The organism is Dactylosporangium maewongense (assembly GCF_039531485.1).
Lineage (GTDB): Bacteria > Actinomycetota > Actinomycetes > Mycobacteriales > Micromonosporaceae > Dactylosporangium > Dactylosporangium maewongense.
Window position 1 is genome coordinate 1 of sequence record NZ_BAAAQD010000042.1, and the last position, 57671, is coordinate 57671.

45 protein-coding genes and 4 pseudogenes (1 of these 49 running past the window's edge) are annotated in these 57671 nt (G+C 70.8%); 11 read left to right on the plus strand and 38 right to left on the minus strand.

From position 1 onward, the window contains the following. From ABD332_RS53960 to ABD332_RS53970, 3 genes are all read left to right on the plus strand, one after another. The coding region (locus ABD332_RS53960; RefSeq protein WP_344513891.1) for a sodium:solute symporter family transporter at window positions 1–1215 on the plus strand (1215 nt) is incomplete at its 5' end. After that, on the plus strand, window positions 1212–1790 hold the full coding sequence (locus ABD332_RS53965; protein WP_344513893.1) for a SigE family RNA polymerase sigma factor: 579 nt from the start codon (window positions 1212–1214) through the stop codon (window positions 1788–1790). The genes ABD332_RS53960 and ABD332_RS53965, both read left to right, overlap by 4 nt. Then, a complete protein-coding gene (locus ABD332_RS53970; RefSeq protein WP_344513895.1) occupies window positions 1787–2131 on the plus strand; it encodes a hypothetical protein in 345 nt (114 codons plus the stop codon). Before ABD332_RS53965 ends, ABD332_RS53970 begins: the two co-directional genes overlap by 4 nt. A 38-nt stretch (window positions 2132–2169) precedes the next feature. On the opposite strand, the gene ABD332_RS53975 is transcribed toward ABD332_RS53970, so the two are convergent. The 4 genes from ABD332_RS53975 to ABD332_RS53990 all read right to left on the minus strand — a co-directional run bounded on the left by ABD332_RS53975 (window position 2170) and on the right by ABD332_RS53990 (window position 6580). Further along, entirely contained in the window at window positions 2170–3042 is an 873-nt protein-coding gene (locus ABD332_RS53975) for a carbohydrate ABC transporter permease (RefSeq protein WP_344513897.1), read from the minus strand. Beyond that, a complete protein-coding gene (locus ABD332_RS53980; protein ID WP_344513899.1) occupies window positions 3039–3950 on the minus strand; it encodes a carbohydrate ABC transporter permease in 912 nt (303 codons plus the stop codon). The genes ABD332_RS53975 and ABD332_RS53980 overlap by 4 nt, the downstream gene beginning before the upstream one ends. Then, complete coding sequence (locus tag ABD332_RS53985; protein WP_344513901.1) at window positions 3950–5236, minus strand: ABC transporter substrate-binding protein; 1287 nt, start codon at window positions 5234–5236, stop codon at window positions 3950–3952. The genes ABD332_RS53980 and ABD332_RS53985 overlap by 1 nt, the downstream gene beginning before the upstream one ends. 240 nt (window positions 5237–5476) lie before the next feature. Further along, window positions 5477–6580 (minus strand): LCP family protein, encoded by a 1104-nt coding sequence (locus ABD332_RS53990; RefSeq protein ID WP_344513903.1) that lies wholly within the window; start codon window positions 6578–6580, stop codon window positions 5477–5479. A gap of 374 nt (window positions 6581–6954) precedes the next feature. Between ABD332_RS53990 and ABD332_RS53995 the strand changes: the two genes are divergently transcribed. Next, on the plus strand, window positions 6955–8520 hold the full coding sequence (locus ABD332_RS53995) for a DUF2142 domain-containing protein (RefSeq protein ID WP_344513905.1): 1566 nt from the start codon (window positions 6955–6957) through the stop codon (window positions 8518–8520). A 259-nt stretch (window positions 8521–8779) separates the two neighbouring features. Here ABD332_RS53995 and ABD332_RS54000 read toward each other — a convergent pair whose 3' ends face one another. The 5 genes from ABD332_RS54000 to ABD332_RS54020 all read right to left on the minus strand — a co-directional run bounded on the left by ABD332_RS54000 (window position 8780) and on the right by ABD332_RS54020 (window position 17521). Next, window positions 8780–11161: a galactose-binding domain-containing protein gene (locus tag ABD332_RS54000; RefSeq protein ID WP_344513907.1), complete on the minus strand. Its 2382-nt coding sequence runs from the start codon at window positions 11159–11161 to the stop codon at window positions 8780–8782. 385 nt (window positions 11162–11546) lie between these two features. Next, on the minus strand, window positions 11547–11849 hold the full coding sequence (locus ABD332_RS54005) for a hypothetical protein (protein ID WP_344513909.1): 303 nt from the start codon (window positions 11847–11849) through the stop codon (window positions 11547–11549). 236 nt (window positions 11850–12085) lie between these two features. Next, complete coding sequence (locus ABD332_RS54010; RefSeq protein WP_344513911.1) at window positions 12086–13723, minus strand: glycosyl hydrolase family 8; 1638 nt, start codon at window positions 13721–13723, stop codon at window positions 12086–12088. A gap of 11 nt (window positions 13724–13734) precedes the next feature. Beyond that, window positions 13735–15111: a CBM35 domain-containing protein gene (locus ABD332_RS54015; RefSeq protein WP_344513912.1), complete on the minus strand. Its 1377-nt coding sequence runs from the start codon at window positions 15109–15111 to the stop codon at window positions 13735–13737. 16 nt (window positions 15112–15127) lie between these two features. After that, window positions 15128–17521: a PQQ-dependent sugar dehydrogenase gene (locus ABD332_RS54020; RefSeq protein ID WP_344513913.1), complete on the minus strand. Its 2394-nt coding sequence runs from the start codon at window positions 17519–17521 to the stop codon at window positions 15128–15130. A 524-nt stretch (window positions 17522–18045) separates the two neighbouring features. Here ABD332_RS54020 and ABD332_RS54025 point away from each other — a divergent pair. Further along, window positions 18046–19470, plus strand: a complete 1425-nt coding sequence (locus ABD332_RS54025) for a dihydrolipoyl dehydrogenase family protein (protein ID WP_344513915.1) — start codon at window positions 18046–18048, stop codon at window positions 19468–19470. 10 nt (window positions 19471–19480) lie between these two features. On the opposite strand, the pseudogene ABD332_RS60345 reads toward ABD332_RS54025, so the two are convergent. The 20 genes and pseudogenes from ABD332_RS60345 to ABD332_RS54120 form a co-directional block, all read right to left on the minus strand. Further along, window positions 19481–19699 (minus strand): annotated as a pseudogene (locus tag ABD332_RS60345) (IS982 family transposase); the annotation flags it as partial. 276 nt (window positions 19700–19975) lie between these two features. After that, a complete protein-coding gene (locus ABD332_RS54030) occupies window positions 19976–21169 on the minus strand; it encodes a thiolase family protein (protein ID WP_344513917.1) in 1194 nt (397 codons plus the stop codon). After that, window positions 21166–22086: an acyl-CoA dehydrogenase family protein gene (locus ABD332_RS54035; protein WP_344513919.1), complete on the minus strand. Its 921-nt coding sequence runs from the start codon at window positions 22084–22086 to the stop codon at window positions 21166–21168. The genes ABD332_RS54030 and ABD332_RS54035 overlap by 4 nt, the downstream gene beginning before the upstream one ends. Then, window positions 22076–23593, minus strand: a complete 1518-nt coding sequence (locus ABD332_RS54040) for a class I adenylate-forming enzyme family protein (protein ID WP_344513921.1) — start codon at window positions 23591–23593, stop codon at window positions 22076–22078. The genes ABD332_RS54035 and ABD332_RS54040 overlap by 11 nt, the downstream gene beginning before the upstream one ends. After that, window positions 23590–24696, minus strand: a complete 1107-nt coding sequence (locus ABD332_RS54045; protein ID WP_344513923.1) for an acyl-CoA dehydrogenase family protein — start codon at window positions 24694–24696, stop codon at window positions 23590–23592. The genes ABD332_RS54040 and ABD332_RS54045 overlap by 4 nt, the downstream gene beginning before the upstream one ends. After that, window positions 24693–25502 (minus strand): enoyl-CoA hydratase/isomerase family protein, encoded by an 810-nt coding sequence (locus tag ABD332_RS54050; protein WP_344513925.1) that lies wholly within the window; start codon window positions 25500–25502, stop codon window positions 24693–24695. Before ABD332_RS54050 ends, ABD332_RS54045 begins: the two co-directional genes overlap by 4 nt. 6 nt (window positions 25503–25508) lie before the next feature. Next, complete coding sequence (locus ABD332_RS54055) at window positions 25509–26651, minus strand: CaiB/BaiF CoA transferase family protein (RefSeq protein ID WP_344513926.1); 1143 nt, start codon at window positions 26649–26651, stop codon at window positions 25509–25511. A 26-nt stretch (window positions 26652–26677) separates the two neighbouring features. Continuing rightward, window positions 26678–27817: an acyl-CoA dehydrogenase family protein gene (locus ABD332_RS54060; RefSeq protein ID WP_344513928.1), complete on the minus strand. Its 1140-nt coding sequence runs from the start codon at window positions 27815–27817 to the stop codon at window positions 26678–26680. Window positions 27818–27827: 10 nt separating this feature from the next. Further along, entirely contained in the window at window positions 27828–28598 is a 771-nt protein-coding gene (locus ABD332_RS54065) for an SDR family NAD(P)-dependent oxidoreductase (protein ID WP_344513930.1), read from the minus strand. Beyond that, the gene (locus ABD332_RS54070; protein ID WP_344514002.1) at window positions 28595–29446 is read right to left on the minus strand and encodes an IclR family transcriptional regulator; all 852 of its coding nucleotides are present in this window, start codon (window positions 29444–29446) and stop codon (window positions 28595–28597) included. The genes ABD332_RS54065 and ABD332_RS54070 overlap by 4 nt, the downstream gene beginning before the upstream one ends. Further along, complete coding sequence (locus ABD332_RS54075; protein ID WP_344513932.1) at window positions 29443–30669, minus strand: acyl-CoA dehydrogenase family protein; 1227 nt, start codon at window positions 30667–30669, stop codon at window positions 29443–29445. The genes ABD332_RS54070 and ABD332_RS54075 overlap by 4 nt, the downstream gene beginning before the upstream one ends. After that, a complete protein-coding gene (locus ABD332_RS54080) occupies window positions 30666–31871 on the minus strand; it encodes a thiolase family protein (protein WP_344514004.1) in 1206 nt (401 codons plus the stop codon). The genes ABD332_RS54075 and ABD332_RS54080 overlap by 4 nt, the downstream gene beginning before the upstream one ends. Then, window positions 31863–32624 (minus strand): annotated as a pseudogene (locus ABD332_RS54085) (NAD(P)-dependent oxidoreductase); the annotation flags it as partial. The gene ABD332_RS54080 and the pseudogene ABD332_RS54085, both read right to left, overlap by 9 nt. Before the next feature lie 3 nt (window positions 32625–32627). Further along, entirely contained in the window at window positions 32628–33344 is a 717-nt protein-coding gene (locus ABD332_RS54090) for an ABC transporter ATP-binding protein (RefSeq protein ID WP_344513934.1), read from the minus strand. After that, on the minus strand, window positions 33341–34120 hold the full coding sequence (locus ABD332_RS54095; RefSeq protein ID WP_344513936.1) for an ABC transporter ATP-binding protein: 780 nt from the start codon (window positions 34118–34120) through the stop codon (window positions 33341–33343). Before ABD332_RS54095 ends, ABD332_RS54090 begins: the two co-directional genes overlap by 4 nt. Next, window positions 34110–35087 carry a branched-chain amino acid ABC transporter permease gene (locus ABD332_RS54100; RefSeq protein ID WP_344513938.1) on the minus strand — a complete coding sequence of 326 codons (978 nt, stop codon included), beginning with the start codon at window positions 35085–35087 and terminating at the stop codon, window positions 34110–34112. Before ABD332_RS54100 ends, ABD332_RS54095 begins: the two co-directional genes overlap by 11 nt. Then, window positions 35084–35956 (minus strand): branched-chain amino acid ABC transporter permease, encoded by an 873-nt coding sequence (locus ABD332_RS54105; RefSeq protein ID WP_344513940.1) that lies wholly within the window; start codon window positions 35954–35956, stop codon window positions 35084–35086. Before ABD332_RS54105 ends, ABD332_RS54100 begins: the two co-directional genes overlap by 4 nt. A gap of 7 nt (window positions 35957–35963) precedes the next feature. Further along, window positions 35964–36380 (minus strand): VOC family protein, encoded by a 417-nt coding sequence (locus ABD332_RS54110; RefSeq protein ID WP_344513942.1) that lies wholly within the window; start codon window positions 36378–36380, stop codon window positions 35964–35966. Between the two features lie 31 nt (window positions 36381–36411). After that, window positions 36412–37167 carry an SDR family NAD(P)-dependent oxidoreductase gene (locus ABD332_RS54115; protein ID WP_344513944.1) on the minus strand — a complete coding sequence of 252 codons (756 nt, stop codon included), beginning with the start codon at window positions 37165–37167 and terminating at the stop codon, window positions 36412–36414. Beyond that, on the minus strand, window positions 37164–38381 hold the full coding sequence (locus ABD332_RS54120) for an ABC transporter substrate-binding protein (protein ID WP_344513946.1): 1218 nt from the start codon (window positions 38379–38381) through the stop codon (window positions 37164–37166). Before ABD332_RS54120 ends, ABD332_RS54115 begins: the two co-directional genes overlap by 4 nt. A gap of 331 nt (window positions 38382–38712) precedes the next feature. Here ABD332_RS54120 and ABD332_RS54125 point away from each other — a divergent pair, with 331 nt between their 5' ends. From ABD332_RS54125 to ABD332_RS54135, 3 genes and pseudogenes are all read left to right on the plus strand, one after another. After that, window positions 38713–39729 carry an LLM class F420-dependent oxidoreductase gene (locus tag ABD332_RS54125; protein WP_344513948.1) on the plus strand — a complete coding sequence of 339 codons (1017 nt, stop codon included), beginning with the start codon at window positions 38713–38715 and terminating at the stop codon, window positions 39727–39729. A 23-nt stretch (window positions 39730–39752) separates the two neighbouring features. Continuing rightward, window positions 39753–40157, plus strand: a pseudogene (locus tag ABD332_RS54130) (FAS1-like dehydratase domain-containing protein); the annotation flags it as partial. 63 nt (window positions 40158–40220) lie between these two features. Further along, window positions 40221–40595: pseudogene (locus ABD332_RS54135) on the plus strand (MaoC/PaaZ C-terminal domain-containing protein); the annotation flags it as partial. 152 nt (window positions 40596–40747) lie between these two features. On the opposite strand, the gene ABD332_RS54140 reads toward ABD332_RS54135, so the two are convergent. Both ABD332_RS54140 and ABD332_RS54145 read right to left on the minus strand, forming a co-directional pair. Further along, a complete protein-coding gene (locus tag ABD332_RS54140) occupies window positions 40748–42532 on the minus strand; it encodes a sensor histidine kinase (RefSeq protein WP_344513949.1) in 1785 nt (594 codons plus the stop codon). Between the two features lie 233 nt (window positions 42533–42765). Further along, a complete protein-coding gene (locus ABD332_RS54145) occupies window positions 42766–43869 on the minus strand; it encodes a trypsin-like peptidase domain-containing protein (RefSeq protein ID WP_344513951.1) in 1104 nt (367 codons plus the stop codon). Between the two features lie 202 nt (window positions 43870–44071). Between ABD332_RS54145 and ABD332_RS54150 the strand changes: the two genes are divergently transcribed. The 3 genes from ABD332_RS54150 to ABD332_RS54160 all read left to right on the plus strand — a co-directional run bounded on the left by ABD332_RS54150 (window position 44072) and on the right by ABD332_RS54160 (window position 49050). Further along, complete coding sequence (locus ABD332_RS54150) at window positions 44072–45151, plus strand: effector-associated domain EAD1-containing protein (RefSeq protein WP_344513953.1); 1080 nt, start codon at window positions 44072–44074, stop codon at window positions 45149–45151. Then, window positions 45148–47934, plus strand: a complete 2787-nt coding sequence (locus ABD332_RS54155; RefSeq protein WP_344513955.1) for a tetratricopeptide repeat protein — start codon at window positions 45148–45150, stop codon at window positions 47932–47934. Before ABD332_RS54150 ends, ABD332_RS54155 begins: the two co-directional genes overlap by 4 nt. 183 nt (window positions 47935–48117) lie before the next feature. Continuing rightward, window positions 48118–49050 (plus strand): cation diffusion facilitator family transporter, encoded by a 933-nt coding sequence (locus ABD332_RS54160; protein WP_344513957.1) that lies wholly within the window; start codon window positions 48118–48120, stop codon window positions 49048–49050. Between the two features lie 84 nt (window positions 49051–49134). On the opposite strand, the gene ABD332_RS54165 is transcribed toward ABD332_RS54160, so the two are convergent. The 7 genes in view from ABD332_RS54165 to ABD332_RS54195 are tightly spaced (at most 13 nt apart) and all read right to left on the minus strand, a layout consistent with a single transcriptional unit that may run on beyond the window. Then, complete coding sequence (locus ABD332_RS54165) at window positions 49135–51762, minus strand: phospholipase D-like domain-containing protein (protein WP_344513959.1); 2628 nt, start codon at window positions 51760–51762, stop codon at window positions 49135–49137. Window positions 51763–51775: 13 nt separating this feature from the next. Beyond that, window positions 51776–53329: a metallophosphoesterase family protein gene (locus tag ABD332_RS54170; RefSeq protein WP_344513960.1), complete on the minus strand. Its 1554-nt coding sequence runs from the start codon at window positions 53327–53329 to the stop codon at window positions 51776–51778. After that, complete coding sequence (locus tag ABD332_RS54175; RefSeq protein WP_344513962.1) at window positions 53326–54141, minus strand: carbohydrate ABC transporter permease; 816 nt, start codon at window positions 54139–54141, stop codon at window positions 53326–53328. Before ABD332_RS54175 ends, ABD332_RS54170 begins: the two co-directional genes overlap by 4 nt. Then, on the minus strand, window positions 54138–55103 hold the full coding sequence (locus tag ABD332_RS54180; RefSeq protein ID WP_344513963.1) for a carbohydrate ABC transporter permease: 966 nt from the start codon (window positions 55101–55103) through the stop codon (window positions 54138–54140). The genes ABD332_RS54175 and ABD332_RS54180 overlap by 4 nt, the downstream gene beginning before the upstream one ends. Beyond that, window positions 55100–55894 carry an inositol monophosphatase family protein gene (locus tag ABD332_RS54185; RefSeq protein ID WP_344513965.1) on the minus strand — a complete coding sequence of 265 codons (795 nt, stop codon included), beginning with the start codon at window positions 55892–55894 and terminating at the stop codon, window positions 55100–55102. Before ABD332_RS54185 ends, ABD332_RS54180 begins: the two co-directional genes overlap by 4 nt. Next, window positions 55894–56580: a glycerophosphodiester phosphodiesterase gene (locus tag ABD332_RS54190; protein WP_344513966.1), complete on the minus strand. Its 687-nt coding sequence runs from the start codon at window positions 56578–56580 to the stop codon at window positions 55894–55896. Before ABD332_RS54190 ends, ABD332_RS54185 begins: the two co-directional genes overlap by 1 nt. A 12-nt stretch (window positions 56581–56592) precedes the next feature. After that, on the minus strand, window positions 56593–57671 hold the 3' portion of the coding sequence (locus ABD332_RS54195) for an ABC transporter substrate-binding protein (protein WP_344513968.1). 262 nt of this gene lie beyond the right edge of the window; the window shows 1079 of its 1341 coding nt (coding positions 263–1341); the start codon falls outside the window, past its right edge — the gene reads right to left on this strand; the stop codon is at window positions 56593–56595.

A 57671-nucleotide genomic window follows, 5' to 3' on the forward strand; every position in this document is an offset into this window, starting at 1 on the left:
GTCGCGAAGGACAACGGCCATACGACGGTGGCCGACTACGTGCGAGCCCGGTACGACTCACCGCTGCTCGCGCTCGCCGTGGCGCTCACCGGAATCCTCGCCACCATGCCGTACATCGCCCTGCAACTCCTCGGCATCCGGGCGATCCTGGCCGCCGGCGGCCTCTACCCCACCGACGGGATCGCGGGCGACCTCACGCTGGTCGCGGTGTTCGCGGTGCTGGCCGGCGCCACGTACCGCAACGGGCTGCGCGCACCGACCGTCATTTCCCTGGCCAAGGGGGTCCTGATCGGCACCACGGTCGTCGGCATCGTCGTACTCGTGCTCAACCGGCTCGGCGGGCCGCAGGCGACGTTCCGAGCCGCCGAGGACGCCATCACCGCACGCGGCGTACCGGAGACCTCCTTGACGCTCACCCCCTCGCTCTACACCGCCTACGCCACGCTGGCGCTCGGCTCCGCGCTCGCGCTGCTCATGTATCCGCACGTACTGACCGCGTCCTTCGCCGCGTCCAGCGGCGACCGGCTCCGCAAGGCGATCATCGGGTTACCGGCATGGACCGCGGTGCTGGGGCTCTTCGCGCTGCTCGGCGTCGCCGCGCTTGCCGCGGGCGTAGAGGCCCGGCCCGGCAACGCCGAGGCGGCCGTGCCGCTGATGGTGCGGGAGCTGACCTCACCGGTCGCCGCTGGGCTCGTGTTCGGCGCGCTCGCGGTGGCGGTGCTGGTGCCCGCCGCGGTGATGTCGATCGGCGCGGCCACACTGTTCGTCCGCAACGTCTACGTCGAGTACTTCCACCCGACCGCGACACCGAAGCACCAGGCCCAGGTCGCCCGCGCGGTGTCGCTGGTGGCGAAGTTCGGGGCGCTGGCGTTCATCTTCGGCCTACCGGACCAGGACGCGATCAACCTGCAGCTGCTCGGCGGGGTGTGGATCCTGCAGACGTTTCCCACGGTGGCACTCGGGCTGTTCACCAGTTGGCCGCACCGCGGCGCGCTGCTCGTCGGCTGGCTCGTCGGCATGGTCGCGGGGACCGCGCTGGTCGCCTCCGGCGGCTTCTCCTCCGTCGTCTCGTTCGCCGGTGTGCACGTGTACGTCGCGCTCGCCGCGCTGGTGCTCAACCTCGCGGTCGCTGCCGCGCTGACCCCGGCGCTGGACCGGCTCGGCGTGGCCCGCGAGCTCGGCGACGGTACCGCCACCGGGGTGGTGGTCCCATGACGCAGCAGGTCTCGTCACGGCCGCTCGCACCGGCCGCCGACCCGGCGCCGGCCACCCTCGGCCCCACCGGGGTGAACCTCGCCGACCTGGACCGCGAGGCCGCACTGGCCAGGCTCTTCGACGCCAACCACACCCCGCTGCTGCGCTTGGCGGTGCTGCTCGGTGCGGAGGGCGAGGCCGAGGACATCGTCTCGGAGGCGTTCTACGAGTTGTACCGCCGCTGGCACCGGTTACGCAGTCACGACGCCGCGCTGAGCTACGTGCGCGCCGTCGTGTGCAACCTCGTGCGGATGCGGGTGCGCCGGCTGCAGGTGGCGCGCCGGCACGCGGAGCAGGTGATCGAGTCGGTCGGGTCGGCCGAGGCCGAGGTGCTGCTGCGCGACGACCAGCGCGCCCTGGTGGAGGCGATCAAGCAATTGCCGGCCCGGCAGCGGGAAGCGCTGGTCCTGCGGTACTGGCTGGATCTGCGAGAATCGGAGATAGCCGCGGCGATGGGTATCTCGGCCGGCGCGGTCAAGTCACACACGTCGCGAGGTATGGCCACGCTCACGCGGTTACTGGAGGAGCGGAGATGAGTGGCGTTCCATCCGGCCAGGTACCAGGCCAGGCACCCGCAACCGGTTCGGCCGCGGGCTCGGGGGTCGCCGAGGAACAGCTCCGCGACGTGTTCGACGCGCTCGCCACCTCGGTCCACGGCGCGTCGAACCGCTACCCGGCCGCTCTGGCCGGCTGGAGGCGCCGGGAACGGCGGCGGCGGATCGTGCTGGCGATCCTCGCCGCGGTGATCTTCGCGGTGGCCGACATCATCGGCCTGTGGGCGCTCAGCCGCGCTGACGTCAACATCCACATCATCTTCGATGACCGGCCGGGCAGCAGCACCGAGGCGCCGAGGAGCGGCATCGGGCCGCCGCCGTAGCCGCCACCGTAGCCGCCACTGGCGGCGTTCCGCCGTGGTCAGCCCACGGTCACCGCGCCCGCGGTGAACCCCGCGACGAACCGCTTGAGCAACAGGTTGAAGACCACCGCGACGGGCACCGCGACGAGCACGACGGCGCCCTGCAGGGACTGCCAGTAGAACAGGTCGCCGCGGATCAGCTCGGTGGGGATCCCGGTCGAGACGACCTTCCCGGCGGTGGGAGAGACGAACGCGATCGCGTACAGGTACTCGCTCGCGCACAGGACGAAGCTGAGTACGACGACCGCGACCACCCCGGGCACCGCCAGCGGCAGCGCGACCCGGCGAAAGGCGGCGAACCGGGTACAGCCGTCGACCAGTGCCTGCTCCTCGACCTGCAGCGGGATGGCGCTGAAGAAGCCCATCATCAGCCAGACCGACACCGGGACGGTCAGTGTCGGGTAGACCAGCACCAGGGCCCAGTCCGAGTCCTGCAGGCCGACGGCGGCGACAAGCCGCGACAGCGGCAGGAACAGCACACTCGGCGGGACGAGATAGCACAGGAAGATCGCCATGCCGAGCCGGCCGGCCCATGGCCGCCGCAGCCGCGCCAGCGCGTAGCCGGCCGGCGTGGCGAGCAGGAGGGTGGCCACGACCACCGCCGCGCCGATCCACAGCGTGTTCCAGGCGAACGTCGGGAAGGCCGTGTGCCGCCACAGGTACGCAAGGTGGTCGGCGGTCGGTGGGGCGTTGAACCACAAGGGACTGTGCGCCGGGTCGTACAGGTCCCGGTTGAGCTTCACAGCGGTGATCATGCTCCACAGGAAAGGCCCCGCGCCCAGCAACGCGGCCGCGTATGCCGCCGCGTGCACAGCCACGCCACCCAGCCGTTGCCGCCGCCGCGCCCGCTCGGCGCGCCGCACGGGGATCACCGGGCCACCATCCGGCGCACCAGGCCGAGGATCGTCAGCGTCGCGGCCAGCAGCACCGGCAGCAGGAACAGGGCCACCGCAGCGCCCTGGCCGACATCACCGCCGTCGATGCCCCGGCGGAACGCCAGCGTGGCGAGCACCTCCGTGGCATGGGTCGGCCCACCGTTGGTCAGCACCCGCACCACCGCCATGTCGCTGAACGTGAGGACCGCGCAGAACAGGCCCGCGACCGCGACGATCGGGGCCGTCAACGGCACCGTCATGAACCGGGTCTGCAGCCAGCGGCCAGCACCGTCGACGCGAGCGGCCTCGTAGATGTTGCGGGGGATCGCCACGAGCCCGGCCATGATGATGACGGCAGTGAGCGGGGTGAGCCGCCACGCCTGCACCGCCACGACCGATGCCATGGCCGTCGAAGGCCGGCCGAGCCAGTTGACGCTCTCCCCCGCGCCGAGCAGACCGAGCTGCCGACCGGTCCAGTCCAGCGGCGAGTAGACCGAATCGAGCATCCACAGCCACGCGACCGATGACACGGTGACCGGGGTGACCCAGGGCAGTAGCACGCACAGCCGCACCAGCCAACGTCCGTACACCCGGGCCAACATCAGCCGGGCCACCACGTTCCCGCCGACCACCGCCAGCGACGTGGTCGCCGCGGTGATGATGCACGTGTTGAGCAACGCCCGCCAGAACACCGGGTCGCCCAGCACACGTTCGATGCCGGCCAGGCCGGCCCAGTCGAAGGTCGGATCGGCGACGGTCACGTCCGACACGGCGAACGCGACGGCCAGCACCACCGGCCCGAGGATCAGGGCGGCGACGTAGGCGACGGTCGGCACGACGAACAGCGATGCCAGCGCGCGATCGCGGGCGCTGCGCCCGCGCGTCGGGAAGGCGTGGTTTCCCATCAGGCCACCAGTCCCCTGGCCCGCCATTTGGCGTAGACGGACCGGACCTGCGCCGCGGCGTCGGCGACCGCGACCGCGGCGCTGACCTCGCCGCGCGCCGCGCGGGCGAACATGTCTGGGATGACGAAGCTGCTGGCGACCTCCCCGACGGCGGCGTTGGCCGTGCCGGGATGGCCCAGGTCGGCGCTCCACCGGGCGGCGTCGACGAGCAGCTCGAGCTTGCCGGGCGGGTCGGCGCGGAACGGGTCGCGCCGCAGCCAGGTCGCGAGCTCCGGGGTACGGCCGGGCCAGGCGCACAGGTCGTACAGCATCGACGAGTAGGTGGCGGCGGCAAAGTTCGCGGTGTAGTGCAACAGGAACTCCTGTCCGGCGGCGGCCCCGGTGGCGTACTTCGGGATGACCCAGTTGTGCACGAGGTGGTGCGCGGCCGTGGCGCCCGCCGGGCCGGCCAACGCCGGCACGAAGTCGATGTCAGCCGCGACGGCCGGAGTGGAGCGCTGCGCGGTCCGCCAGGCAGAGATCGAGTTGCAGATGTAGGACAACTTGCCGGCGACCAGCCCCTGGTTGTTGGAGCTGGGGATCCACGAGAAGACCTCGTCGGTCATGGCCTCGCGGTACAGCCTGGTCATGAACTCCACTGCCGCCACGGCCTCGGGCGCCTCGAGCGTGACCCGCCCCTCGGCGTCCTGAATGGACGATCCGAACGACCACAGCAGGGAGCGGCCGACCATGTTCGAATCGAGCTCCTGTGACATGCCGAGCCCGAGCTGAACGCCGGTGGCGCGGCGGATCTCGGCCCCGCCGCGCAGCAGTTCGTCCCAGCTCGAGGGGCCGTCGGGCAGGCCGATCTTCGACCACATCGAACGCCGGTAGTTCCCGGGATCCGGCACCCAGCCCGGCGCGTAGGCGAAGTACCGGTTCGTCGCCGGGTTGAAGCTCGACCGCCGGCACAGTTCCAGCTGCGGACCCCACCGCCGGTTGGCCTCCCGGACGAGGTCGGTGAGGTCCAGCACCGCCGGTTCGAACTGCGGCAGCGGCGCCACGTACTGGATGAGGTCGTGCCCCCGACCGGCGTAGATCTCGGCCGCCACCCGGGTCGTGATCTGGCCCAGGTCGATGTGGTCGACGGTGACGTCGACGCCGACCTGGCTGGCCCACCGACGGACGAAACCGTCGAACCAGCGGTCGTACGTCGGCACGAAATGGCTCCAGGCGAGGATCCGCAGCGCCCCGGAAAGCTTGGCCGTCGGCGACGTGAACTGCTCCGCCGGCCCGCCCGCGAGCACACCAGCGCCAAAGGCATCGTCATCTTCATGAGCACAGCCAGCGGCCAGCGCCACGCCGGCGACCGCCGCGCCGCCGACGAACCGGCGCCGACTCAGCCGCGCGGACAGCAGGTTGGATGAGAGCACACACTACGGTTGCCGCAGCGGCCGAATCGTTTACCAGCCGGGCCACTCAGGTTTCGTCCTCACGAATGCACGCCGCGATCCGGCTGTCCCGCTGACCTTCACGACGCCGGCCGGTCAGCCGCCGGCGACCAGTTTGGGGTGGGCGGCGAGGAAGCCCTTGACCCGGTCGGTGCGGACGGCGGTGAGCAGGTTGATGGTGGTCTGGTCGAGGTCTTCGGCGGTGCCGTTGCCGGGCGACTGGTTGAACGTGCCCTCGTTCGACTTGATGGTGACCACGTCGTCGCCGCTCACGCCGCGCATGGCGTACGCCCAGTCGGCCAGGTCGATGCCACCGCTGTCGATGGTGATCGCCTTGCCGGCGACCTCGATGACCTTGTTGAACCGCACCGGGTTGGTGAGCACGTCCTTGCTGAGCATCTTCTTGAAGACGGCCTTGATGAACTGTTGCTGGTGGCGTTGCCGGTCGTAGTCGCCGTTGGGCAGGGTCTCGCGTTGCCGGACGTAGTCGAGGGCCTGCCACGGTTCGAGGTGCTGGTAGCCGACGTGGTAGACCACCGGGGTCACGCCCGGAACCGGGTCCAGGCCCTGACCGCCGTCGTCTCTGGTGTACTGCCGGAACGGGACCTCGGTCCCGCCCGTGCTGTTGTGACCGATGCTCACGGACGTGGTCTCCTGGTCCACGTACATGTCGACCCCACCGAGCACGTTGACGACCTGTTGGAAGCCGGTGAAGTCGACGATCCCCGCACCGTCGAACGTCACCCCGCACAGCTTCCTGATCGTCAGGGCGAGCAGCTCGACGGCATGGCTGCGGGCGGCCGGCCCGGTGAGGCCGTTGCCACCGTAGGCGAACGCGGCGTTGACCTTGTCGTCGCCGCCCGGGTACCGCCTGGCCCCGTTGTCGTACGGCGGGATCTCGACCCAGGTGTCCCGAGGAATCGAGACCATGAACGCGGCGTCATACGTCGCCGGGATGTGCAGGATGATGATCGAGTCGGAGCGTACGGGTTCGCGAGGGTCCTGGCCGGGGCGGGCGTCGACACCGATGAGCAGGATGTTCTTCGCCCCTGTGACCGACGCGTGGCCGGGCTGCTGAGCCCAGCTGCCGGTGTCGCCGAGCAGGTTCTGCTCGACGACGCCGCGCGTCGCGTACGACAGCAGGGCCTCCTTCGCCACGAGCACCGCGCCGGCCAGCACGACCAGGGTCGTGCCGAGCACGATGCACCACCGCGCCCACGACGGAGCCTTGGGCCGTGCGCGCTGGTTCCGGTCGCTCGGCACGGTTGCCCGGCCGCACGCGCGCTGGTTCCGGTCGCTCGGCACGGTTGCCCGGCCGCGCGCGCGGCCGGGCCGGTCGTTCACCGGATCACCGGACCGGTGCGGTTCATCCGGAGAGGTCACCGGGCCGGCTCCTGTTCACGAGTACGTCGGACAGGAGAAACCTATGGACCAGGTGGACCTGCGGCCGTGGCGTCCTGCGACATCAACCCCGTCTTTCACCCCCTACGAACCCGGTGCCCGGGTACGAATGGGCCGATCGCAACACGCGTCCGTCACTCACGGGGATCCCATGTCGGAACTTCCTGCCCTCCATGCGGCGCGGTAGCGTCGCGGGGGCCGCGCCGCGGTGGTGGCTCTACCTGCCGGCGTTCTTCCTGATCGCAGCGGGGTGGGCGCTCGCGCTGCCGGTCAACGGCACGTACGACGAGAAGGACCACATCGCCCGTGCGTACGCCGTGACCACCGGACAGCTCACCACCCACCGCACGGTCGTCGACCGGCGCGACGACCGCAAGCCCGCGTTCCTGGTGCCGGCGAGCCTGATGCCCAGCAACAGCAACGTCGACTGCGCCTGGGCGCCCCGCCCGGCGCGCCCGGCCGACTGCCAGCGCTGGACCACCGACCGGGCCCGCGTCCTCACCCCGAGCGGGGCGGCCAGGTACAGCCCGGTCTACTACCTGCTCGTCGGTGCGCCGCTGGTGATCGCGCCCGACCGGACCGGCATCCTGCTCGCCCGGCTCATCTCGGCGCTGGCCGCGGCCGCGCTCCTGGCCGGAGCGGCCGGTGCCGCGCTGCGGCTCGGCAGCCGGCTGCTCGCGCTCGGTGTCGTGCTCACCGCGACGCCGATGGCGGCGAACCTGGCCGGCTCGGTCAACCCGAACGGCCTCGAGATCGCCGCGGGCGTTGCCGTCTGCTGCGGGCTGCTCGCCCTGCTACGCGCACCCGACGCACTGCTCGGCGACCGCGCCGTGCGCCGCCTGCTCGTGCTGGTCGGGGTCGGTTCGCTGGCGCTGCTCACCGTCCGCCAACTCGGGCCCGCGCTGCTGACGCTCATCGTGACGGCATGCGTGGCACTGGCCCGCCCCGGCCGCATCGCCCAGCTGTGGCGGCGCCGCGAGACGCGCTGGATCGTCGCCGGCTCGTGGTCGCTCGGTCTGGCCGGCTCGCTCGGCTGGATGGCGTACTCCGACGTGGCCGGCGTCGCCGCGGTCGTCCGCGACGCCCAGCACCTCGCCCCGCCGGAGCTCGCGCAGGCCCTGGCCACCCGGCGCATCCCGTTCTATCTCAGGCAGGCCGTCGGCCAGTTCGACTACGGCGAGACCAAGCCACCACTGGTGGTCACCGCGGCGTGGTACCTGCTGCTGGTCGCCGTGGTCGTGCCGAGCCTGATCCACGGCGGCCGCCGGCTCACCCTCATCGCCACCACACTCGGCGCCGCCTGCCTCGGCCTGCTCCTCACCCTGGAACTGCACTATCTACCGATCATCGGCTGGTTCGCGCAAGGCCGGTACGCGATGCCGGCAGCCACCGCAGTGGTGCTGTGCGCCGCCTGCGCCCCGCAATTCGAACGCCGCCTCGCCTCGCAGCACCGGCTACGCCCCTACTGCACCGTCCTGACCTTCACAGCCGCAGCCCTGCACGTGTACCTGCTGGCGTTCGTGATGACGCGTTTCCGGTCCGGCCCGGCCGCGCGCCTCGACCCGTTCACGGGCGCCTGGCAGCCACCGGTCGGCGCACTGCCGCCGCTGCTGGCGGTGCTGGCCGGCGGCACGATCCTCGCGGTGCTGGCCGCAGCGACGACCGGCGACAGCACGCGTGGTCCCGTCCACACACCGTCAGAACAGCACGCGTTGCCTTCCATGCCGAACGTCCAGTGACACGCCGCCCCCGCCAGGCACGGCGTCACGCCGGGACCGCGGAGCCCTACGGCTACGCCGCCTCGGCCTGGTTGCCGAACCGACCGGCGACGACGCGGCGGGCCGCAGTTGCGGCCGTCACCTCTGCCTCAAGCGCTTATACCTTCCCGAGCGGGGCAGGTCGCACATCGACCGGTGATGGGCCGGGCCCGGTACGGACCCGGCCCAAGGACAACCAGGCCATGGAACGTGAAGAGCGCAGCGCCCGTGCGCGCCGGCGTCAGGAGGCGTACACCTCGAACTCGGAGACCTGGCTGGCGGGCCAGCCGGTGTTGGCGGTGAAGTTGAGCCGGACGTAGCGGGTGGCGGTGGCGGTGAATGTGATGGTGGTGGTGTTGGCGCTCGGGCTGAAGGTGTAGCCGGCGGACGCTTTGAGCGTGGTGAAGTTCGCGCCGTCCGTGCTGCCCGTCACCGAGAGTGTCTGGGTACGCGCACCCCACGACGCCGGCAATTTCAGCACGATCCGCCCGATCGAGGTCGCCGAGCCGAGGTCGACCTGCAACCACTGCGGGAAGGCGTTGTTCGCAGACTCCCAGTAGGTGTCCTGGTTGCCGTCGACGGTGTTGCCGGAGCCGTAGACCTGCGTGTGGCTGCTCTCCGATGTGGACTTCCCGCGGGCCAGGTTGGTGTTGGGTGCCGGGTCGGTCGTGACGGTGACGCCGTTCGAGGCGGCAGAGGTGTTGCCTGCCGCGTCCTGGGCGGTGACGGTGAAGGTGTACGACGTCGACGGGTTCAGACCGGTGACGGTGAACGACGTGGCGGCGGTCGTCCCGACGACGGCACTGCCCTGGCGTACCTGGTAGCCGGTGACGCCGGCATTGTCGGTGGAGGCCGTCCAGGACAGCGAGACGCTGCTGGAGGTCTTCCCGGTCGAGGTGAGGTTGGCGGGCGTAGTTGGCGGCTGGGTGTCGCCGCCGGTCGCCGGGCCATAGACTTCCAGCTCCGACAGCTGCCCGGCGGGCCAGCCGGTATTGGCGGTGAAGTTGACCCGGACGTAGCGGGCGTTGGCCTGGGCGAAGTTGAGGGTGGCCGTGTTGGCGCTGCCCGAGTTGAAGCCGACACCACCGGAGTTCACCACGGTGGTGAACCCGCCGCCGTCGACGCTCGTCTGCACCGACAGCGTCTGCGTGCGCGAGCCCCATGAGGCCGGCAGTTTCAGCACTGCCTTGTTCACCGCGACCACAGACCCGAGATCGACCTGCACCCATTGCGGGAAGGTGTTGTTCGCCGACTCCCAGTAACTGTCCTGAGAGCCATCGGTGGCGTTGGCCGACGCGAACGTCTGGGACTGGCTGCTTGCCTGCGTCGGCTTGAACAGCGCGAGGTTCCCGGTCGGGGGTGGTGTCGTGCCGCCGTTGGGTTGCGTCGGGCGGGTGGCGGTCAGCGGGGCCAGGCCCTTGAACATGCGCCCGCCGTCGTTGGTGATGCGCAGGTAGTAGTCCGAGGAGCAGGCCACGCCGTCGGCGTCCAGCGCCGGGTGGCCGAAGTTCGTCGGCTGCATCGAGGCGTTCTCGGCGGTCTTGGCGATCTGGTTGCCCTCGTTGAACTCGTCGAACATCGACACGTACAGGGCCTGCGCGCCGAGGCGGGTCATGTTGTAGATGTGGTGCCAGTAGAAGTCGCCGTGTGCGCGGGCGCCGGAGGACAGGTCGCCGGGCATGACGCAGGGCTGGTAGTCGATGCCGCGGGCGTTACAGTCGGCCTGGTCACCGACGTTGACGTTGGCGTAGTACGAGTCCAGCTCGGCGATGGTGCGGGCCCGGAAGACCATCCACGGCGAGATCATGTTGAAGGCGTGGTACACGTCGAGGAACCCCGGCCGGGAGTCGTTGACGCCGGTGCGCCACCAGGTCGGCACGCCGCCGATGACATAGCAGCCCTGTGCCTTGAACCAGTTCACCACGTCCAGGCAGGGGGCGGGCGTGAACGGGCGGGAGGGTTCGCTGAACCCGAAGCCCCAGATGCACACGACTGGCTTGCCGTTCTGGCGCGCGTACGCCGGTGAGGACGTGTACGCCGACATCTTGTTGGTCCAGTCGGTCTTGATCTCCGACTGCATGTTGGTCCAGTCGGTGACGTCGTACATGATGTAGAACTTGCGACCGTACGCCTCGGCCGCGCTGCGCACCTTGGCCGTCATCGCGTCACGGATCGGGCCCTCGCCGCCGTTGGGGTTGAAGCGCTGCAACGCGGCGGTGTCGCAGCCGTAGTCGCGCATCCACTTGAAGTGCGTGTCGACCGTCTGCTGGTCGTAGGAGGAGAACAGCTGGGCGGGCTGTCCGTTGCCGAGGTTGGCGTAGGCGGTGGTGTAGCCCTTGGTGAACTCTCGCATGTCGGGCCACGACAAGATCGTCGTGTTGGACGGCGACGGCGGCGTGCTGTTGTTCTGGCTCCAGTGCCACCACGCGTTGATCGGCGAGCCGTCGCCGATGCAGGCGAACCAGCCCTGGTAACCGACGGTGATCTTGCCGACCACGTCACCGGGTGGGCTCGCCGCGAACGCCGCCGTCGTCCACGCGGAGACCAGCTCGCCGGTGGAGACCGCGGCGAGGGCGGTGCCGGACGCGACCGAGGCGACGAACTTCCGACGTGAGATTGACATATGGACACTCCCCTCTCATCTACCTGGCCGGTCATACTTGCACCCGCCGACACATCTCTGCAATAGTTCTATTAAACGACCGTAATAACTTGATGATATGGCGCAAACCTGCACGTGAAGGATGGAGGTAGCCGCGAGGATCAGGCACGCCATGCCGAGTGAGGCAGTGCGGTTACGCTGCCGGCGCACGCCTGGATGTCACGCGTAGTGATTGCCGAGGCAACTCTCAAGCCGTACCGCTGCGGAGGACAACAGCACGCCGTGACGGTGTGCATCCCGCCGTCACAAATCTGGCCGGGCACCCGCCTGACCCACTCGCGTAGCTCGAACTTGCATCGACAGGCTCGCCTGCAAGAATTTGCACTCACCGCGCGTGGACATGACACTATGCGGTCGTCGTTCGTAGGCCACCGGCCTGACCGACACCCCTGGTTGAGGCGAAGGGCCTCACCAAGGTCCATCCCCACGCGGCTCCACCGCCGAGTTCCGCGCCGTCGACGGCATCGACCTTGAAGTTGCCGATGATGCCCATGCCCGCGGTGCCGGCGGCGAAGGTGGAGACGGACTTGCCGCCGGTCAGGTCGACGCACTGCTGCGCCTTGTCGCCGACGGTCACCGTCTTGATGAGGTCGGCCGGCAGCTCACCCTTGGCCTCCCAGGCGTCGAGGTCTTTGGTGACGTCGGCCATCCCGCCGGCGGCGACGTAGCCGGCGAGGTCGGTGCTGCCGAACTCGGTGACGTCGGGGGCGCTGGCGGGGTCGTTGAGGCGCCCTTGAACTTGGCTGCGCGGGCCGCCGCGTCGGTGGCGAGGTAGCTGACGTCGACGGTGACGCCTTTGTGCACGGCCGTGAACTCGGCCACGGCCTCGTTGACGAGCGGACGGGCCCGGTGCCCGCTGGGGACACCGGGCCCGGCCGTGTGCGGTCAGGGCGCCCAGAAGTTGCCGCTGGCGACGATCATCACCTGCAACTGGATGCTCGTCGAGTAGTAGTCGTTGCTGGTGAACGAGGTGTTGACCATCTTGGTCCACAGCGCGTCCAGCCAGGCCTGGCCGCCGGGGTCGGTGAGCGCCGCCACCGCGAAGGGTGCGAAGAACGCCGGCTCGCTGCCCGACGAGATCGCCGATCCACTCAGCGAGTAACCGACCGCGATACTGTTCGGGTTGCCGCCGGTCTTGCCGCGCACCCAGGTGTTGAGCTTGCGGGCGGAGGCGAGCGACGCGGCGTCGCCGCTGGTCACCGCGTCCGCGCCGATCCGCCATGGGGTGCGGCACGAGTTCCAGAAGTACTTGCCGTCGTTCGGGTCCTCGAGCACCTCGCCGGGCGCGGGCTTCGGTGTGGTGTTGGTGTTCACCACGAAGTCCGGCAACAGCCCGGTGCCCGACGCGTACTGGGCCTGCAGGTTGGTGATGAGGTTCTGGTGCGCGGTGCGGATCGTGTCCCACGCCGTGTCGCCCGTGGCAGCCCTGAACGCGCGGAAGTGGTCGATCATGAAGTCGGACGGCCGGGTGGTCCAGTAGAGGCTGTCGCCCGGGGTGCTCCAGTCGCCGAGGAGCAGCAGGTGTGTCGTGGGGTTGACCTCGTTGGCCTTGATCGCGTTGATGTGCCTGATGGCCAGTTGCTTGTAGTTGTACGTTCCGGCGCTGCCCCACTGCTTGTCGGCGAGCAGCAGCCCATACGCGACATCGAGGTCACCGTCGGTGGCCGAGTCGGAACCGTTGACGCTCTTGCAGGCCGTGTCCTGCTCGGCCGCCAGCAGATCCGGATTGTGTACGGAGGGATGCGCCAGCATGTACTTGACCATCCCGTCGAACACGGTCTTCGCGTTCGCGTCGGCGCCGGCCATGGTGGCCACGATCACCATGCCGTAGCCCTGCGCCTCGGCGACGTACGGGTGATCGGCGTCCGGTGAGATGATCTCGTACCAGCCGTTGCCGCAGTTCTGCTTGACGAACGCGGCCTTCCACTTGTTGTAGTAGGTGACGACGGCCTGGTCCAGGGTCGACTGTGAGCCGGTCGGCTTCAGCGTGCCGGCCTGGTACGGGAAGAGGTGGCTGCCGAAGGGCACCGCCGGTCCGGTCGGCGGGGTGGTGCCCGCGTCGACGCTGAGCCAGTCGACGTTGGGACCGCCGTTCGCCGTCGTGGCCGTCGCCCGGATCGTGTTGGTCCCGGCGTTCAGGGTCGCCGTGATCGTCTTGCTCTGCCAGGTGTCCCAGTTCGTGGTGCTGCCGAACGCCGTGGCCGCCGCGACGACCGTGCCGTTGACGGCGATGTCCATCGGCCGGTTGGTGGTGGTGCCGTTGGCGTAGCGCAGGACGATCGTGGCGGCACCGGCCGTGGCGGCGGTCACCGACCACTGCACCGACGAGCCGACGACGTTGTCATAGTTGACGAATCCGGTTCCGCTGAATCCGGTGTGGTTCGACTCGACCACGCCTTGCGAGATCGTGGCCGATTCCGCCTCGTAGCGGGTCGCGGCCGCTGCCGCCGGCGTCGCCGGCGACGTCAGCGCCGCCACGACCCCGAGCACCACTATCGGCAGACCGAGCTGCTTGCGTCTCATGGGCTTCCTTCTCAGCCGGTGTACTGGACGAAGATCTTGGTGTACGCGTATGCCGCCTGCGGGACGCCGCTGCACGAATCGGCGTCGGAGCCGCTGCCACAGGCCCGGTCGCGGTTGACCGACCAGAACGTCAGGCGCGCCAGGTGGTGCTGTTGTGCGTACGCCAGGATCGTCTGGAAGTCGGCGAGCGTGACCGTCTCGTCGGACTCGTCGGTCACGCCGTTCATCGACGAGATGCCGATCCTCGTGTAGGCCACCGCGTCGCTGTAGCCGTAGGCGTTCTTGACGGCGTTCTTCAGGCCGTTGGCGGCGCTGACCGACGCGGCGCCCATCGTGCCGCTGTGCCCGCCGAAGTCGAACGGCATGATGGTCCAGCCGTCGTTGCTCAGGCCGGCCGCCGCGCCCTTGTTGATGAGATCGACGCCGTCGGAGTCCGGCCCGGTCGGGGTCGTGCCGAACGTGACGAACGTCTTGATGCCTGGGTTGTTCGTCTTGATGGTCTTCAGGGCGGAGATGACCCGCTGCCGGACGGTGGCGTTGGAGAACTCGGTCGCCTCGATGTCGATGTCGATCGCCTTGAGCCCGTAGGCGTTGATGACCTTCTGGTACGCGCTGGCGAGCGCGGATGCCGACGAGCACTTCTCGCCGAGCTTGTTGCCGCTCCAGCCGCCGAAGGAGACGATGACGTCCCCGCCGGCGCCGCGGATGGCGTTGATCTTCGCCTGATCGTCGCCGCCGGTCAGCGGCCGCGAGCCGTCCCACAGCGGGTTGCATCCGCCGTCGGAGAGCATGAAGGCGAGCGTGAAGAACTTGATGCCGGTCGCCGACATCACCGACGTCGGGCTCTGTGGGTTGCCCCAGCCGAAGTACTCGTACGGCGCGACCGCCATGCTCGGGCCGGTGGTGCCGCCCTCGACGACGGTGAGCTTGTCGACGTTCGGGCCGCCGCCGGCCGTGGTCGCGGTGGCCCGCACCGTGTTGGCGCCGGCGTTCAGCGTCGCGGTGAGCGACGTCTCCTGCCACGTGGTCCAGGCGCCGGTGCCGTTGAACGCGACGCCGGACGCGACGGTCGTGCCGTTCACCGCGATGTCCATCGGGCGGTTGGTGACCGCACCGTTGGCGAATTTGATGCTGAGCGTCGCGCTGCCGGTCGCCGCGGCGGTCACCGACCACTGCACGGACGAGCCGGTGGCGTTGTCGTAGTTGACGAATCCGGTGCCGGTGTAGCCGGCGTGGTTGGACTCCACCGCGCCATTCGTGATCGTCGCGTTCTCCGCCTGGTAGGCGGTGGTCGTGGCGGCCTGGGCGACACCGGTCGGCAGGCCGATCGCCGCCAGTGCCGCCACCACGCCCGCCGCCAGCGCGGCGCGCCGTCTGTTGAGTCGCATCGTTCCTCCGGGATGGCTAGGTGATCGTGATGCGGAAGATCTGGTCGGAACCGGCGGCGGCACCGCCGTTGTTGTCGCAGTTGGTCGTCGACAGCCACAGCTGGTCGGCGCCTGGCACCTTGACGACCGTGCGCAGCCGCCCGTACGTGCCGACGTAGTACGACGTCGGCGTGCCGGTGTTCTCGGCGTCGAGCAACGGGATGCGCCACAGCCGCTCGCCGCGCAGCGCCGCCATGTACACGACGTCGCGGACGATCGCGATCGCGCTCGGCGAGGCGGTGCTCACCGACCACTGCCGCTTCGGGTTCTCCATGCCCGAGACGCTGCAGGTGCCCTCACACGTCGGCCAGCCGTAGTTACGGCCCGCCTTGATGAGGTTGAGCTCGTCGAACTGGCTGTTGCCGAACTCGGCCTCCCACAGCCGGCCCTGGGAGTCCCAGGCGAGGCCCTGCGGGTTGCGGTGGCCGTAGCTGTACACGAGGGTGCCGAACGGGTTGCCGGGCGCCGCGGTGCCGTCGGTCTTCATCCGCAGGATCTTGCCGTTGAGCGAGCTCTTGTCCTGGGCGAGGTTGGGCGTCTGCGCCTCACCGGTGGTCGCGTACAGGTAGCCGTCGGGGCCGAACGCCAGGCGGCCGCCGTTGTGGTAGCGGTTCTTCATGATGCCGGTGACCAGCGACGTGTACGCCGTGAGCGTCGTGCCGTTGTAGGTCATCCGGGCGATGCGGTTGCCTTCCGCGGCGGTGTGCATGAAGTACACGAAATGGTTGGTGGTCCAGGCCGGGTCGACCGCGACGCCGAGCAGGCCGCCCTCGCCGTCGGTGGTGACCGTATTCGGCACGGTGCCGACCTGCGTCCGCGCCCCACCCAGGGTGACCTTGAAGACCTTGAACGAGTCGCGCTCGGTGGCGATGGCGGTCTGGCCGTCGGGCATCCAGGCGATGCCCCACGGGATCGTCCAGCCGGTGGAGACGGTGGTGATGCCGGACGGCACGCCACCGCTGCACGCGGTGGTGGTGATCGTCCGGGCGTTGCTCGGAGCGGAGACGTTGCCGGCCGCGTCCCGCGCGACGACCGTCAGCGTGTAGGTGGTGCTGCAGGCCAGCCCGGTGACTGTTGTCGAGGTCACGTTGCCGGCCGACTTGAGGACCGAGCCGCCGCCCATCACGTCGTATCCGGTCACGCCGACGTTGTCCGTCGACGCCGTCCATGACGTGTCGACGGTGCTGCCGGCGACATTCGCGGTGGCGAAGCCGGACGGCGCGGTCGGCGCCTGTGTGTCGGTGCTGGCGAGGGTCCGGCAGATCGCCTGGGCGCTGCTCGTCGACACGTTGCCCGCGGCGTCGCGGCCGAAGACCGACAGACGGTACTCGAAGTTGGGCTGCAGCCCGGTCAGGGCCTTCGCGGTGACGTTCCCGGCGGCCTCGCTGATCTTGTTGCCGTCGTGGTAGATGTCGTACGCGACGACGCCGACGTTGTCCGTCGAGGCACCCCACGACAGGTTGATGCTGTTCTCGGTGATGGTGCCGCAGACGGGCTGTCCGGGCGCGGTCGGCGGCGCGGTGTCGCCGGGGACGCCGGTGCTGAGCCGGTCGACGTTGGGTCCGCCGCTGGCGGTCGTCGCGATGGCCCGGATGCGATTGGTACCGGCGGAGAGGCCGACCGTGAGCGTCACCGTCTGCCAGGTGTCCCAGTTGCCGGTGCTGGGGAACGACAGGGCACTGCGCACAAGGGTGCCGTTGACCGTCACGTCCATCGGCCGGTCGACGCTGGCGCCGTTAGCGACACCGTTGGCGTACCGGATGGCGACGCTGACGTTGCCGGCGGTGGCGGCCGGGATCGACCACTCGACGTAGCTGCCGATGACGTTGTCGTAGTTCACGAAGCCGGTGCCGGTGAACCCGGTGTGGTTCGCCTCGACCGCGCCCTGCGAGACGGTCGCGTTCTCCGCCTGGTAGTCCGAGGCCGGCGGCGCGACGTCGACGTCGATCCGGTCGACGTTGGGCCCGCCGTTCGCGGTCGTCGCGACGGCGCGGATCCGGTTCGTGCCGGCGTTCACCGCGGCGGTGATCGTCTTGGTCTGCCACGTGTCCCAGTTGCCGGTGCCCGGGAACGACAGCAAGGCGGTGACCACCGTGCCGTTGACGCTGATGTCCATCGGCCGGTCGGTGGTGGTGCCGTTGGCGAACCGCAGCCCGATCGACGCGGTGCCCGCCGTGGCGGCGTTGACGGTCCATTCGACGGCGCTGCCGGTCGCGTTGTCGTAGTTGACGAACCCGGTCCCGGTGAAGCCGGTGTGGTTCGATTCCACGGCGCCGCCGGAGATCGTGGCGCTCTCGGCCTCATACCGGATCGCGGCGGCCTGCGCGGGTTTCGCCAGCGGGAGGATCGCGGCCACCACTGCTGCCGCCATCAGGAAGGTGATCCAGCGTCTTGCCTTTCGTGGTCCTCCGGAACTCATCGAGCCTCCAAGCCTGAGAAGCCTGAATTGTTAGGCAAGTTGCCTGACAGTTGCTAGAGATGGGACCACCGCATCGACGGAGCTGTCAAGCGTTTACGAGCATCAATCTCACGCGTCGGCAGGCCGGAACGGGCGGTGTTGTCCTCGCTGGTCCGGGCGCTGCCACTGGAGCTGTGGAAGCACGCGCACGCACGCTCTACCGCTGGGACACCCGACCGACGACCCGCCGACTCAAGCAACACCTATTGCCGGCCACTCTAAGGAGTGAGACGTGTCGGTGATCACGCTCCTGTCCGCCCGAATCACGGGGTGAAGATCTCGGGGCAGTTGCTCTGCTGCCCGCCGCGCAGACGCCAGGCGTGCAGGGCTGGGCATCTGATCTGCGGTGAAGCCATCGCGGCTCGAGATACCACGGGTTCGAGTCAGCCTGCTGGGGAAGTCACACAGGGCATGACCTCGAGCATCGGAGGGGCGCCATGGCGAACAAGAATGACGTTTTCGACGTGATCGTGATCGGTGCGGGACCGGTCGGGATAACCGTCGCCGCGCGCGCTGTACGGGGTGGCCTGACCGCGGCCGTGGTCGAGGAGCGCCTGGCCGGCGGCGAGTGCGAGTACTACGCGTGTGTTCCGAGCAAGGCGCTGCTGTGGCCGATGGAATTGGCGGCCGAGGTGAACCGGATGCCGGGACTGCAGCTGCGCGGCCCGATCGACGCCGCCGCGGTGCTGGCCCGCCGCGACGAGACGGTGTCGCACCGCGACGACGGCCACGAGGTGAACTTGATCGAGAAGTTCCCGGCGACGTTCGTGCGAGGCTATGGACGGCTGGCCGGGCCGCTGCGCGCCGAGGTCATGACGCCGGAGGGTGGCACGCGGGCGCTGCGTGCCCGGCACGCCGTCGTCGTCGCCACCGGCAGCGCCCCCGCCGTCCCCGACGTGCCCGGGCTGCGGGAGGCCCGCCCATGGACCAACCGGGAAGCGACCAGCGTCCAGCAGGTACCCAAGCGGCTGGTCGTGATAGGCGCCGGGCCGGTGGCCTGCGAGATGGCCCAGGCGCTGCACTCCCTCGGCGCCGAGGAGACGACCGTGCTCGTGCGCGGCGACCGGCTGCTCACCCGGGCCGAGCCCTTCGCCGGCGACCTGGTAGCGCAGTCGTTCCGGGAATCGGGCATCGACGTGCGCTTCGGCCGCTCGGCCACCCGTGTGGAGCGGCCGGTCGCGGGCGGTCCGGTGACCGTGCACACCGACGACGGCGGGCAGGTCGATGCTGACGAGCTCCTCGTCGGCACCGGCCGCCGCTTCTCGACAAACGACATCGGCCTGGACACGGTCGGCCTGCGCCCCGACGGCCCGATCCGGGTGGACGCGAGCATGCGGGCCACCGCCGTCGCGGACGGCTGGCTGTACGCCGTCGGCGACGTCAACGGCCGCAACCTGCTCACCCACATGGGCAAGTACCAGGCCCGCGTCTGCGGCGACGTCATCGCAGCCCGCGCCACCGGCCGGCCCGAGGACGCGCCAGGGCTGCGCGACACCGCCGACGACCGGGGCGCGCCCCAGGTCGTGTTCACCGAGCCGCAGGTGTGCATGGTCGGGCGCACCGAGTCCCAGGCCCGCGCCGACGGCTTCAACGTCCGCACCGTGGAGTACGACATCGGCGAGGTCGCCGGCGCCATCGTCCGCGGCATCGGCTACACCGGCCGGGCGAAGCTGGTCGTCGACGAAGACCGCCGGGTCCTGCTCGGCGCCACCTTCGTCGCCTCCGACATGGCAGACATGCTGCACTCGGCCACCATCGCGGTGAACGCTGAGGTTCCCCTCGACCAACTGTGGCACGCCGTGCCGCCGTTCCCGACCGTCAGCGAAATCTGGCTGCGCCTGCTGGAGCAGTACGGCCTGTGACGCTTGCGGTTCAGTGGTCGTAGGCGGTCAGGGATCGCATGATCGGCTGGCCGGTGTGCCAGTTGTGCCAGATCGCGGCGGTCATGGCCAGGATGCGTTGCAGTACCCCGACGGCGGCGCCGGCTGGGGTTCGTCCGCCGTGGCGTTCGAGGTCGAGTTGGCCTTTGAGGGTTTGGTTGACGGACTCGATGTTCTGCCGGACCGCGCGCAGCAGTGGCCGTCCGGGCGTGGCGGGTCGGTGCGTTATGCGGGTCGGACGACATCGATGTTGTTGTCGTTGAGCCAGGTTTCGGTGGTCCGGTCTCGTTAGCCCTTGTCCACGACCAAGATCACTCCGTCGGGGTGGTGGAACATGTTCGGCTGCAACGAGATCAGGTGGAGAGCTGGGCCGGCCAGCTTCGCCGCCACGGCGGGGAGTTCATCTTCGGTGACCCGGCCAGCTGGGACACCCCGGACGTGACCACCACAGGTCAGCTGCGGTAGGAGCTGGTGGCCTCAGCGCGCATCACCGGACGGTGACGATGACCGCCTCGGCTTCGCCGACGCCGCCGCAGATGGTGACCAGGCCCCGCCCGCCACCCCGGCGGCGCAGCTCATTGATGACTGTCATTACCAGTCGGCCGCCCGTCGCGCCGGTGGGATGGCCGATCGCGACGGCGCCGCCGTTGACGTTCGTCCGTTCGCGCAGCCGCTGCGCCTTGTCCCGGTCGCCGTCCGCCAGTACGAGCGTCGTCACCAGGGGTACGGCGGCGAAAGCCTCGTTGACCTCGATCAGGTCGATGTCCGCGAGCGTCAGGTCGGCCCGGGCCAGTGCCCGCTGGGCCGCCCGCGCGGGCATCGACGCCAGGCGTTGCGGGTCGCCGGAGACCTGCGTGCAGGCGCCGACGGTGGCCAGGCCGGTGGTGCCGCGCCGCGCCGCCTCCTCCTCGCTGGCCAGCACCAGGGCCACCGCGCCGGTGCTCATGTTGGGCGCGTTGCCCGCCGTCACCGTGGCACTGCCGTAGACCGTCGGCAGCGCGGCCAGCTGCTGTGCCGTGGTGGCGGGCCGCGGTACCTCGTCGGCGGCCAACCGGACGGCGCGGCCGTTGCGGTCCGGCACGTCCACGGGCACGATCTCGTCGTCGAAGCAGCCGCGGGCCAGCGCGTCGGCGTAGCGTTGCTGGCTGCGCAGCGCCCAGTCGTCCTGTGCGGCGCGGTCCACGCCGTACTCGGTGGCCTCGGCGCCGGCCTGTACGGCCCTGGGTACCCCCGTGTGCGGGCAGGAGACGACGAGTTGGTCGGTGAGCACGATGTCGCCGATCCGGTTGCCGAAGCGGGCCTCGTGCACGAAGTACGGCACCCGGCTCAGGTTCTCCACGGCACCGGCGACGCTCAGCGCGGTGTCGTTCAGCCGCAGTCCCCGGCTGGCCAGCGTGATCGCCGCGAGCGACGAGCAGCAGGCCCGGTCGACGGTGTACGCGACCTTCTCCTCGGGGATGCCGGCACGCAGCAGCACCTGCCGGGCCACCGACCGCTCGGAGCCGGGGAAGTTCACCCCGAACGCCAACTCGTCGACGTCCGCGCCGGTCAGCCCGGCGCGCTGCAGCACGGCGCCCACCGGGATCGCCCCGAGCTCGGGCAAGGGCAGGTCACGCAGGGCGCCGCCGAAGCGGCCGAACGGGGTGCGACCCGTGGCGAGGACGACGACGTCGCCGGTCATGGGGACTTCCTTTCGAAGACGTCGGCGGTCCACGCCGACCTGCGGTACGGGGCCAGCGCCTGGGTGCGCAGTTGGGCGATGCGCCGCCCGTACCAGGCCACGCCACCCTCTTCGGTGAACGCCATCGCGCCGTACGTCTGGAAGGTGTGGTAGGTGGCGGTACGCGCCGCGCGGGCGGCGGACAGGACGGCGGCACGGGCGGCCCGCGCGGCGTCCGGCGCGCCGTCCGCCAGCCGGGTCGCGGCACGGCTGGTCAAGGCATGCGCGGCCGCCAGGCCGACGTCGGCCTCGGCGAGGGGGAACGCCACGCCCTGGAAGTCGCCCAGCGGCCGACGGAACTGGTGGCGGGTGGCCACGTACCCGGCGGCGTCCCGAACCAGCCGGGTGCCGGCTCCGACGAGTTGCGCGGCGAGCGCCAGGTCACCGAGGGCGAGCGCGCCGCACTCGTCGGAGATACGGCGGCGGGGCGCCAGCGGCATCTCGGCCCACCCGTCACCGGTGAGCATCCGTACCGGCACCGCCTCACCGGCCGGCTCACATTCCCAGAGGCCGTCGTCGGTGAGCGCGAAGAACGCGGTGGCGCGGTGTCCCCAGGGCAACGGACCGCCGGTACCCACGGTGGCGATGCCGTTCGCCGGTGGTCCGCCGGCGGCGCGGGTCGCCAGGACGGTTTCCCAGAGCGGGCCGGGGCAACCGAGCCCGCCCAGCTCCTCCATGACGGCGGCGATCTCGCGGGCCACCTCGGTGCCCTCGGCCGCAAGGCCAAGGAACCCGATGTCGGCGAGGTCCTGCCAGGTCTGCTCGGGAAACCCGTCGCCCGGCAGGTGGCGCCAACCTTCCTCGTGGCGCCGGCACAGCGCACGCACTGCCTCCGCGAACTCCCGCGGCTGCTGGCCGTAGTCCACCTCAAGCGTCACGGGTGACCTCCCGCAGGGCACGTTTGTCCACCTTCATCGCCGGGGTCACCGGCAGCTCGTCAAGCACGTGGAACCGGCGGGGCACCTTGTACCCGGCCAGTGCGGCCCGGCAGTGTTCGCGCAGCGCGTCGGGATCCACGCCGCCGCCGGGATGCGGTACGACGGCGGCCTCCACCCGTTCGCCCCACAGCGGGTCGTCCGCGCCGAACACCGCCACTTGGTGGACCTGCGGGTGCTGGGCGATCACGTTCTCGACCTCGATCGGGAAGACGTTCTCGCCACCCGAGATGATCATGTCTTTGGCCCGGCCGGCCAGGTGGAGGAAGCCGTCCGCGTCGAGCCAGCCGAGGTCGCCGGAGCGGATCGCGCCGTCGACCACAGTGGTGCGGGTCTGTTCCGGTCGCGCCCAGTACCCGGACATCTGCCACGGCGTGCGGACCACGACCTCCCCGACGCTGCCCCGTGGCACGTCGTGGCCGGTGTCGTCGACGATGCGGATCGACGCGCCCGGCACCGGCCGCCCCACCCCCCGGTCGTCGCCGTCCTCGTGTTCCCAGGAGCGCACCCGGGCCGCCGCGCCGAACTCGGTGGCGCCGTACCCGGTGATCAGGTGGGCCCGGGGGAACGCGGTGCGCAGCCGGCCAGGGAAGTCGGGTGCGCTGGAGGTGGAGCCGAACAGCACCCGGCGGATCGGGGCGCCGTGTTCCGCGCCGAAGCCGGGATGGTCCAGCAGCCGCAGCAGTGCGGTGGGTGCGCCGAACAGCCGGGTGGGCCGGCCGGTGGCGAGCGCGTCGAGGACGGTGGCCTCGTCGAAGCGCGGTAGCAGCCAGGCGGTGCCGCCCGCGTACAGGGTCGCGAACACGACCGTGGCGATCGCGATGTGGAAGAACGGGGAGAAGTACAGCTCCACGTCGGTGCGCCGGATCTCCATCTGCGCCTGGCAGGACGCGGCGTACTGATACAGCGCCGAATGGGTCCAGGTGGCGCCCTTCGGCTCGCCGGTGGTGCCGCCGGTACCGATGATCATCGCGGCCGCCTCGTCCCGGAACGAGGACGACGAGGAGGCGGGCGTCGCGACGGTCAGCGCCATCCGGTCGGTCAACGGCCCGGGAGCCCCGGCCGAGGGCAGCGTGGCCAAGCCGCAGCCCAGCTTGGCCGCCAGCTCGGCCGCCGGCTCGGCATGGGACTCGGCGGCCAGCAGCTGGGCCGGGCAGAGCGGGGCCAGGAAGGCGTATGCCTCGAGCGGGGCGAGCCGGGTGTTCAGCGGCACCGCGACCGCCCCGGCGGCGATGATCCCGAACAGCGCGGCCAGATGCGGGGCGCCGGGTGCCAGCGCGGTGACCACCCGGTCGCCCGGGGCGACGCCGAGCGCGCGCAGCGCGGCGGCGTGTTCCTCGATCGCGGTCCACAGTTCCGCGTAGGTGTACTCGCCGGCCGGGTCGATCAGCGCCGGCGCGTCCGGTGCGTGCCGCGCGTGGTCGGCCAGCACATCCAGGTACAGGGTCATCGACGTCCTCCCAGCCCGAGCGCCTCGCGGGCCAGCACGCCCAGCATGATTTCCGAGGTGCCTCCGGCGATGGTCTCCATGAAGGTTTCGTGCCACAGGAAGCTCGGTGTGCCGGTGCTGGCGGCCCCGGCATCGCCGACGTCGAACGGCAGCCGCGCAATGCGTTGCAGGGTCCTGCTGCCCAGCAGCTTCGCCCGCGCAGCCTGCGCGGCACCGTCATGGCCGGCCTCCAGGGCCGCGAGGGTACTCATGGCGGCCGCCTCCACCTCGGCCACGTCCAGCGCAACGTCGGCGATGTCGGCGCGGACCCGGGCATCGGCCGACCAGCCGCGCTCGACCGACCAGCGCAGCAGATCCTCGTAGTCGCGGCGGACCCGGCCGGGCAGCACCATCAGGTGCCGCTCGACGGCCAGTGCGGCCCGGATCAGCCGCCACGCCTCGCCTTCGGCACCGATCCGGTTCTCCTGCGGCACGTACACGCCGTCGAGGCTCACCTCGTTGAGCCGGTGCCCGTCGATGGTGTGGATAGGCCGGATCTGCACCCCGGGTGCCGTGAGGTCGAGCATCAGCAGCGTGTGACCGTCGTCCGGGGTACGGCACAGCAGCCACAGGTAGTCGGAGTTGTGCGCGTCGGAGGTCCACCGCTTCTCGCCGGTGACCCGGTATCCGTCGCCGTCGCGTACCGCCCGGGTGCGCACCCCGGCCAGGTCGGAGCCGGCTTCCGGCTCCGAGTATCCCAACGCGAAGCTGATCTCGCCCAGGCCGATACCGGGCAGGAAGCGGGCCCGTTGCTCGTCCGTGCCGTGCCCGATGATGGTCTTCGCTATGATCCCGGCGGCCAGGTCCGGGCGTACTGCGCGGGCGTAGGCCAGCTCATCCCAGACGATGAACTCGGTCGAGGGCGGCGCGGCCTGCCCGTCCCACTCACGCGGCCAGGCCAGCCGTAGCCAGCCGCGCCGGCCGAGTTCGCGGTACAGCTCGCGGCTGGCACCGCCGCGGCCATGGAAGTACTGCATCGGGTCGCGGCTGTGCACGTGTTCGGCCAGGAACGCCCGCACCTCGTCGCGCAGTCGCTCCTGCTCGGCGGTGAAGGTCCATCTCATGCCGGTGCCTCGACGTTCCATTGTGGAGGACGTCGCTGTACGAAGGCACGCGCACCCTCCAGGAAGTCGGGGTGGGTCCACTGTCGGCGGGCCAGTTCCCAGCCGTACTCCAGGGCCTCCTGGTGCGGCCGTTCGGCGGCCCCCCAGATCGCCTGCTTCGAGCGCGACACCGCACTCGGGGAGTTGGCTGCGATGGCCACGGCCAGGCCCCAAGCGGTGTCCATCAGTTGAGCCGCCGGCACCAACTCGTCGACCAGGCCCAGCTGGTACGCGCGTGCCGCGTCGAGCCGGAAACCCTTGCCCGTCAACGTCATCCGCAGCACGGTGCCCAGCGGCAACCGGCGGGCCAGGCCGATGTTCTCCACCGCACCGACCTGCCCGACGCTGACATGGGTGTCCATGAATTGGGCGTGGTCGGCGGCCACGACGACGTCCGCGTCCGCGACGAAGTGCAGCCCGCCCCCGGCGACCAGCCCGTTCACGGCGCAGATGACTGGCTTCCACACCTGGTTCTGCAACGGTGACCAGACGATGTCCTCGGCCACCGTGCCCTGGCCGGACGTGGTCGTGCCGGTGTCTGCCACCTCGCGGACATCGGCGCCGGTGCAGAAGTGCCGGTCCCCGGTGCCGGTGACGATGACCACCCGTACCGACGGATCGTCGCGCACCTTCGCCCACAGCTCGCGCAGCCTGGGCCGCATCCGCCGGGACAGTGCGTTGCCCACGTCCGGCCGGTTGAGCCGGATGGTGGCGATGCCGTCACGCTCGTCGTACTCGATGCCCTCGTTCGTCAAGTCGTTCGTCATGCCGGCCTATCCCACGATCCGGTCGGCACGCAGCCGTTCGATGTCCACTGTGGACATCCCGAGCCCGCCGAGCAGTTCGTCGGTGTGCCGGCTGTACCCGACCGGCGGGCCCGGCGGCACCGGTGCGGTCCGGGAGAACCGCGGCGCGGGCGCCGGCTGGGGCGCACCCGCGACCGGGACCAGGGTGCGCCGGGCGGCCAGGTGCGGGTGCGTGGCGGCCTCGGCCATCGACAGCACCGGCGTGACGCAGGCGTCGGTACCGTCGAAGGCCGCCGTCCACTCGTCCCGGGTGCGGGTGGCGAAGATCCGGGCGAACGCGGCGGCCTGCGCCGGCCAGCGCTCCCGGTCGTGCTGCGGAAAGTCATCGGCGGCCAACTCGAGCCCGGACAGCAGCTGGGCGTAGAACTGCGGCTCGATCGCGCCGACCGCCATGAAGCCGCCGTCGCTGGTGCGGTACGTGCGGTAGAACGGCGCACCGCCGTCGAGCACGTTGCTCTCCCGCCGGTCCGACCAGGTGCCGGCGGCCAGCATCCCGTGGAACATCGCGGTCAGCGAGACCACCCCGTCCACCATCGCCGCGTCGATGACCTGCCCGGCCCCGGAGCGCTCCCGTTCCCGCAGTGCGCATGCGATCCCGAAGGCCAGGTACAGCGCTCCCCCGCCGAAGTCGCCGACCAGGTTCAACGGCACCGGCGGTGGCAGCTCGGCCGGCCCCATCGGATACAGCGCGCCGGCGATCCCGATGTAGTTGATGTCGTGCCCGGCGCGCTGGGCCAGCGGCCCGTCCTGCCCCCAACCGGTCATCCGTGCGTAGATCAGCCCCGGATTGCGCTCCAGGCAGGGTTGCGGGCCGGCACCCAGCCGCTCCATCACGCCGGGCCGCATCCCCTCCATCAACACGTCGGCGCCCTCCACGAGGCGCAGCAACAGGTCCACGCCCTCGGACCGCTTGAGGTCCAGTGCCACGGTGCGCCGGTGCCGGTGCCGCGGATCCGTCCCGGCGCTCGCTCCCGCGCCCGGTGCGGGGGCGCCCACCCGGTCGACCCGGATCACCTCGGCACCCATGTCAGCCAGCAGCATCCCGGCGAACGGCACCGGGCCGAGCGCCGCCACCTCGATGACCCGTACCCCGTGCAGCGGCCCGGACATGACGTCTCCCTCTTCGTGTGCTGTGTTCATCGCAGTGCTGACACCCCGAGCAGGTGCTTGCCCAGGTGCAGGATCTGGATCTGGCTGGTGCCCTCGGGGATGGTCGCCTCCCGCGCGTCGCGGAAGTAGCGCTCCACCGGGGACTCCTCCATCAGCCCGGCCCCGCCGTGCACCTGCAACGCCAGCGTGGCCGCCTGACCGGCAGCCTCGCCGCAGTAGTACTTGGCCATCGAGCACTCGTACCGGCCCGGCAGCCCGGCGTCGAGCGTGCGGGCTGCCTGATAGCCCAGCAGCCGGGCCGTCTCGGTGAGTGTGGCGACCTGCACCACCATCTCCTGCACCAGTTGGAATCCGGCGATCGGACGGCCGAACTGTTCCCGGGTACGGGCGAAGCTCACACAGGACTCCAGGCATGCCTGGGCCAGCCCGACCGCACCCATGGCCATGTTCAACCGGCCCAGGTTGACGCCGGCCATCGCCAGGGCCAGCCCACGGCCCAACTCGCCGAGCACGTTCGCCGCCGGTACCCGGGTCTGGTCGAAGACCAGTTCGCAGCTGGTCGTGGCCCGCAGCGGCATGTGCGGGATGTCGTAGGCCTGGTACTGCGACTCCGCCCGGTCGACCAGGAACGCGCTGACCTCGCCGGTGTCCGGCACGCGGGCCAGCACGACCCCGAAGTCGCCGGCCAAGGCGTTGGTGATGTACAGCTTCCGCCCGTTGATGACGTAGTCATCCCCGTCACGCCGGGCTGTCGTGCGCAGCGCCCCGGCGTCGGAACCCGCGTCGGGTTCGGTGAGCGCGAACCAGCCGAACCGTTGCCCGGCCAGCAGCGGCCGCAGGAATCGCTCCTTCTGCTCCGGCGTGCCGGCCGTGCTCAGTACCCGGGCCAGCATGCTCTGCACGTTGAGCGTGGTGCGCAGCGAACCCCAGCAGCGGCCCGCCTCCTGCATCAGCAGCGCCAGCACCATGTGGCTGGCACCGTCGCCGCCGTCTGCTTCCGGTACCACGCCGCGCACGTACCCGAACTCGTACAGCTCGACCAGCCGATGCCAGGGGAAGGTGCGTGCCCGTTCGTGCTCAGTCACGATCGGCGCGATCTTCGCGTCGAGGTACGAGCGCACGCTGTCGCGCAGCAGCCGCTCGTCCTCGTTCAGCAGGACGTCCATTGCCGCCGCCTCAGCTGAACCGGCCGCCGGTGACGTGCAGCACGTCCCCGGTGACGAACGAGGCGGCCGGCGAGGCGAGGTACAGCGCGGCGGCGGAGATGTCTTCGGGGGTGCCGAGGCGGCGGATCGAGTTGGCGCGCTGCGCCCGTTCCGCGATGGCGTCGAACTTCGGGTGCCGGCGGACGGTCTCGGTGGCGATCAGGCCGGGGGCGATCGCGTTGACCGTGATGTTGTACCGGCCGAGTTCCTTGGCCAGGGTACGGGTCAGGCCGACGATGCCGGCCTTGGCCGCGGCGTAGTTCGCCTGCCCCGGGTTGCCCAGGTAGGCGCGGGAGCTGATGTTGATGATCCGTCCATAGCTGCGCTCGATCATGCCCGGCGCCACGGCACGGCTGCACGCGAAGGTGCCGTACAGGCACACGTTGAGCACCTGGTGCCAGTCGTCGTCGCTCATGGACACCAACGGCCGGTCCACCGGGAAGCCGGCGTTGTTGACCAGGATGTCGATGCGGCCGTGGCGGTCGTTCACCTCGGCGGCCATCGCGTCGATGCTCTGCCGGGACGTCACGTCGAGCACGTGCGGATGTGCGTCGATGCCATCCGCGGCGAACTGCTCGGCACCCCGGGCGGCGGGTTCGGCGGCGATGTCGGCGACAATGACGGTGGCGCCGGCCAGCCCGAGCTCCCGGCCGATGGCCAGGCCCAGTCCGCCCGCTCCACCCGTGACCACGGCCACCTGACCGCGGAGCGACTGTGTTGAAACCGAGGCCGTAGCCGTCATGTGCGGTACTCCCTGTCCTTCAGAGGTTGGTGGCCGGCCCAGGACTCGTCCTGACCGACGAGTTCGGTGCGACCGGCGAGCATCTTCGTGATCCGCTCGCAGCATTCGCGCAGCAGTCGCCCGTACAGCGCGGATCGTTGTTCGTCCATCTCATTGGTGAAACCCACGGCGGCGGCGACCAGCAGGATCCGCCCGTCCGGCCCGAAGACCGGCGCGGCGACTGTGCTGACGCCCAGCGCGTAACCCTCGTGGTCGACCGCGAAACCCTGCTCGCGCACGCGTTCCAGATCTCGCAGGAAGATCTCCTTACGAGTGACGCTCTTGCTGGTGAACAGTTGCAGCCCGGTGGCCAGCGCGGCGTTGACTTGCGACGGCTGGTCGTAGGCGAGGAAGACCCGGCCGAACGAGCCGCCCTGGATCGGCACCGGCGTGCCGACCTGCAGGGTGATGCGAACCCGGTGCGGGCGTTCCAGCTTGTCGACCAAGATGATCTCGGTCAGGCTGATCCGCCGGTACAGCACGATCGTGACGTTCATCTGTTCCAGCAGTTCGGCCAGGCTGCGCTTGGCGATGCTGACGTCGTTCATCTGGTTGGCCGCGGCGGCACCGAGCTCGACCAGGGCCGGGCCGAGCTGGTAGCGCTGCCCGGCGTCGTCGTACTGCACGAGGTTCTCGGCCAACAGGGTGCGCAGGATGTAGTAGGTGGTGCTCTTGTTCATCCCGGTGGCTTCCACCGTCTGCGCCAGCGACATCGAGTCCCGCGCGGCGAGCAGCCTCAGCACCCGTACGGCCCGTTCGATGGCGGGGACTCGGTACTCCTCGGACATGGCACCTTCACCTCGAGTCATCCGCTCACCTCGCCATTGGCCAGACGCCGTGAGATGAGCCGCTTGAGTATCTCCGACGAGCCGTCCGCGATCCGTACCGTTCGCATGCTCTGCCACGCCTTCGCAAGCCCCACCTCGGTCGTGATGCCCATCCCGCCGAGCGTCTGCATAGCCTGGTCGATGACATCGGTGGCCATCTCGGTGGCGAACAGCTTGGCCATCGCCACCTCGGTCAGGGCGGGCCGCCCGGCGTCGACCAGTCCGGCGGCGTGCAGCCCCATCAGGTGCGCCGCGTGAATCCGGGTGGCGGCATCCGCCAGCGGGAACGAGATGCCCTGGTTGTCGAACAGCCGGGTACCGAATGTCTCCCGCCCGGTGGCGAACTCGACCGCGAGGCCCAGCGCCCAGCGTGCCAACCCGACGCCCTTCGCCGTGTTGTACAGCCGGCCGGTGGCGATGCCGTCCAACCCGAGCGACAGCCCGCCGCCCGGCTCGCCGAACAGCTGCCAGTCCTCGACGCGCACGTCGTCCATCGACAGGATGGCATGCTCGCCGCCCATCTGGCCGTACAGGCCGATGACACTGTCCACCCGGAATCCCGGCGCGTCGGTCGGCACCAGGAAGGCCGAGATGCCGCCCGCCCGGGCCCGTACCCTCTCGGGGTCGGTGACCGCGAAGACGATGGCCAGGTCGGCATGCGGCCCATTGGAGATCCACTGCTTGACGCCGGTGAGCCGCCAGCCGCCCGCCTCGGGTACCGCCCGGGTCGACATCTGCCATACGTCCGAGCCGGCGCCCGGCTCGGACATCGCGAAGCACATGGTCTGCTCGCCGGACAGGAGGGGCCCGAGGAACGTGTCGCGCAGCCGTTGCCCGGCGCGGGCGAACACCACGCTCGGTCCGGTCGCCCAGTGCGCCACCACCTCGCTGCCCAGCCAGCCGGCGCTGCCGCAGAGCCGGTTGATGAGCTCCCACGCCGCGTACATGGTGACCGCGCCCTGCCCACCGCCGCCGAGCTCCTCGGGAACGCACATCGTGTAGTACCCGGCGCGGGACGAGGCCATCCGGACGGCGCGGCGGTGCTCCTCGACCGCGGCGACGTGCCGGCCGTCCGGCCCGTACCGCTGGCGCGGGTCGGACAGCAGTGCATGGGCGTCGCCGTGGCGGGCGAGCACCTCGGCTTCGAGGAAGTCGCGCAGCCCGTCCAGAATCTCCCGGGTCTGCTCCGGCAGCAGTTCGCTCATGCCTCACCCATCCGTTCGTAGAGCGTCGCGGTGGCCATCCCGTATCCGGTGCACATGACCTGCAATCCGTAGCGACCGCCCCGGCGGCGCAGCTCGTACAGCAGGGTGGTGGCCAGCCGGACGCCTGAGCACCCGGTCGGGTGGCCCAGCGCGATGGCACCGCCGTTGACGTTGAGCCGGTCGGGATCGGCGCCTGTCTCCCGCAGCCAGGCCAGCGGGACGCTGGCAAACGCCTCGTTGACCTCATACAGGTCGATGTCGGCGAGGGTGAGTCCGGTGCGCGCCAGGATGCGCTGGGTCACCGGGATGACGCCGTGCAGCATCAGGTCGGGTTCCACGCCGACCACCTCGGTGTCCACGATCCGGGCCAGCGGCACCAGGCCGTGCCGTTGCGCCTCAGCGCGATCGCAGACCAGCACGGCCGCCGCGCCGTCGGTGAGCTGGCTGGAGTTGCCGGCGTGGTGCACGCCGCCCGCGCCGAAGGCGGGCTCCAGCGCGGCCAGGGTCGCCAGCGAGGTGTCCGGCCGGATGCCCGCGTCGCGCTCGATGAGCCAGCCCGCGTCGGACAGCTCGCCGGCGAGCAGCACAGCGGTGAGGTCGGCAGGTACCGGCACGCACTCGTCGTCGAACCGGCCGTCCCGCCAGGCGGCCTCGGCGTTGCGGTGGCTGGCCAAGGCGAAGGCGTCCAGCTCGGCACGGTCCAGGCGCCAACGCGCGGCGATCCGGTCCGCCGCCACGCCCTGGTCCACCAGCGCGTACCGGCCCGTGACCGAGTCAGGTGGCGGGACGCCCGCCGCATCGGCGCCCAGCGGCACCCGGGACATCGACTCGACACCGGCGGCGATCACCATCCGCTGCTGACCGCTCAGCACCGCGTGCGCCGCGAAGTGCAGCGCCTGCTGGCTGGATCCACACATCCGGTTGACCGTCACGCCGGGGACCGTGACCGGCAGGCCGGCGGCCAGCGCGGCCACCCGGGCGATGTTGCGGCCCTGCTCACCGACCGCATTGACGCATCCGGCAATCACGTCGTCCACAGCGTCCGGTGCGATGCCGGCCCGCTGGACGAGCCGGAGCAGGGTGTAGGCCAGCAGTTCGTCCGGGCGCACCGTGCTCAGCGCACCCCGGCGGCGGCCCAGCGGGGTCCGCAGTGCCGCCACCACCACCGCCTCCCGCGGGGTGCCGGCGGCGAGCCTCGTCAGCGGGATGTCCGCGCCGTCGCCGGCCAGCGCGACGGCGGCGCGCAGGTCCTTGGCGACCATGCCGGGCGGCAGTACCTCGCGGATCTGGCGGCGGTAGTAGGCGAAGTTGCCGGTCAACCAGGACCGCGCGGTGCCGGAGTCCAGCACCTCCAGCAGCTCCGCCTCGCCGACGCCCGCGTCGCCGCCCAGGGCCAGGGCCTCTTCCAGCACCTGGAACCCGACGTGCAGCGCGAGGTTGTTGGCCAGCTTGGCGGCCAGTCCAGCGCCGACCGGCCCGACGTGGTGGATCCGGCTGCCCAGGGCGTCCAGGACCGGACGGACGCGGGCCAACTCGTCCGGGTCGCCGCCGACCATCAGGGTGAGTTCGCCGCGTCGTGCCACGCTGTCGCCGCCGGCGACCGCCACGTCCAGCAGCGCCACCCCGGCCGCGCCCGCCTGGGCCGCGACGTCCCGCACGGTGCCCGGCGAGATGGTGCTGTGCACCAGGATGGTGCTGCCGGGGCGCATCCCGGCCAGCAGCCCGGTCACCACGTCGCGGACCTGGCTGTCGTCGTACACGGCGACGCCCACCACGGTGGCGGCGGCGCCCAGCTCGGCCAGCGAGGCCGCGACCCGGGCACCGGGCACCCCGGCGGCGGCCGACGGGTTCACGTCGTACACGACCACCGGGAACGCAGCCGCGAGCGTGCCTGCCATCGGCCGGCCGATGTTGCCCAGCCCCACGAAACCGATCACCGCAGTGCCATCGATCACGGCTCAGCCCTCCACGACGGCGCCCATGGCGGCCTGGTAGGCGGCGTCCAGTTCGGCGACGTCATCGTGTTCGGCGACGACCCGGCCGCGCATCAGCACGACGCCACCGTCGGCGACCTGGCCGAGCACGCCGATGGTCGGCGAGGCCAGCAGCACGGCGGTGCCCGACCGGGCCAGATCCCGCACGGTGCGCAGCAGATCCTCCACGATCAGCGGCGCCAGCCCGGTGGCCATCTCGTCGAGCAGCAGCACGCTGGGGTCGGTCATCAACGCCCGGGCCACCACCATCATCTGCTGCTCACCGCCGGAGAGCACGCCGGCCGGCCGGTTGGCGCGGGTCCGCAGGATCGGAAAGCGGTCCAGTGCCTGCTCCACCCGCGCCGGGTCCAGTCGCAGCAGTTCGGCGCTGACCATCAGGTTCTCCCGGACGCTCATCCGCGCGAAGAGCTGCCGGCCCTGCGGTACCAGGGCGAGCCCGGCCCGGGCCCGGTTCCGGGTGGGCAGCGCGGAGACGTCCCGGCCGCCGAGGAACACCTGCCCGCCCGCCGGCACGGAGCCGTACATGGCCAGGGCCAGACTGCTCTTGCCGGCGCCGTTGGGGCCGACCACCAGGGTCACCCGCCCCGCCGGCACCCGCAGCTCGGTGCCGGCGAGGTTCAGCGCGCTGGCCCGTCCGTACCGGACGGTCAGGCCGGAGGCCCGCAGTCCCGTCTCGCTCATCGATCCACCTGCCCGGTGCCGAAGTAGACTGCCTGCATCTCGGCGCTGGCGAGGCAGTCGCGGGGTGCGCCGTCGAAGACGACCGTGCCGCCGGCCATCAGCACCATCCGGTCGGCCATCGAGGCCACGATGTCGACGTTGTGGTCGACCAGCAGCACGGCCGTGCCCCCGGCGGCCACCGTGCGGATGGATTCGGACAGGCCGGCTATGCCGTCGGCGGCCAGTCCGGCGAACGGCTCGTCGAGCAGCGCGATGCGCGGGTGCTGCAGCAGCGCACGGGCCACCTCCAGCAGCCGCAGCTCGCCGAGGGTCAGGTCGGCGGCCAGCCGGTCGATGCGGTGCAGCCCGAGACGGGCGGCTACGTGGCCGGCCTCCTCGCGCAGCGCCCGGCCGCCTGGGGCGATCACGCCTCGCACCGCCGTGCCCAGCAGTGCAAGGCCGGAGGACATGCCCCGGGCGAGGCCGCCGACGATGATGTTGTCGCGGGCGGTGAGCGCTCCGGCGACCAGCGGGTACTGATAGGTGCGGGCCAGCCCGGCGCGACGGGCGCGGCGGGACGGCGGGCCGGCCAGAGGTACCCCGCCGGCGAGGACCTGGCCGCTGTCGGGCCGCTGCTCGCCGCCGATCAGGTCGACGATCGTGCTCTTGCCCGCGCCGTTGGGACCGACCAGCCCGACGATCTCGCCGGCGCCGACCGCGAACGAGGCGCCGGTGACCGCCTTGACCCCGCCGTACGACTTGGTCAGCTCATGACAGGAAAGGATTTCAGCGTTCATCGCGTCCGCCTCGGTTGACAGCGCCGACGAGCCGACCGGTCAGGTCCCGGGCCACGCCGATCAGGCCCTCCGGGGCGAAGATGAGCACGGCCACCACGGCGACGGCGAACAGGAGCGTCCCGGAACCCTGGAAGAAGTTGAGGTTGAAGGTGAGCTGCGTGACCAGCAGCGCGCCGATGACCACTCCCCACGGGCTGGAACGCCCGCCCAGGAACGGGATGAACACCGCGAGGAACGCCACCGACAGCGGGATCGACTCCGGCAGGATCGACAGGTTCGCGGTGGTGAACACGGCACCGGCCAGCGAGCCGATCGCGGCGCCGATGCTCAGCGAGATGAGCGTCAGCGCGGTCACCGGCACCCCGGCCGCCTCGACGGCGACCGCGGCCTGCCCCTTGGCCCGCAGCGCGACGCCGAACGGCGAGCGACGCAACCGGGACAGCAGCAACGTGATCACCCACATCAGTACCAGCGCGACGATCACGATCTCGTCCCGGCCGAGCTGCGCGCCGAAGACACTGATCGACCGGGTGAGGATCACGCCCTCGGCGCCGCCGGTGACGTCGTGTGCGTCGATGAGCCATGCCTGGAACGCCTCACCGAACAGCAGTGTCACGGCGGCCAGGTAGAAGCCGTTGAGCCGGCGGGTGGCCAGGCCCAGCACCACGGAGATGAGCACAGCGGCGACGATGCCCAGTGGTAGCGACACCAGCAGCGGCCAGCCGGTCCGGGTGGCGACCAGGCCCATCGCGTAGCCGCCGATCGCCGCGTAGGCGTTGTAGGCGATGGACAGCGAATCGCCCATGATGAAGTGGCTGTACAGGCCGAGCCCGATCAGCCCGTACGTGACGGTGAGCACGGCGAGGTCCTGCCGGTATCCGTCGGTGCCGACCCAGGTGATGGCGAGGATCAGCAGCGCGCCGGTGATGACCGGTTCGGCGAGGGGCCGCAGGCGGGTGGCGCTCATACCCGTACCCGTTTCATGAAGATGCCCTGGGGGCGGAAGGCGAAGAAGAGCACGGCGGCGGCCAGGGTCGCGTACTGCAGGGCGGCCGCGCCGAAGTAGAAGATCGCGGCCGACTGGATGGTGGCCAGGATCAGCCCGCCGGCCAGCGGCCCCCACACCGACGAGGTGCCGCCGATCACCAGTGCCAGGAACGCGAAGAGGGTGTAGTCCATCGAGCTGTCGAAGATGATCCCGGAACGTGCCGCGAAGACGCTGCCCGCGAGGCCGGCCAGCACCCCGGCGAGGGTGAACGAGGCGATGCGTACCGCCCGCACCGGCAGCCCGAGGACGATGGCGGCCGGCGTGTTCTCGCCGATCGCGCGCAGACTTCGACCCATCCGGGTGCGGTAGATGAACAGCAGCAGCAACCCGAACGCCAGCGCGGTCAGCCCGACCTCCAGGGCGGCCTGGGAAGTCACCGTGGCGCTGCCCAGCCGCACCGAGCCGTCCCCGACCAGTTGTGGCCCGGGCAGCGCGGCACGGCCGAACAGCACCCCGGCGAGCTGTTCCAGGGCGAACAGCGTGGCCACCAGCGCGATCACCATCGGCAGCTCCTCGTTGGCGCCCGGCTTCCACATCGGACGCACCACGAGCACCTCGGTCAGCAGCGCCAGTGCGACCGCGCCGATCACCCCGATGACGACCCCGGCGGCGGCGGGCAGACCCCGCACGCTGGTGAAGTACGCCGAGGCGAGCCCGGCGAACACCGCGTATCCGCCGATCGCGAAGTTGAAGAATCCGGAACTCTCCCGTACCACGAACATCGCCGCGGCCAGCAGACCGAAGAAGCATCCTGTCTCGATGATCGAGACGATGACCTGAAGGGGCATCGTTGTCTCAGGGGTGCTTCTGGTTGATCTCGACGACGTTCATCGACGGGTCGTAGCAGTAGACCTGCCGGTACCCCTTGAGCGCCCACGTGCCGGTGTCGTTGTAGGGCATGCCCAGCTCGTCGAGCCGCCGCATCGCGCCGTCGATGTCATCCACCTCGATGGCGATGTGCCCGTTGATGACCGGGTGCAGCCGCAGCTGGTTGTCCCACGGCAGCGACGGAGTCGGCTTGCAGATGTGGATCTGCCGTTGGTTGTGGTCCTCGAACAGGGCGACGAAGTCGTTGCCCGTCTCCAGGGTGCCCCGTCCGTCGGCGACGAAGGGGAACGTCTTCTCCTGCATGCCGAACACCTTCGAGTAGAAGGCGGCCATCGCTCGGACGTCCGAGGCGGGCAGGTTGACGTGATGCAGGCTCCACGACATGGAACTCACTCCTTGGGTGTAGTGATGCGAGTCAGACCCGAAGCGGGTGACCGCCACCGACGATCAGGGTCTCGCCGGTGATGAAGGCGCTGTCCGCGCCGCAGAAGAACCGCATGGCGCCCACGAGGTCGGCCATCCGGCCCTGGCGCTGGATGAGCTGCTTGTTGGCGATGAAGTCACGAAGCAACGCTTCGGGCAGGTCGGCCATGGCCGACTCGGAGTCCATCGGCCCAGGGGCCAGGCAGTTCACCCGGATCCCGTCTGGCGCGAACTCCTTCGCCAGCGCGCCGGTCAGGCCACGCACGGCGAGCTTGGTGATGCCGTACACGTCGGTGGCTGCGAACCCGGACACCGAGGAGATGTTGAGTACCGCACCCGCGCCGCTGCGGCGCAGGTGCGGCCGGCAGGCCCGGGCGCAGTTGACGATGCCCAGCACGTTCACGTCGAGGATCTCCCGCCAGCCGGCGGTCGAGATCTCGGTGACCGGCCGGCTCCAGGCCATCAGGTGCTTGCCGGCGTTGTTGATCAGGATGTCAAGACCGCCGAAGTGTGCCGCGGCCTCGTCGACGGCGCGTTGCACCGACGCCTCGTCGGCGGTGTCGCAGGCGACCCCGAGCGCCACGGCGGCCCCGAGATCGGCGGCGGCCTGTTCCGCCGCCGCCCCGTCGATGTCTGCCAGGACCACCCGGGTACCGTCGGCGACGAGCGCCTGCGCGAACACCCGCCCGATGCCCCGGGCACCGCCCGTGATGAACGCGGTGCGCGATTGACCTGTCGTGCCCGTCATGAGCACTGCGGCTGGTAGTCGGCCCAGTTGTCGCCGGGCTGGTTCTGCTCGGTGAAGCGGCGCAGCACGATGCCGCACAGCCCGTCGCTGCCGACGTGCTTGCTGGACGTGAAACTCATCGTGAAGCCCTGCCGTCCCCAGCTCGCCGGGAACTTGCTGATCTGCTCGAGCCCGTCTCGCACCTGCGCCGGGCTGCTGTCCACGCCGGCCTTCTCGATCGCCTGCTTGAGCAGGTACACGGTGTCGTAGCCCTGCGCGGCGAACGCGGTGAGCCCGAGGTACTTCTCCCCCAGCTTGGCCTTGAGCTTGCCGCCCAGCTCGGTCGAGCGGGTGTTGTCGGCGGAGATGGCGCTGGCGTAGACGAGCTGCCGCAACGCGCCGGGCTTGGCCAGCTTCCAGGTCTCCGGCTGGTTACCGATCGACGCCAGGGAGATCCGCGGCGCGTCGGGCATGATCTGATGCGCGGTGTTGTGGAACAGCACCTCCAGCTGCCCTCCCAGTGAGGACACGAACAGCGCGTCGGGCTTGGCGGCGGCGATGCGGCTCAGTTGCGGCGCCACGTCGGTGCTGTTGAGCGGCGCCTTCTCGTTGGCGACGATGGTGATGCCGGACTGCTCGAAGATGGGCAGCAGCCCCTTGTTGAGGCCGGCCATGGTGGGCGAGTCGTCGGTGATGACCGCCAGCTTCGTGACGCCGATCTTCTTGAACGCCGCCGCGTAGACGGTGCCGATGTCGGTGATCGGGTTGGCCAGGATGAACGAGAACGTGTTGTTCGGCGGTTCTGCGATGGCGGTGGCGATGTTCGTCGCCGAGATGGCCACGATCTTCTCCTGCTCGACGACCGGCTTGACCTGCTGGGCCGACGCCGACGACGAGTTCATGATGATGACGCGGGCACCGTCGCTGACGAGCTTGCGAAGCACGGCCGGCGTCTGGCTCGGCTGGCTGCCGTCGCTCTGACGGATCAGCTTGAGCGATCGCCCGCCGACGCCGCCCGCCTTGTTGATCTCGTCGATGGCCAGCGAGATCCCCGTGCTCGCCTCGGCCGATGTGGCCGCGGTTCCGCCCGAGGTGTCCTCGACCATGCCGATGACGATGTCTTTTCCGGACGACGAGCCGGAGTCCTTGCCGTCGCCGCAGCCGGTGGCTAATGCGGCGAGCGTGAGTGAGGTGGCCACGATGCTCAGGCATCGTGCCGCGCGGGTACGGGACATGGTCGCTCCCTGCGGGGTGGGCAATGCGGCCGGAAGCCCTGGCTGGGGAAGTGCGCGCAGGGCTGCTTGGTATGGATGCGACGAGCCGGAGGCTCCGGCTCTCGGCGTCCCGAAGAGCGGTCGGGAAGCGCCGACGGTCTGTCAGTAGAACGACGTTCAACGGGTTGGTGTCGAACATCATGGAATGGATCATCCCGGGGTGTCAACCCTTAACGCCGCTTTTGCAGCAGAGATGAGCGCTGGTCCGAACCTTGACGCTCATCCTTGGCGTCTCTAATGTTCTCGCAATCAAGACAATGATCGTTCTATATACAGAACAGAGTCGGACTTCATGAAACTCGGACTCAGCCTTGGACACTCCGCCGGCCTGCGTGACCTCGCCGCTGTGGCCCGCCGCGCCGACGCGGCCGGCCTGGACTCCCTGTGGGTCTCGGAGGCGTACGGCTCCGACGCGGTCAGCGTGCTGGCCTACCTGGCGGCGGTGACCAGTCGGATCGGCCTGGGCACGGCGGTGCTGCAGATGCCGGCGCGCACCCCGGCCGCCACCGCGATGACCGCGCTCACCCTCGACCAGCTCAGCGAGGGCCGGCTGCTGCTCGGCCTCGGCATCTCCGGCCCACAGGTGGTGGAGGGCTGGCACGGCGTCGCGTTCGACTCCCCGCTGGCCCGCACTCGCGAGTACGTCGACATCGTGCGCGCGGTGGTGGCCCGGCGGGACCCGTTGACCTACCCGGGCGTCCACTACCCGCTGCCGTATCCGCGGGCCGACCGGGAACGACCACGCCCGTTGAAGGCCACACTGCACCCGATCCGCCCGCGGATACCGGTCCTGTTGGCGGCCAACGGCCCACGCAACGTGGCGCTGGCCGGACAGCTCGCCGAGGGCTGGCTGCCCGCCTTCTACTGCCCCGACCGGCCCGAGGTGTACCGCGAGCTGCTCGCCCCCGGGCTGGCCCGCCGCACCGCGGACCTGGGCCCGCTGCGGGTCGTGGCCACGGTGCACATGGCGCCCGGAGCCGACCTCACGGCCTGCTACGACGCGCTGCGCCCGGTGTTCGCCCTGTACCTGGGCGGCATGGGCACACGCGGCCGCAACTTCTACGCCGACCTGGCATCCCGGCTGGGCTACGAAGCTGCCACCCAGCAGATCCAGAACCTGTACCTGGACGGGCACCGCACCGAGGCGGCCGCCGCGGTACCGGACGCGCTCATCGACCAGCTCGCCCTCGTGGGACCCCGGGAACGGATCCGGGACCGGCTGGCGGCCTGGGCGGATGCCGGGGTCGACGTGCTGACCCTCAAGACCACCGACGTCGACCTGGCCGCGTGGCTGGCCACCGCGCTCTAGCAGACCCCGATCAGGAGAAGAACATGCCGCTCAACGAGGCGTTCATTGGCAAGGTGTTCGCACCCACCGCGCCGTACCAGGTCAGTCGGGAGAAGATTCGGGAGTTCGGCCTGGCCACCGCAGCCACCCCCGGTCAGAACGGCCAGCCAGTGGTCCTCTCCACGTTTCCCATCGTGCTGAGCCTGCCCGCCACCCGGCACGTGCTGTCCGACCCGGCACTCGGGCTGGACTACAGCCGGGTCGTGCACGGGCGCCAGCGATTCCGGCACACGAGGGACATCCGGGCCGGCGACGAACTGACCGTGACCGTCCACATCGAACAGATTCAGTCCGGCGGGGTGCACCAGATCGTCACCACGCGCAGCGAGATCGCCACCACGGCCGGGGAGCCGGTCAGCACCGCATTCTCGACGCTGGTCGAACGGGGTACCCGGCCCCGGCCCGGCCTTCGCGACGCGGAGCCGGCGCGACCCTGGACCGCGCCCGGTCAGCAGCTTCCAGACCGCGAGTTCAAGGTCACCCGGCAGGACCTGGTCCGCTACGCGGGCGCGTCGGGTGACTTCAACCCGATCCACTTCAGCGATCACGCCGCCGGGCAGGCGGGACTGCCCGGCGTCATCGGGCACGGGATGCTCACCATGGCGCTGACCGCACGGGCGGTCACCGAATGGATCGGCGACCTGGCCGGAGTTCTCGACCATGAGACCCAGTTCAAACGGCCGCTGCTGGTGCCCGACGACGGGGGTACCACGCTCACCGTCTCCGCGACCGTCGGCGACCCCGACGACGCCGGCCACCGCCAACTGGTCGCCGAGGCGAACGCCGGTGCCGACCTCGTCGCGATCTCCCGCCTCACCATCCTGTAGGGCTCGTAAGGTCGTCGCCGCACGGATCGGCCCGGCCGGCTGCGCTGACCTACCGCGAGCGCGAGTTCCACGCCGGCTGGTAGCGGCAGCGCTGCGCGGCGAGGCGGGTGAGGACGCCGGGCCGGGCCCGGCGGATCGCCCGGCGCCCGCGTTCAGTCGCCGTCGATCGGGATCTCGGCCAGCAGTGCTGTTCCGTGGCCGGGTGGGCTGGCGACCTCCAGCCAGCCGCCGAGCGTGGCGACGCGGTCGCGGAGGCCGACGAGGCCCGAGCCGCTCTTGAGGTTCGCGCCGCCGACGCCGTCGTCCTGCACCGAGATCCGCAGGCGGCCGTCACTGGCCTCGAGGTCGACGCGGACCAGGCTCGCCTGGGCGTGCTTGGCGGTGTTGGTGAGCGCCTCGGACACGACGTAGTAGGCGCCGACCTCCACCTGCTCGGGGAGCCGCCGCTGGACGGCCAGGGTGAGGTCGACGGGTGTGGCGCTGCGGCGGACGAGGCCCCTGACGGCCGCACCGAGCCCGCCCTTGGACAGGATGGCCGGGTGGATGCCGCGCGAGAGTTCCTGTAGGTCGTGCAGGACGCTGGTCACGTCGTTCACGGCCTGCGACAGGTCGTGCCGAGCGGGCCCGGCGGGCAGGGTCTCCTCCACCATGCGCATCTGGAGGCCGAGCGTGACGAGCCGTTGCTGCGCGCCGTCATGCAGGTCGCGTTCGATGCGGCGGCGTGCCTCGTCGCCGGCGGCGACGATGCGGGCCCGGGACGCGGTGAGTTCCGCGTTGGTCTCGGCGTTGACGATCGCTGTCGCGACGAGCTCGGTGAAGTCGGCCATGCGGGTTTCGGTGTCGCCCGGCAACGGCTCGGGCCGCATCGTCACGACGATGGCCACACCCCAGATACGGCCCTCGACCACGATCGGGACACCGACTCCCGAGCGGATGCCTGCGCGGCGGGCGATCTCGGCGTTGGGTCCGGCGGCGTTGTCGTACGAGGCGATCCGGGCCGCGGCGCCGGTCCGCAGCACCATCGGCAGGAGCGACTCGCCCCGGACCGGGAACGTCTGCTCGGCCAGGTCCAGCTCCTTGGCGGCGGCCACTCTGGTGACGGTGCCGTTGGACTCGTACCGGTACAACGCCGTGGGGTACGGGCCGAGGACGTGGCCGATCTCCTCGGCCACGGCGTCGAACACCTCGGCCGGGGCGGCTCCCCGAGCGACGAGCGTGGCCACCCGGCGCAACGCGGCCTGCTGTTCGGCCAGGTTCGCGGTTTGCTCTCGGCTCGTCTCGCGCTCCCGCGCCGCGCCGAGCACCGAGGCGAGGACGGGCACGACCCGCTCCCGCAGGCGCCGCCGGACGGGTTCTGACAGGCCGGTCGGGACGAGCAAGGTGCCCAGCGTGGTCTGCCCGGTGCGCAGCGGGAACGCACTGCGGTCCGGGTCGGCGGCACACCCGCCGACTGCGATCTCGGCCCAGGGAATCCGCAGTGTCTGGGCGATCCGGTGGGCGGCGGTGTCCAGCGCGGGGTGCAGGTGCTCGGCGCCGAGCAGCACGTGGGCGAGGTCGGCGCTGAGATCGGCCTCCTGGCGCCGGTCGGAGATCTCGGCGGCGTGTCTGCGCACGAGGTTCGCCAGACCGCTGACCAGCAGCGCAGCCGCCACGAACACGGCCACGTCCTGGAGGTCCTGGCCGGTGGAGAGCTGGAACTCGCCGAAGGGCGGCACGTGGAAGTAGTTGTACGCGGCGGTGCTGGCCACCGCCGTCAGCGCGCCCGTCGTCGCACCGCACACCATCGAGACGACCAGCACCCCGACGAGGTAGATCATTCCTCGGGAATCCTCGCGAACCGTGCCGCGCAACGGGATCAGCGCGAAGGTCTCGGTCGCGATCACCACCGCCGCGATGAGCAACCCGAGCGGCCACGGCGGCGGCTGCGCACGAATCACGAGCGACAGCAGGCGTACCCGAGTAAGGGGCGCCCTCATCCGCATCCCATCACGCGCTGAACGCCAGCGGTCGGTGAGGTAGCCCGAATCGCGCGGTGACGCGCTCACGAAAGGCATGGTGACCCTCTCACCAGGTTACTCCGAAGTAGCGCCACCTCCGGCCCGGCGACGCCACCGGAGGCCATGTCCGCGGCCCATCCGAGGACGAGCCGACGCAGCTGAGCGCGGCACCGTCATGGCCCGAACGCCGTGTCGGTGCCGCGCTTGCGGGTGGCGGCGCGGATCGCGGCCACGGGGATGCCCTGGTTGTACCCGGCGACCCCGAAGGCGGGGTAACGGGGGTCGCCGGCGTGATGGACCGCGACCCACTGCCAGTCCGGCCCGAAGCACGGCGAGCCGGACGACCCCGGCTCGGTGTTCGTCGCGTACCGGACCCTCGTGCCGGAGCTGTTCACGCCGAGGACCGCCTCGGAGTCGATCGCCACCTGCAGCGGTGCCCCGTCGGCGTGCTGCACGATGTACAGGGCGCGGACCTTCGTGAAGTCGTGGTCGGCGACCGGCATCTTCAGCCAGCCCCGCGGCGTCCACTCGCCGTCGTTGGTGGGCCCGCCGACCGGCTCCTCGCCGGCGCGGCCGGCCAGCCGCAGGAGGGCGTAGTCGAGCTCGTCGGCGGACGGTTCACCTGTTGGCGGGACCTCTCCGTCGTGCCGGCTGTGCGGGCTGTGGTCGATCAGCCAGTCCGCGGCGAGCCGGTGCACGGTCCCGGGCGCGGGCGTGACGCCGTCGGCGAGATACCGGTAGTCGAACCGCAGCCGGACCGCGGCCGGTGCCACGACGCCGTCGACCACGGCTTTCACGACGTGAGAGTTGGTCAGGACGACGTCGGGCCCCACGAGGAATCCGGTGCCGGTGCCAAGCCCGCCGGGACGGGACACCTCGACGCGGCACACCTGACCCTCGATCTCGCCGAGCCGGGCCAGCCACGTGGCCAGGTCGTACATCGAGTTGGACTGGCGGATCCTGAGCTCCAGCGACGCGCCGCCGGTGCCGGTCTGCGGCGCCAGCTCGAACCGCGCCGCGAACGCCAGCAGGTCCGAGTCCGTCGGCAGTGCCTGCCGGGCCGCGGTGAGCAGGTCACGCCACCACAGTTGGGCGTTGGCATCCTGGACGATGTCCAGCAGTGCCGCACGGTACCCCACCTCGGCCCCGACGAAGTCGTCGAACCGCCGGTCCAGCCTGCCGAGCAGCAGCTCCCGGAACCGCGAACGCGGAAACGCGTCGGCGAGCAGATTCCGGAGCTCGATCATCTCCGGACCGGTCAACCGGCTTGGGGGCATCAGCGAATGGCCTGTCTGTCTGGATGTTCCGTGGCGTATGCCAGAGCCAGCACAGTGATACCACGAAGGCACACCGCACGGGCCGCGCCGCCAGCTTTCCCGACCCGATGGGCCAGGCAATGCTGCGCGGTCGCGTGATTGAGCCCGGTCGAGCGGTTGACCTAGGCTGGCCTCCTATGCCGAAGCAGCGGGTCCGGCGGCGATGACCTTCGCCCGGCCGAACCTCCAACCACGCGAACTCCTTGCCGTGCGCGACGGCCTACTGGTGGCCTTCGCAGACCGGCAGCGACTGGAAGAGCTGGTCATGTCGTGCGACCGCACGCTCGACGAGCTGGAGGTCAAGGGCAACGACTACCGCGGCAACGTCCTGGCGGTGGTGAAGGCGGCGTTCGCCGACGGCTGGCTGATCGAGCTGCTGAGCACCGCTTCGGCGCTCGTTCCGAGCGACGACCTGCTGCGCGAAACCCTCGACCGGGTGTCGCCGGCCCCACCGGTCGCGCTCGCCGACCACTTCGCGGCGTGCCGGCTCAGCGGCGGTCACGTGCTGATCGACCGGTCCCGGCTGCGGGCGGCGCTCCGGGAGCTCTGCCAGCCCACCGGCCGGCGGATTCTCGTGGTCGGTGGCCCGCGACGGACCGGGAAGTCCCATACGACGCAGCTCATCGCGTACCTTCACATGGTGCGCCCGGCGTTCCGGATCGCCCACGTAGATCTTGAGGCGATCCCGCGGCTGCTCGGCCGCGACCGGATTGTGACACCCCACGACGTCGCCCAGCGCATCGTGCGGATGCTCGGGTATCCGGCCGAGCTGGCCACCGCCCCCGTCGGCACGCCGTGGCCGGAGTGGGTGCTGCTCTTCTGTGACGAGTTCGAGTCGCATGCCATGCGCGACGAGCGCAACCCGTGGATCGTCATCGACGGCTTCAACCACGTCGTCGCCATGCAGGCCACCATCGATCTCGTGAAGGAGCTGGCGCGGCGCGTCGACCGGTTCTTGACCGGGTTCCGGCTGGTGCTCCTCGGCTTCGACGACTCCCTCGTCGCCGTGGGGCAGCACGCGTCGATCGAGACCCTGGAGCAGATCGGTGCCGACGAGGTCGCGCAGTTCTTCCGCGATGCCTACGAGCAGCTCGGCGTGCCGTGGACCGAGCAGCTCCTCGCCGACGCCGCCGCCCGTGTCCTCGCGGATCTGCACCCGGAGCAGCACGACTACCTGCGGGTGCTCGGTGATCGGGCGAGCCGGGCGCTCGCGGATGCCGCCGGGCCGTCGGTGCGCGCATGACCGAGGGGGTGGCGACGACGGGGTACGGCGGGCTGCACGAGGCGGCCGCGGTCCTCGCCTGGTACTCACCACCGGCCATCACCCCTGTCCCGGGCCCGCCCGGCGACCTTGACCTGCTGCTGCTGGACTCGGACGTGACGGTCGACGCCGCGTTGCAGCGGCGGTGGACCCTGGGCACAGACGTGCGCGTTCAGGTGCTGCGCCGGCTCCGGCAGGAAGGGCGGATCCTCGACGCCCTGGCCGTCAACCCGCAGCGCCCGGCCGAACCGATCCAGGTCTTCCTGGAGCTGTACCTCACCGGCCGTCGACCCGCAATCGACGAGCTGGACCTCGCGGCGCTCGTCTGCGTCCGGACCGTCTGCGATTGGCTCGGACCCGCGGGGTTCGACGACCTGCCGGACCCGGGCTCGCTCGCGGCCCGGCTGGAGTGGCTCCTGCTGCTGCAACCCGTCGAAGCGCTCGCCGCGGGCCGGCAACCTGACGACGGCGAGCACCTTCGTGTGCTCCGCGACCTGGTCCACCCCACACCCGGGTCGACCCTCGCCGTCCTTGACGGTGGTGGTGGTTCGGTGGCCGCCGCCCGCTTCCTGCTCGACCGTGCCCGGGCCGGCCTGCCCATCGCGTACCTCGACCTGAGCCGTCCGGACGTCCGTCCGCCCACGCTGCCGCCGGTGCTGCTGGAAACGGCGAGGCAGATCCTCGCGCAGCGCCCGCGGGCGGCAGATCGCTGCGCACCGATCCTGCTGGACTGGGAGCGGCGGCTGGCGTCGCCGGGCGGGATCACGGACGAGGAGGCTCGCGGCTGGAGCGACGACCTCGCCACGATCATCGACGCCGCAGGCCTCACGCGAACCCCGGTGCTGCTGGTCCTCGACGAGACACGGCAGGCGTACGGCCTGTCGCGGACCGTCGCACAGCTGCGGCGGAGCCTGCCGCAGCTGCGGATCTGCCTGTGTCGCCGCCGGGCGGGCCGCGACACAGCTCGCTCCGGCGGGCTCAGGGACCTGCCACCGGCCTCGGAGGTGTTCGTCGGCCGTGACCTGACGCAGCTCTCCCAGCGGCTGCCCGCCGCCGTCGGGGTGGTGGTGGGCCAGGCGTCGGTGTTTGGGTTCGGCGGCATCGGCAAGACCGAACTGGCACTGCGCTACGCGCTGGAGCACGCGGGCCGCTACCGGCAGGTGTGCTGGGTCAGCGCGGGCACTGCAGACAACGTGCGGCTCGGGCTGGCCACTTTCGCCCGGCGGCTGGGTCCGGCCGGCACACTTGCCGATGCGCAGGCGTTGGCGGTCGGCTGGTTGCGGTCGAACAGCGACTGGCTGCTGGTCCTGGACGACGTCGAGGACGTGGAGGACGTCGCCGAGCTGTTGGGCGACGTGGCCGGCCGGGGCCATGTGGTGGTGACGACCCGCCGCGACCCGGGACTGGCCCGGTGGGCCTCGCTGGGCCTGGCACCGCTGTCGCTGGGGGTGCTGGATCGTCCCGCCAGCGTCGAGCTGCTGGTCGCGCTGACGGGACTGCCGGCAACCGCCGGTGCGGACCGGCTGGCCGCGCAGCTGGGTGACCTTCCGCTGGCGTTGGAGCAGGCGGGCGCGTACATCAGGCAGCACGACGGCCTGACCGTCGAACAGTACTGGTCGCTGCTGCGCGGCCAGCTCGCTCTGGACGCGTACGACAACGCTGCGGACCAGGCCGCCGCCGCACCGTTGCACCTGACCTTGAACGCGGTCCGGAGCCGGTCGGTGCTCGCGGAACGCGTGATGCGCGTGCTGGCCTGGATGGCGCCCGACGCGGTGCCCGAGGACGTGCTGATGGCGCTGTCCGAGCACCCGGCCGACCTGGACGAGGCGTTGACGCTGCTGACGTCGTACAAGATGGTCACCTGGAATGCGGGCACGGTCCGCGTGCACCGGCTGGTCCAGGCCGTCATCCGCGCCGAGACGCCGGACGGCGCCCTGGACGAGGCGGTGCGGGTGCTGACCGCGGCGTTGCCGGCCGAGCCGATCGACACCGTGGACAGCTGGCAACGGTGGGACGCGTTGCTGCCGCACCTCGACGCGGTGCTGAGCCACCTGCCTGCCGTCCACACCAACGTCGGCGCGCTGCGCATCGCCAGCGGCGCGGCCAACTACCGGCGGTTGCAGGGTCACGCCGCCACGGCGGCCGCGGCCTTCGAACAGCTGCTCATCGGCTATGTCCGGGTGTTCGGCGACGACCACCCCGAGGTGCTGACCACGCGCCACAACCTGGCCATCGCCTACTGGGCCGCCGAGCGGACCGGGGACGCGGTCGCGGCGTGGGAGCAGGTGCTCGCCGGCCGTCGCCGGCTGTTCGGCGACGACCACCCCGATGTGCTGACCACCCTCTCCAACCTGGCCGTCGCCCGCTGGGACGCCGAGCGGATCGAGGACGCGGTCGCGGCGCTCGAACAGGTGCTCGCCGGCCGCCGCCGGCTGCTCGGCGACGACCACCCCGATGTCCTGACCACCCTCTCCAACCTGGCCACCGCATACTGGGACGCCGAGCGGATCGAGGAAGCGGTCGCGGTCTGGGAGCAGGTTCTTCCCGGCCGCCGCCGGCAGTTCGGCGACGACCACCCCGGCGCGCTGATCGCCCGCTACAACCTCGCCGTCGCCTACTGGCGGGTGGGTCGCGTCGGCGAGGCGATCGCGATGGATGAGCAGCTGCTCCCGCTCGCCGAGCAGGTGCTCGGCGTCAACAGCCCGTTGGTGGACGCCGTTCGTCGCAGGCTCGCCGAGATGCGGGCCGCGACAGGCGACGCATGACGCTCTCCGCGGTCGCCACCGGCGGGGGCTGCCGTGCCGGCGCCGGCGTCGACCCTGTGACGTTGTCCGTGTCGCCGATCGGCGGGGGCATGCCAGACTGTCGGTCGACCTTGGCGGCGTCCGGCGGAGCCCCAGGCAGACCCCCAGGCAGACCCCCAGGCAGACATAGAGGAGTTCAGCGCGGTGGCAGCGGACGGCGGCAGTACCAAGGCGGTGGTGACCGCGCTCGCGGCGAACCTCGGGATCGCGGTCAGCAAGGGTGTCGCCGCGTTCATCACGGGCTCCTCGTCGATGCTCGCCGAGGCGGTGCACTCCCTCGCCGACACCACCAACCAGGCGCTGCTGCTCGTCGGCGGCCGCCGCTCCCGGCGTGAGGCCGACGAGGCACACCCGTTCGGCTACGCCCGGGAACGCTACATCTACGCGTTCATCGTCTCGATCGTCCTGTTCACCCTCGGCGGGCTGTTCGCGCTGTACGAGGGGTACCAGAAGATCGTCCACCCGCACGAGCTGACCACCCCGCTGGTCGCGGTCGTCGTGCTGGTCATCGCGATCGGGCTCGAGAGTTACGCGCTGTACACGGCGGCGAAGGCGGCGAACGCGGTCCGCGGGTCGAAGACCTGGTGGCAGTTCATCCGCCACGCCAAAGCCCCCGAGCTGCCGACGATCCTGCTCGAGGACGCCGGCGCCGTCACCGGTCTCGTCGTCGCCCTGCTCGGCGTCGGGCTGACCGTGCTGACCGGCAACCCGGTCTTCGACGGCATCGGCACGTTCGTCATCGGCGCGCTGCTCGTCGTGATCGCCGTCATCCTCGCCATGGAGACCAAGAGCCTCCTCGTCGGCGAGTCCGCCTCCAAGGCCAACATCCGCAAGATCCGCGAAGCGCTGATCGCCGAACCCCAGTTCGACCGGGTGATCAACATGCGGACCATGCACCTCGGCCCGGACGAGCTCCTCGTCGCGGTCAAGGTCGCCGTCCCGCCCGGGCGGCTTTCGGAGGAGGTCAGCGACGCCATCAACAGCGCCGAGGCCCGCATCCGCGCCGTCCTGCCGATCGCCACCCTGATCTTCGTCGAACCTGACATCTACCAGCCGCCGGCCGACCCGTCTGTGTAGCACGCCGGCGTCTGGTCCGGCAGCTGTGCCCGAGCGCGGCGGCTGGTGGGGAGGGCGGCGCCGCCCTCCCCACCAGCACCGTTGTCAGCAGGTCTGCGCGCAGTTGCGCAGGCCGTAACGGATCATCAGCTGGGTGCCGCCGTTGCCGTCCCAATCGTCGACGTAGACGACCGTCAGGTAGCCGTCCTGGTCGGCCCCGATCGCCGGGGTGTCCTGGCGGTTGGCGGTGAAGACGCTCAGCCGGTGCTCCGGGAACAGGTTGCTCGTCCCGCCCGTCGAGCCGATGCCGCGGGCCCAGACCTCGGTGCCGCTGCTGGCACTGGTGAGTCCGGTCGCCTGCCCGGTCTCGTGCCACGTCACCACGGCGTTGCCGGCGCCGTCCACGGCGACGTCCGGACGCGACTGGCGGCCTACCCGGTCGGACTGGTACGCCGTCTGGGCCGTCACGCTGTACACGCCGGCCGTGCTGGCCGTCCACCGGTAGATCGGCCCGCTGACGGTGCGGGCGGCGAACGCGGCGGTCGTGCCGGTGAAGCCGCGCACGTAGATCAGCGATTGCGGGTTGCCGTCGTAGCCGGTCCGGCCGGTGTGCTCGTCGGTCCAGGCGACGTACCAGATCCCGGACGCGCCGATCGCGACCGAGGGCTCGAGTTGCTGGCCGTCGGACAGTGTGCCGGTGTGGACGGCGACGACGGTGCCGAACGATCCGGCGAGCGTGCCCGTCTTCCCCCGGATGCTGTACCCGCCGTTGCCGTCCTCGTCGTCCTCCCAGGCAACCGCGGCGGTGCCGGAGTCGTTGATCGCGAGGTCGGGCTTGCGGTAGGTCCCACCCGCCACCGCCTGCACCGGCACGTCGTATCCGCCGCTCACTGGTGACAGCCGCACGTCGGCGGCGCTGAACGAGGCGTACCGGATCGAGCTCACCCCGGCCGTGGTCGTGTCCTGCCAGGCGACGCCGAACTGGCCGTCGGACAGCACGGCGATCGACGGTTCGCTCTGGTCGCCGGCGGCCTGCGTGTTGACGTTGACGATCGAGGTCATCGTCCCGTCCGGGTGGACGCGCCGGGACCGGATCTCGTAGCCGCCGTTGCCGTTGCTGTCGTCGGCCCACACGAGCACCGCGTCGCCGTTGGCGGCAAGACCCACGTCGGGTGTGCGGTAGTTCCAGTTCGTGCTGCCGCCGGTGCGCACGACGACGTCGGACTGGCGCACCCCGTCGACGAAGCGACCCAGCCGGATCTCGTTGCCGGTGCCGGTCAGCGAGCCGGAACTGAACGCGACCACGCTGACGTGGCGCCCGTTCGCGTCGCGGTACGAGGCGACCGCCGGCTCGAACTGGTCGCCGGTGGCGACCTGGTTCGCCGTGGCGAAGGTGGCGTTCGGGTACCGCGACGGCGCGATCTTCACCGCCGCTTCCTTGATGGCGGCGAAGTCGGCGACGAAACCGTTGTAGACGGTCGTGTCGTCGATCCGCATGAACGTCTCGTCGTTCTTCTTCAGCGCGCCGTTGGTGAGGTTCTGCGAGCCGGTGTACACGTACCGATGCGTCTGGTTGTCCTTGCGGGAAACCCCCTGCACCACCAGGTACTTGGAGTGGATGCTGCCGTCGGAGCACTCGGCGTTGACGGCCGAGCCCACCGCGAAGAACGACTGCCGGCAGCCGCCCGGGTTCATCGAGTAGACACCGATGCCGCGTGCGGCCAGGTCGTCGATCATGTCCTGGTGCTCGCCGGTGGCGACCTCGACGGTGCAGCCGGCGTCGGCCTTGTCACCCAGCGCGTCGATGACCTCGGGCCGGGCGTCGCGGAACCCCCACATCGCGAGCCGGATCACGTCGTCCGTGCTCGTCGTGGAGCACTGCACGTCGTCGATCGCGGCGGCGAAGATGTCGTGGCGGGTGCTCTGCGGGTTGAACGAGTTGGTGATCGTGGTGTCCTCGGCGGTGCTCGGGGAGTTGCGTGGCGAGTACCAGAGCCGGAACGGCCCGGCGTCGACGTGGCCGGTCTCGTAGACCTTGCTGCTGCCGGTCACGGCGAGCTTGCGGTTCACGTAGTCGCGGTAGGCCGTGGCGAGCGCGGCGTTGCCGGAGACCTCGACGAGGTTCTGGTACATCTGCTGCTGCGGGTTGGTGGGGTTGTTCGACCCGATGAGGGTGACGTCGGTGCGCCCGTCCGACAGGGCGCTGAACACCCAGAACTTGTTGTGGTTGATGCCGGTGCCACCGCCCGCGCAGGAGGCGAAGCAGCGTTTGGCCCATGAGCCGGTCGCGCTGGACGACCACGCCGGCAGGCCGGAGACCAGCGAGTCGACCTGGGCGGACTGGTTGCACACCGCCGGGTCGCCGTCGGTGCACGCCTCGATGAGCAGGCGCACCTTCACCCCGCGGGCGTGCGCGGCCAGCAGGTGGTCGGTGATGGCCTGGTCGGTGAAGGTGTACAGCGACGCGTAGAGGGTCGATCCGGCGACGCTGGCCTGGACCAGGGTGTCGATCTCGTCTCGCAGGCCGGTGGTCTGGTACTGCGTGAACTGGGGTCCGTTCTTGTTCGGGTCGGGGGTGGCGTAGTCGGCATCGGGAACTGGGTCGAGGTTCGGGCGGAGGAACAGAACCTTGATCGAGCCGCTGGTGACGGTCACAGTCGCGGCGGCGGCTTGCGAGGCCGTGCCGAGAACCATGCCGATCACCAGCACGAGCGCCAGAAACGGTCGGCGCAAGGCGGTGCTCCCTTCAGCGTGGTGGTGCGGGGAGACGGAGCCGGACGTTGCGGTCCGGCGCGCCGCCGGCCGCACCGGTGCGACCGGCGCGGACGGCGTCGTTGTAGGCCAGCTCGCGGTGCAGCGCGGCGAGCCGGTCGGTGGTGTCCTGCCCGGCGGCCGGCACCACGGGCGCGTCGTGGTCGACGAGTGTGCTGGTGATGCAGAGTCCGCCGGACCGCTCGCGGGCGATCTGCAGGACCCGCGCCTGCACCGGCCAGTCGGCGCTCGCCGCGGTGGTCACCTCGAACAGGCCGCCGCCGTCGCCGCGGTGGTGCGCGACGACCCGGTTGGCGTGGTGGTGGCCGTTGAGCCAGAGCACCACGTTGCGGCAGCCGAGCGCCAGGCGGAGGATCTCGCCGGCGTAGGCGCGCTCGCCCGGGTGGTCGGGGCAGACGCCGTAGCCGTTGCGCAGCGAGCTCGTCGCGTGGTGCGAGGCGAGCACGATGAGCGGGTCGTCCGGACCGTCGGCGGCGAGCTGCCCGGCGAGCCAGTCGAGCTGGGCCCGGTCGATGCTGCCGTCCCAGTGCCCGTGCGGGTTGTCGGTGTTGAGTACGACGATCCGCACGCCGGGCACGGGGTCGTAGGCGTAGTGGGCGGTGCCGTCGCGGTGGTTGGCCGCCGTGAACCCGTGCCCTGCCGGGCGCGCGCCCGGGTGCCGGTGGGCGCGCACGAAGTCGGCCGGGGTGATGAAGGCCCGGCCGGCCAGTGCCGGCACCGGCCGGGACGGCCCGGCGAAGAGCGCGGCCGGATCGGTCAGGAACGTGCCCAGGGCATCGGGCAGATCCGGTCCGTCCGGCAGGCCGACCGGCTTGCGCGGCCCGGTGGCGATCGCCGCGAGGTCCGGCCGGGCCGCGGTGGTGCCGCCGATCAGCAGGTCGTGGTTGCCGAGGCAGGCGAGCCACGGGTGGCCGAGGCCTGCGGCGGTGAACGGTGCGGTGGCGGCCTCCAGCAGGCCGGGGTGGGTCGGGAACCCCCACAGGCGTTTGTACCGGTCGTCGCCCTGGTCGGGCCGCCAGTACCAGGAGTCGTCCCAGTCCAGCCGTTGGGGCCCGTGGTAGCCGAACGGGCTGACCTCGACGGTGCCGCCGTCGAGCAGCGCGAGGTAGGCGGCGAGCTCGTTGGCCTGCGCGTTGTCGATGTTGTCGCCGGTCACCACGCACGCATCGAGGTCGAGCGCGGCGAGCGTGCGGATCATCGCCGCGGCGGCGTGCGGGGCGAGCGCCTCCTGCGGCCGGAACACCCAGTCGACGAGCCCGGCCCAGCCGGCGGCGCCGGCGCCGGTCCGCATGGCGAAGTCCAGGCGGGCCGGCGACCCGGGATCGACGACGTGCAGATCGGTCAGGTGGGCGAGGGTGGCGATCACGGTGCTGCCGCCGGACGGGGCCGGCCCGGGCACGAAGTCGGTGCGCAGGGTGTGGGCCTCGCCCGGCACCTGCCGCAGCCGGTGGTACAGGCCGTGGCTGCCCGTGCCGGCGACCTCGCCCGGCACGAGGGTCGGTGCCGTCTTCCCCCGGGTCGTAATCATCGGACCGCCCCCGCTGTCAGGCCCCGCACGATGTGCCGCTGGAACATGTAGATCATCACCAGCATCGGGATGATGGCGAGCACGACGCCGGCGAAGATGACGTCGGGCGCCCGCTCTTCGACCGAGTTGAGCTGGGCGAGGCCGATCTGCAGCGTCTGCATCTTCGGTGTGCTCGTGACCAGCAGTGGCCAGAAGTAGTGGTTGTAGCTGCTGATGAAGGAGTGGATGGCCAGGGTGCCGATCGCCGGCCGGGACAGCGGGACGAGGATCTGCCAGAGGAACCGGAGGTGTCCGCAGCCCTCGACCTTCGCCGCCTCGTACACCTCCTTCGGGAAGCTCAGGAAGAACTGCCGCATGAGGAAGGTCCCGAAGCCCGCCGCGAGGAACGGCAGGAACAGTGCCGGGAACGTGTTGACCAGGCCCCAGTCCGCCATCGTGAGGTAGTTCGGGATGATCATCGACTCGGCCGGCACCATCATCGTGGCGAGGAACATGCCGAACGCGAGCCGCTTCAGCGGGAAGTGCAGGAACGCGAACACGTAGCCGGACAGCACCGAAGTGAGCAGGACGCCGAGAACGACGACGAGGGACACCAGGATGCTGTTGCCGTACTGGCGGGCCAGCGGCACCGCGTCCAGCACGGCGCCGAAACTGCTCACATGAAGGCTGGTCGGCAGCAGCGCGGGCGGGAAGCGGGTCAGGTCGTCGCGGCTCATCAATGATCCGGCGACCGCGTAGTACAGCGGGAAGATCACCACGGCGACGAGGACGACCAGTCCGGCGATCGTGCCGGCGTTGCGCAACCGGCTCATGAGTAGAACACCTTCCGCTGCAGGACCCTGAACTGGATCGCGGTGATCGCGGTGACGAGGAGCAGCAGGACGACACCCTGCACCGAGGCGAGGCCGTAGTCCGACGCACCGAACGCGAACGCCGACTTGTACAGCCCGTAGACCAGGGTGGTGGTGGCGCCGTCGGGACCACCGCCGGTGAGGATGTTGATCTCGCCGAAGGTCTGCAGCGAGGCGATCGTCGACACCACGAGCATGAAGAAGATCGTCGGGGTGAGCAGCGGCAGGACGATCCCGGTCAGCACCCGCCAGCGACCGGCGCCGTCGAGGCGGGCGGCCTCCAGGTACTCCTCGGGGATCGCCTGCAGGCCGGCCGAGAAGACCAGGACCGCATAGCCGAGGTCGCGCCAGACGCTGACCGCGGCGAGGCTGGGCAGCGCCGTGTCCGGGTCGGTGAGCCAGTCGATGCCGGACACGCCGAACTCGCTGAGCAGGCCGTTGAAGACGCCGATGCTCGGGCTGTAGAAGACGTCGAACACGACCGCGGCCGACGCGGCGGAGAACGCGAACGGCGTGGCCATCAGCGTCCGGAAGAAGCCGATGCCCCTGACCTTGGACTGCAACGCCAGCGCCAGCCCGAGCCCCAGCACGAGGGTGGGCAGCACCGTGCACACCGCGAACAGCACCGTGACGAGCAGGACGTTGCGCAGCTTGGGATCGCCGAAGAAGTCCGCGTAGCGGTCCAGCCCGACGAAGTCAGTGGCGTTGCCGAAGATGTCGCTGCCGTGCACGCTCAGCCAGACGGTGCGCACGAGCGGGTAGAACACGAACAGGACGAAGACGATGGTGGACGGCACGAGGAACGCCGCGGCCACGGCGATCTCGGCCGGCCGGTAGTGGGGCCGGCGCCGGGGTTGCAGACCGGGCTCCGGGGCCACCGCGGCGGATGCCGGGCCGGTCGTGGTGGTGCCGACGGCCGTCATGCGGCCGCCCGCCACAGCTGCCAGACCTCGTCGGCGACGCCCGGCGCGGCGGCGAGGATGCCGTCCTCGGGCACCCCGCCGCTCACACCGTCCCTTCCGTGGACGAGCGCGCCGCCTTCCTTGGCGATCAGTGCTCCGGCCGCGACGTCCCAGAGGTCGTACCGGCCGGGGATGAGCGCTCCGGCGGCGCGCCCGGCCCCGACACTGGCCAGGGCCAGCGCACACGAGCCCATGATGCGGGTGGCGGCGAACCGGTCCGACACCTCGGTGAGCACGGCGAACATGCCGGGCCACGGCCGGTTCTTCGACCACTCGGTCAGCAGCACCTCGCCGGCGAGCGAGCTCACCGGGCGGCAGCTGACGGGAAGACCGTCGGCGAAGGCGCCGCCACCGCGGACGGCGCTGAGTATCTCGCCGCGTGCCGGGTCGGCGACCACACCGACGGCCACGCCGGTCTCGTCGAAGCCGGCCAGGCTGAACGACGACCATGGCAGCCCGTGGACGAAGTTGGTGGTGCCGTCGATCGGGTCCACGTACCACGTGAATCCGTCGCCGGCACCGCCGCCGTACTCCTCCCCCACGACCCGGTGGTCCGGGAACCTGCGGGCGATCTCGTCGCGGGTGAGCCGTTCGACCTCGCGGTCGTACGGCGTCACCCAGTCGGCGGCGTCGGCCTTGGTCCCGGCGGTCGCTGGTTGCGGGCTGCTCCCGGCGATCGTCCGCATCGCGGCGCGGGCGAGCTCCACCGCGAACTCGTGCAGCGTCTTGAGCTCACTGTCCGGTGCGGCCATCAGGCGCTCGCTCCGGCGAGGACCGGCGTGACCGCGGGCAGGTCGTTGGAGATGACCGCGGCGATGCCCCAGGCGAGGGCCCGGGCCGCCGCTTGCGCGTCGTCGACGCAGTAGGTCCACATGCGCAGCCCCCGCGCGGCAGCCCGCTCGACGGACTCCTCGGTCAGGCTGTCCCAGCGCAGGTTGAGCGCCTGCGGCCGGACCGCGTCCAGCAGTGTGTCCGGCGGCAGGTCCGGGCCGACCCACGACAGCACGATCTCGGCCTCCGGCTGGTGCGCGCGCACGACGGTGAGCACCTCGGGCTGGCCGATGAACCACGACCGCTCCAGCGCACCGGCGGCGCGCAGTTCGGCGGCCACCGCCGGCACCAGGTCCGGGTTCTTGTTGTCCACGACGAGTCGCAGCGCAACCACCTCGGCGACCTCGGCGAGCGTCGGAATCCGCTCGCCGGTCACCTCGGTGCGCAGCGCCTGGATCTCGGCGAGGCTCGCCTCCCCGGGCATGCGCGGGTCGTTCCAGAACCGCTGGAGCGTGCGGTCGTGCAGCAGGATCGGGTGGCCGTCGGCGCTGGCGCGGACGTCGAACTCGACCGCGTCGGCGCCCAGCTCCGCCGCGAGCAGCAGCGACGGGATCGTGTTCTCGGTGCGACGCAGGGGGGCGCCGCGGTGTCCGACGAGGATCGGCACGGTCTGGGCCCCTTACTGTCCGACGGACTTGTTGTAGGTGGCGATGGACTCCGCAATGGCCGTCTGCCCGGCGGTGATGGCCTGGTCGGCGCTGGACTTGCCGAGGATGACCGACTCGACGATGTCGTTCATCTTGTCGCGGGCCTGCGGCATGACGCCCAGCAGGCAACCGCTGCTGGCCGGGGTGGTCGCGGCGGCGCGCAGCTCGGCGCCGGGCTTCGCGAAGTCCGGGTAGGTGGCGACGGTGTCCTTGAACTCCTTGCTGTCGGCCGCGGCCTTGACCACCGGGATGTAGCCGGTCTGCGAGGCCCAGTAGCCCTGCGCGTCGGCGGACGCGAGGTACTTGAGGAACTCCGCCGCGGCCGCCTGCTGCGCCTTCGGGTGCCCGGCCATCGTCCAGACCGCCGCGCCGCCGTTGAACACGCCGCTCGCGGTGGTGCCGACCGGCCTGATGTAGTTGGCGACCCCGACCTCGAACTTCGAGCCCTTGATGATGTCGCGCAGGTTGGCCGACGTGAACGGCAGGATCGCCGCACGCCCGGCCTGGAACGCCGCGGACGCGTCGGTGTTGTTGCGCCCGACGTTGAGCAGGCTGCCGTCCTTCACCAGCCCGGCCCACGTGTTCACGATCCCGCGCAGCTCGGGGGTGTCCCAGTTGACGGCGGTGGCGCGCCCGGACCGGCCGTTGTCCTGGTTGCAGTACTGCACACCGCCCGCAGCGAGCATCTGCTCGACGAGCCAGCCGTCGATCGAGGCGACCGCGCCGTAGCGGGTGGTCTTGCCCCCGTCGCGGACCGTCAGCTTGCGCGACGCCTCGGCCAGCTCACCGATGGTGGCCGGCGGCTTCTCCGGGTCGAGCCCGGCGTCCTTGAACGCGGTCTTGTTGTAGAACAGGACCGGCGCCGAGGCGTTGAACGGCAGGGCCTGCAGCTTGCCGCCGACCGTGTAGTACTTGGCGATGCCGGGCTCGACGGTGGCGGTGTCGATCCCGGCCGGTCCGGCGACGTCCGCGAACGAGACCGTGGCCTTGGTGTCGACCATGAGCTGCGTGCCGATCTCGAAGACCTGCACGAGGTTCGGCGTCTGCCGCG

Bases quoted from the DNA above. Each gene is read 5' to 3' on its own strand.
- ABD332_RS54100 (WP_344513938.1), bottom strand. From the start codon at position 35,087: ATGAGCGCCACCCGCCTGCGGCCCCTCGCCGAACCGGTCATCACCGGC.
- ABD332_RS54040 (WP_344513921.1), bottom strand. From the start codon at position 23,593: ATGACCCTGTACCTGGATGTGCTGGCCGACCACGCGCGGCACGCACCG.
- ABD332_RS54015 (WP_344513912.1), bottom strand. From the start codon at position 15,111: ATGCGACTCAACAGACGGCGCGCCGCGCTGGCGGCGGGCGTGGTGGCG.
- ABD332_RS54105 (WP_344513940.1), bottom strand. From the start codon at position 35,956: ATGCCCCTTCAGGTCATCGTCTCGATCATCGAGACAGGATGCTTCTTC.
- ABD332_RS54030 (WP_344513917.1), bottom strand. From the start codon at position 21,169: ATGACCGGCGACGTCGTCGTCCTCGCCACGGGTCGCACCCCGTTCGGC.
- ABD332_RS54180 (WP_344513963.1), bottom strand. From the start codon at position 55,103: ATGACGGCCGTCGGCACCACCACGACCGGCCCGGCATCCGCCGCGGTG.
- ABD332_RS54055 (WP_344513926.1), bottom strand. From the start codon at position 26,651: ATGTCCGGGCCGCTGCACGGGGTACGGGTCATCGAGGTGGCGGCGCTC.
- ABD332_RS54145 (WP_344513951.1), bottom strand. From the start codon at position 43,869: ATGCCCCCAAGCCGGTTGACCGGTCCGGAGATGATCGAGCTCCGGAAT.
- ABD332_RS54000 (WP_344513907.1), bottom strand. From the start codon at position 11,161: ATGTCAATCTCACGTCGGAAGTTCGTCGCCTCGGTCGCGTCCGGCACC.
- ABD332_RS54120 (WP_344513946.1), bottom strand. From the start codon at position 38,381: ATGTCCCGTACCCGCGCGGCACGATGCCTGAGCATCGTGGCCACCTCA.
- ABD332_RS54010 (WP_344513911.1), bottom strand. From the start codon at position 13,723: ATGAGACGCAAGCAGCTCGGTCTGCCGATAGTGGTGCTCGGGGTCGTG.
- ABD332_RS54005 (WP_344513909.1), bottom strand. From the start codon at position 11,849: ATGGCCGACGTCACCAAAGACCTCGACGCCTGGGAGGCCAAGGGTGAG.
- ABD332_RS54175 (WP_344513962.1), bottom strand. From the start codon at position 54,141: ATGAGCCGGTTGCGCAACGCCGGCACGATCGCCGGACTGGTCGTCCTC.
- ABD332_RS54045 (WP_344513923.1), bottom strand. From the start codon at position 24,696: ATGAGATGGACCTTCACCGCCGAGCAGGAGCGACTGCGCGACGAGGTG.
- ABD332_RS54110 (WP_344513942.1), bottom strand. From the start codon at position 36,380: ATGTCGTGGAGCCTGCATCACGTCAACCTGCCCGCCTCGGACGTCCGA.
- ABD332_RS54155 (WP_344513955.1), top strand. From the start codon at position 45,148: ATGACCGAGGGGGTGGCGACGACGGGGTACGGCGGGCTGCACGAGGCG.
- ABD332_RS54125 (WP_344513948.1), top strand. From the start codon at position 38,713: ATGAAACTCGGACTCAGCCTTGGACACTCCGCCGGCCTGCGTGACCTC.
- ABD332_RS53995 (WP_344513905.1), top strand. From the start codon at position 6,955: ATGCGGCGCGGTAGCGTCGCGGGGGCCGCGCCGCGGTGGTGGCTCTAC.
- ABD332_RS53980 (WP_344513899.1), bottom strand. From the start codon at position 3,950: ATGGGAAACCACGCCTTCCCGACGCGCGGGCGCAGCGCCCGCGATCGC.
- ABD332_RS54025 (WP_344513915.1), top strand. From the start codon at position 18,046: ATGGCGAACAAGAATGACGTTTTCGACGTGATCGTGATCGGTGCGGGA.
- ABD332_RS54065 (WP_344513930.1), bottom strand. From the start codon at position 28,598: ATGACGGCTACGGCCTCGGTTTCAACACAGTCGCTCCGCGGTCAGGTG.
- ABD332_RS54070 (WP_344514002.1), bottom strand. From the start codon at position 29,446: ATGACTCGAGGTGAAGGTGCCATGTCCGAGGAGTACCGAGTCCCCGCC.
- ABD332_RS54170 (WP_344513960.1), bottom strand. From the start codon at position 53,329: ATGATTACGACCCGGGGGAAGACGGCACCGACCCTCGTGCCGGGCGAG.
- ABD332_RS54050 (WP_344513925.1), bottom strand. From the start codon at position 25,502: ATGACGAACGACTTGACGAACGAGGGCATCGAGTACGACGAGCGTGAC.
- ABD332_RS54075 (WP_344513932.1), bottom strand. From the start codon at position 30,669: ATGAGCGAACTGCTGCCGGAGCAGACCCGGGAGATTCTGGACGGGCTG.
- ABD332_RS54060 (WP_344513928.1), bottom strand. From the start codon at position 27,817: ATGGACGTCCTGCTGAACGAGGACGAGCGGCTGCTGCGCGACAGCGTG.
- ABD332_RS54095 (WP_344513936.1), bottom strand. From the start codon at position 34,120: ATGAACGCTGAAATCCTTTCCTGTCATGAGCTGACCAAGTCGTACGGC.
- ABD332_RS54090 (WP_344513934.1), bottom strand. From the start codon at position 33,344: ATGAGCGAGACGGGACTGCGGGCCTCCGGCCTGACCGTCCGGTACGGA.
- ABD332_RS53965 (WP_344513893.1), top strand. From the start codon at position 1,212: ATGACGCAGCAGGTCTCGTCACGGCCGCTCGCACCGGCCGCCGACCCG.
- ABD332_RS54115 (WP_344513944.1), bottom strand. From the start codon at position 37,167: ATGACGGGCACGACAGGTCAATCGCGCACCGCGTTCATCACGGGCGGT.
- ABD332_RS54150 (WP_344513953.1), top strand. From the start codon at position 44,072: ATGACCTTCGCCCGGCCGAACCTCCAACCACGCGAACTCCTTGCCGTG.
- ABD332_RS53970 (WP_344513895.1), top strand. From the start codon at position 1,787: ATGAGTGGCGTTCCATCCGGCCAGGTACCAGGCCAGGCACCCGCAACC.
- ABD332_RS54185 (WP_344513965.1), bottom strand. From the start codon at position 55,894: ATGGCCGCACCGGACAGTGAGCTCAAGACGCTGCACGAGTTCGCGGTG.
- ABD332_RS54020 (WP_344513913.1), bottom strand. From the start codon at position 17,521: ATGGCGGCAGCAGTGGTGGCCGCGATCCTCCCGCTGGCGAAACCCGCG.